Annotated in this window: 42 protein-coding genes and 3 pseudogenes (2 of these 45 running past the window's edge); 30 read left to right on the top strand and 15 right to left on the bottom strand. The window is 68.1% G+C overall.

Annotation, left to right across the window (positions count from 1 at the left end):
- The 5 genes from AU197_RS20205 to AU197_RS20185 all read left to right on the top strand — a co-directional run.
- Window positions 1-429, top strand: the end of a protein-coding gene (locus AU197_RS20205; protein WP_064404793.1) for an NDMA-dependent alcohol dehydrogenase. Its footprint begins 732 nt before the window's first position; only the last 429 of its 1,161 coding nucleotides appear in the window; the start codon falls outside the window, past its left edge; the stop codon is at window positions 427-429.
- 328 nt (window positions 430-757) lie between these two features.
- Complete coding sequence (locus AU197_RS20200) at window positions 758-2,305, top strand: PP2C family protein-serine/threonine phosphatase (RefSeq protein WP_082696763.1); 1,548 nt, start codon at window positions 758-760, stop codon at window positions 2,303-2,305.
- Window positions 2,302-3,387: a cobalamin B12-binding domain-containing protein gene (locus AU197_RS20195; RefSeq protein ID WP_064404792.1), complete on the top strand. Its 1,086-nt coding sequence runs from the start codon at window positions 2,302-2,304 to the stop codon at window positions 3,385-3,387. Before AU197_RS20200 ends, AU197_RS20195 begins: the two co-directional genes overlap by 4 nt.
- The gene (locus tag AU197_RS20190; RefSeq protein WP_064404790.1) at window positions 3,384-3,740 is read left to right on the top strand and encodes an STAS domain-containing protein; all 357 of its coding nucleotides are present in this window, start codon (window positions 3,384-3,386) and stop codon (window positions 3,738-3,740) included. Before AU197_RS20195 ends, AU197_RS20190 begins: the two co-directional genes overlap by 4 nt.
- A 5-nt stretch (window positions 3,741-3,745) precedes the next feature.
- Entirely contained in the window at window positions 3,746-4,564 is an 819-nt protein-coding gene (locus AU197_RS20185) for an MOSC domain-containing protein (RefSeq protein ID WP_064404788.1), read from the top strand.
- Here the strand turns inward: AU197_RS20185 and AU197_RS20180 are convergent.
- Window positions 4,521-5,405 (bottom strand): LysR family transcriptional regulator ArgP, encoded by an 885-nt coding sequence (locus AU197_RS20180; RefSeq protein WP_064404786.1) that lies wholly within the window; start codon window positions 5,403-5,405, stop codon window positions 4,521-4,523. The two genes, AU197_RS20185 and AU197_RS20180, sit on opposite strands and share 44 nt — an antisense overlap.
- A 71-nt stretch (window positions 5,406-5,476) precedes the next feature.
- Between AU197_RS20180 and lysE the strand changes: the two genes are divergently transcribed.
- The 11 genes and pseudogenes from lysE (at window position 5,477) to AU197_RS20125 (ending at window position 14,388) form a co-directional block, all read left to right on the top strand.
- Window positions 5,477-6,076: an L-lysine exporter gene (gene lysE, locus AU197_RS20175; RefSeq protein WP_064404783.1), complete on the top strand. Its 600-nt coding sequence runs from the start codon at window positions 5,477-5,479 to the stop codon at window positions 6,074-6,076.
- Window positions 6,077-6,123: 47 nt separating this feature from the next.
- Window positions 6,124-6,933 carry an SDR family oxidoreductase gene (locus tag AU197_RS20170; protein WP_064404781.1) on the top strand — a complete coding sequence of 270 codons (810 nt, stop codon included), beginning with the start codon at window positions 6,124-6,126 and terminating at the stop codon, window positions 6,931-6,933.
- On the top strand, window positions 6,933-7,226 hold the full coding sequence (locus tag AU197_RS20165) for an EF-Tu/IF-2/RF-3 family GTPase (RefSeq protein WP_064404780.1): 294 nt from the start codon (window positions 6,933-6,935) through the stop codon (window positions 7,224-7,226). Before AU197_RS20170 ends, AU197_RS20165 begins: the two co-directional genes overlap by 1 nt.
- 148 nt (window positions 7,227-7,374) lie before the next feature.
- Window positions 7,375-8,487 carry a YeiH family protein gene (locus AU197_RS20160; protein ID WP_064404778.1) on the top strand — a complete coding sequence of 371 codons (1,113 nt, stop codon included), beginning with the start codon at window positions 7,375-7,377 and terminating at the stop codon, window positions 8,485-8,487.
- 13 nt (window positions 8,488-8,500) lie between these two features.
- Window positions 8,501-9,418 (top strand): ABC transporter substrate-binding protein, encoded by a 918-nt coding sequence (locus AU197_RS20155; RefSeq protein ID WP_064404776.1) that lies wholly within the window; start codon window positions 8,501-8,503, stop codon window positions 9,416-9,418.
- Between the two features lie 12 nt (window positions 9,419-9,430).
- Window positions 9,431-10,132, top strand: a complete 702-nt coding sequence (locus AU197_RS20150; RefSeq protein WP_064404774.1) for a queuosine precursor transporter — start codon at window positions 9,431-9,433, stop codon at window positions 10,130-10,132.
- Between the two features lie 74 nt (window positions 10,133-10,206).
- Window positions 10,207-10,896: a 5-oxoprolinase subunit B family protein gene (locus AU197_RS20145; RefSeq protein WP_064404773.1), complete on the top strand. Its 690-nt coding sequence runs from the start codon at window positions 10,207-10,209 to the stop codon at window positions 10,894-10,896.
- A pseudogene (locus AU197_RS20140) lies at window positions 10,893-11,797 on the top strand (5-oxoprolinase/urea amidolyase family protein). Before AU197_RS20145 ends, AU197_RS20140 begins: the two are co-directional and overlap by 4 nt.
- Window positions 11,798-11,806: 9 nt before the next feature.
- On the top strand, window positions 11,807-12,376 hold the full coding sequence (locus AU197_RS20135; RefSeq protein WP_082696762.1) for a GNAT family N-acetyltransferase: 570 nt from the start codon (window positions 11,807-11,809) through the stop codon (window positions 12,374-12,376).
- 186 nt (window positions 12,377-12,562) lie between these two features.
- A complete protein-coding gene (locus AU197_RS20130; protein WP_064404769.1) occupies window positions 12,563-13,711 on the top strand; it encodes a uroporphyrinogen-III synthase in 1,149 nt (382 codons plus the stop codon).
- Window positions 13,708-14,388 carry a sirohydrochlorin chelatase gene (locus AU197_RS20125; protein WP_064404767.1) on the top strand — a complete coding sequence of 227 codons (681 nt, stop codon included), beginning with the start codon at window positions 13,708-13,710 and terminating at the stop codon, window positions 14,386-14,388. Before AU197_RS20130 ends, AU197_RS20125 begins: the two co-directional genes overlap by 4 nt.
- A 16-nt stretch (window positions 14,389-14,404) precedes the next feature.
- Here AU197_RS20125 and nirD read toward each other — a convergent pair whose 3' ends face one another.
- The gene (nirD, locus tag AU197_RS20120) at window positions 14,405-14,752 is read right to left on the bottom strand and encodes a nitrite reductase small subunit NirD (RefSeq protein ID WP_064404765.1); all 348 of its coding nucleotides are present in this window, start codon (window positions 14,750-14,752) and stop codon (window positions 14,405-14,407) included.
- Window positions 14,749-17,304 (bottom strand): nitrite reductase large subunit NirB, encoded by a 2,556-nt coding sequence (nirB, locus tag AU197_RS20115; RefSeq protein ID WP_064404764.1) that lies wholly within the window; start codon window positions 17,302-17,304, stop codon window positions 14,749-14,751. Before nirB ends, nirD begins: the two co-directional genes overlap by 4 nt.
- A gap of 209 nt (window positions 17,305-17,513) precedes the next feature.
- Between nirB and AU197_RS20110 the strand changes: the two genes are divergently transcribed.
- Window positions 17,514-17,948 carry an Hsp20/alpha crystallin family protein gene (locus tag AU197_RS20110; RefSeq protein ID WP_064404762.1) on the top strand — a complete coding sequence of 145 codons (435 nt, stop codon included), beginning with the start codon at window positions 17,514-17,516 and terminating at the stop codon, window positions 17,946-17,948.
- A gap of 51 nt (window positions 17,949-17,999) precedes the next feature.
- Here AU197_RS20110 and AU197_RS20105 read toward each other — a convergent pair whose 3' ends face one another.
- On the bottom strand, window positions 18,000-18,293 hold the full coding sequence (locus AU197_RS20105) for a hypothetical protein (RefSeq protein WP_064404761.1): 294 nt from the start codon (window positions 18,291-18,293) through the stop codon (window positions 18,000-18,002).
- Window positions 18,294-18,303: 10 nt separating this feature from the next.
- Window positions 18,304-19,062, bottom strand: a complete 759-nt coding sequence (locus tag AU197_RS20100; protein ID WP_064404759.1) for an isocitrate lyase/PEP mutase family protein — start codon at window positions 19,060-19,062, stop codon at window positions 18,304-18,306.
- A 111-nt stretch (window positions 19,063-19,173) separates the two neighbouring features.
- Here AU197_RS20100 and AU197_RS20095 point away from each other — a divergent pair, with 111 nt between their 5' ends.
- The 5 genes from AU197_RS20095 (at window position 19,174) to AU197_RS26520 (ending at window position 23,493) form a co-directional block, all read left to right on the top strand.
- Window positions 19,174-19,467 (top strand): Rv0250c family protein, encoded by a 294-nt coding sequence (locus tag AU197_RS20095; protein ID WP_064349304.1) that lies wholly within the window; start codon window positions 19,174-19,176, stop codon window positions 19,465-19,467.
- Window positions 19,468-19,512: 45 nt separating this feature from the next.
- Window positions 19,513-20,352 (top strand): succinate dehydrogenase subunit SdhC, encoded by an 840-nt coding sequence (gene sdhC / locus AU197_RS20090; RefSeq protein WP_064404758.1) that lies wholly within the window; start codon window positions 19,513-19,515, stop codon window positions 20,350-20,352.
- Window positions 20,353-20,385: 33 nt separating this feature from the next.
- A complete protein-coding gene (locus AU197_RS20085) occupies window positions 20,386-22,335 on the top strand; it encodes a fumarate reductase/succinate dehydrogenase flavoprotein subunit (RefSeq protein WP_064404756.1) in 1,950 nt (649 codons plus the stop codon).
- Window positions 22,332-23,084: a succinate dehydrogenase/fumarate reductase iron-sulfur subunit gene (locus tag AU197_RS20080; protein WP_064404754.1), complete on the top strand. Its 753-nt coding sequence runs from the start codon at window positions 22,332-22,334 to the stop codon at window positions 23,082-23,084. Before AU197_RS20085 ends, AU197_RS20080 begins: the two co-directional genes overlap by 4 nt.
- Before the next feature lie 247 nt (window positions 23,085-23,331).
- Window positions 23,332-23,493 carry a hypothetical protein gene (locus AU197_RS26520; protein WP_094292676.1) on the top strand — a complete coding sequence of 54 codons (162 nt, stop codon included), beginning with the start codon at window positions 23,332-23,334 and terminating at the stop codon, window positions 23,491-23,493.
- A 54-nt stretch (window positions 23,494-23,547) separates the two neighbouring features.
- Here the strand turns inward: AU197_RS26520 and AU197_RS20075 are convergent, their stop codons facing one another.
- On the bottom strand, window positions 23,548-24,036 hold the full coding sequence (locus tag AU197_RS20075) for a flavin reductase family protein (protein ID WP_064404753.1): 489 nt from the start codon (window positions 24,034-24,036) through the stop codon (window positions 23,548-23,550).
- Window positions 24,037-24,217: 181 nt separating this feature from the next.
- Here AU197_RS20075 and AU197_RS20070 point away from each other — a divergent pair, with 181 nt between their 5' ends.
- Window positions 24,218-24,886, top strand: coding sequence for a GAP family protein (locus tag AU197_RS20070; RefSeq protein ID WP_064404752.1), 669 nt, complete (start codon window positions 24,218-24,220; stop codon window positions 24,884-24,886).
- Between the two features lie 12 nt (window positions 24,887-24,898).
- Here the strand turns inward: AU197_RS20070 and pe are convergent, their stop codons facing one another.
- The 4 genes from pe to AU197_RS20050 are packed head-to-tail and all read right to left on the bottom strand — an operon-like array spanning window position 24,899 to window position 32,234.
- Window positions 24,899-26,035: an acyltransferase PE gene (gene pe / locus AU197_RS20065; protein WP_064404750.1), complete on the bottom strand. Its 1,137-nt coding sequence runs from the start codon at window positions 26,033-26,035 to the stop codon at window positions 24,899-24,901.
- Window positions 26,032-27,744 (bottom strand): AMP-binding protein, encoded by a 1,713-nt coding sequence (locus AU197_RS20060; RefSeq protein ID WP_064405068.1) that lies wholly within the window; start codon window positions 27,742-27,744, stop codon window positions 26,032-26,034. The genes pe and AU197_RS20060 overlap by 4 nt, the downstream gene beginning before the upstream one ends.
- Before the next feature lie 26 nt (window positions 27,745-27,770).
- Entirely contained in the window at window positions 27,771-30,785 is a 3,015-nt protein-coding gene (locus AU197_RS20055; RefSeq protein ID WP_064404748.1) for an MMPL/RND family transporter, read from the bottom strand.
- Window positions 30,786-30,812: 27 nt separating this feature from the next.
- Window positions 30,813-32,234 (bottom strand): condensation domain-containing protein, encoded by a 1,422-nt coding sequence (locus tag AU197_RS20050; protein ID WP_064404746.1) that lies wholly within the window; start codon window positions 32,232-32,234, stop codon window positions 30,813-30,815.
- A gap of 246 nt (window positions 32,235-32,480) precedes the next feature.
- Between AU197_RS20050 and AU197_RS26905 the strand changes: the two are divergent.
- Window positions 32,481-34,988: pseudogene (locus AU197_RS26905) on the top strand (type I polyketide synthase); the annotation flags it as partial.
- A 381-nt stretch (window positions 34,989-35,369) separates the two neighbouring features.
- Window positions 35,370-43,319: pseudogene (locus AU197_RS20045) on the top strand (SDR family NAD(P)-dependent oxidoreductase); the annotation flags it as partial.
- A gap of 5 nt (window positions 43,320-43,324) precedes the next feature.
- Here AU197_RS20045 and AU197_RS20040 read toward each other — a convergent pair.
- Window positions 43,325-44,404 carry an NAD(P)H-dependent amine dehydrogenase family protein gene (locus AU197_RS20040; RefSeq protein ID WP_064404742.1) on the bottom strand — a complete coding sequence of 360 codons (1,080 nt, stop codon included), beginning with the start codon at window positions 44,402-44,404 and terminating at the stop codon, window positions 43,325-43,327.
- Between the two features lie 238 nt (window positions 44,405-44,642).
- On the opposite strand from AU197_RS20040, the gene AU197_RS20035 reads away from it, so the two are divergent.
- Window positions 44,643-46,478: an acyl-CoA dehydrogenase gene (locus AU197_RS20035; protein WP_064404740.1), complete on the top strand. Its 1,836-nt coding sequence runs from the start codon at window positions 44,643-44,645 to the stop codon at window positions 46,476-46,478.
- A gap of 229 nt (window positions 46,479-46,707) precedes the next feature.
- Here the strand turns inward: AU197_RS20035 and AU197_RS20030 are convergent, their stop codons facing one another.
- Together AU197_RS20030 and AU197_RS20025 are read right to left on the bottom strand one after the other, a co-directional pair.
- Complete coding sequence (locus tag AU197_RS20030; protein ID WP_064404738.1) at window positions 46,708-47,640, bottom strand: TIGR03564 family F420-dependent LLM class oxidoreductase; 933 nt, start codon at window positions 47,638-47,640, stop codon at window positions 46,708-46,710.
- A 157-nt stretch (window positions 47,641-47,797) separates the two neighbouring features.
- On the bottom strand, window positions 47,798-49,096 hold the full coding sequence (locus AU197_RS20025) for an acetyl-CoA C-acetyltransferase (protein ID WP_064404737.1): 1,299 nt from the start codon (window positions 49,094-49,096) through the stop codon (window positions 47,798-47,800).
- A 46-nt stretch (window positions 49,097-49,142) separates the two neighbouring features.
- On the opposite strand from AU197_RS20025, the gene AU197_RS20020 reads away from it, so the two are divergent.
- Together AU197_RS20020 and AU197_RS20015 are read left to right on the top strand one after the other, a co-directional pair.
- The gene (locus AU197_RS20020) at window positions 49,143-50,495 is read left to right on the top strand and encodes a 3-oxoacyl-ACP reductase (protein ID WP_064404735.1); all 1,353 of its coding nucleotides are present in this window, start codon (window positions 49,143-49,145) and stop codon (window positions 50,493-50,495) included.
- A gap of 1 nt (window position 50,496) precedes the next feature.
- On the top strand, window positions 50,497-51,339 hold the full coding sequence (locus AU197_RS20015) for a MaoC/PaaZ C-terminal domain-containing protein (RefSeq protein WP_197415610.1): 843 nt from the start codon (window positions 50,497-50,499) through the stop codon (window positions 51,337-51,339).
- A gap of 9 nt (window positions 51,340-51,348) precedes the next feature.
- Here the strand turns inward: AU197_RS20015 and AU197_RS20010 are convergent, their stop codons facing one another.
- Together AU197_RS20010 and AU197_RS20005 are read right to left on the bottom strand one after the other, a co-directional pair.
- On the bottom strand, window positions 51,349-51,978 hold the full coding sequence (locus AU197_RS20010) for a TetR/AcrR family transcriptional regulator (protein WP_064349270.1): 630 nt from the start codon (window positions 51,976-51,978) through the stop codon (window positions 51,349-51,351).
- An 82-nt stretch (window positions 51,979-52,060) separates the two neighbouring features.
- Window positions 52,061-53,233 (bottom strand): glycoside hydrolase family 3 N-terminal domain-containing protein, encoded by a 1,173-nt coding sequence (locus AU197_RS20005; RefSeq protein WP_197415609.1) that lies wholly within the window; start codon window positions 53,231-53,233, stop codon window positions 52,061-52,063.
- Between the two features lie 108 nt (window positions 53,234-53,341).
- On the opposite strand from AU197_RS20005, the gene AU197_RS26110 reads away from it, so the two are divergent.
- Both AU197_RS26110 and AU197_RS20000 read left to right on the top strand, forming a co-directional pair.
- Window positions 53,342-53,515, top strand: a complete 174-nt coding sequence (locus tag AU197_RS26110) for a DUF2613 domain-containing protein (protein ID WP_066810839.1) — start codon at window positions 53,342-53,344, stop codon at window positions 53,513-53,515.
- A gap of 49 nt (window positions 53,516-53,564) precedes the next feature.
- On the top strand, window positions 53,565-57,671 hold the 5' portion of the coding sequence (locus AU197_RS20000; protein ID WP_064404728.1) for a DUF3367 domain-containing protein. 39 nt of this gene lie beyond the right edge of the window; 4,107 of the gene's 4,146 nt are visible here — the first part of the coding sequence; it begins with the start codon at window positions 53,565-53,567; its stop codon lies beyond the right edge, outside the window.

Raw genomic sequence — 57,671 nt, 5'->3', positions numbered from 1 at the left:
ACCTTCGGCGCCACGCACACCGCCGTCGACGCCGGCGCGGCCCTGGATCTGGTCAAGGAGATCACCTGGGGTGCCATGGCCGATCGTGTCGTGTTGACGCCCGGGGTGGTACCCGCCGACCTCGTGATGGTGGCGCTGATGCTGCTGCGCAAGGGGGGCACCTGTGTGCTCACCGGCATGGCGAAGGTCAGCGACTTGGTGGTGCCGCTGAGTCTGCCTGACATGGTCAGTTCCTGTAAGACCCTCAAAGGGGTCCTCTACGGCGAGTTGAACCCTCGCGAGGCCATGCCGAGACTGTTGTCGATGTACGAGGCGGGCAACCTCAAACTCGACGAGTTGGTCACGCAGCGGTACAAGCTGGACGACATCAACGAGGCGATGAAGGATCTGCGATCCGGGAGCAACATCCGCGGGGTCATCGCTTTCTAGGTTTGCAGCGCTTTCCAGGTATGCGGCCGAGAAGGCGTTTCCGAACGACTCGTCGCGGTGCAGGGTAGAGTCGGCTTGATCAGGGGCTGAGCCCACGCCTCGCAGTGGATGTGCCTGTCTGCAGGGGTGTGATGCTTTCCAGTTCCGACGTCTCTTTTCACAGTGACGACTCGAACTCGACCGGTCGTTGCGCGTCTTCGTGCGGCAGCGGAACTGACCGGTGAACAGCGACAGGGGCGTGAGGACCGAGCCGCCGAGCGAAGCAACCGGCTGGCAGTCCGTTCCTCACCCCGTAGTTGTAATCGACCGCTCGGGTGTCATCCGCGCAATGAGTGACTCCGCTCGATCCCTGCTGGCCGACGCCGAGGTCGGCACCAGGTTCGCCGACACCGCGCCACCGTGGCTGGCGCGCGCCCACGACCGATTTCCGCTGGACCTGTCGGCCGACGCCGCGCAGTCGGCCACCGGCGTGCTCTTCGGGCGCGATTTCGAGGCGCGCCCGTCGGTGCTGCCCGGCGGGGAGATCGCATGGTGGCTGGTCGAGGACACCCACCGGCCGCTGCGGGACGCGCACGAGGAGCTGGCCAGGGAGCGCGGGCGCGCCGCGCTTCTCGACGACGTCTCGGCCGTGCTGATGGCGTCGCTGAACTTCGAACGCTGCATGGAGGCGACGGCACAGATGGCGGAGCGTCACCTGGCCGACGCCGCGGTGGTGGTCGCGCCGGTCAGTGGTGAGCGGATGCCGATCGTCTGCAGCGGACCCGATGGCGCCGCCGAACACCGCAACGTGGAAGCCGACCCGGCCGAGGTCTCGGGTCTCAGCGAGGCACTTCGCGGGTTCCCGCCGGTGCCGTCGCGCTGGATCGACCCCGCGTCGGTACCCGATTGGTTGATTCCCTCGCACTTCGTCGGGCAGGTGGGGTCGGTCCTCATCACACCGCTGCCGGGCCACGGCGTTCCGGCCGGCGCGCTCATATTGTTACGCCGCGACTCGCACACGGCGTTCAGCGAGAACGAGGAACGATTCGCTCGGCTGTTCGCGACACGAGCGGGTGCGGCTCTCTCCGCAGCACGGCTCTACGCCGAACAGTCGGCGATCACGCGCACGCTCATGCGCGAACTGCTGCCCCCTGCGCTGACGCCCAACGGCCAGTTCGAACTCGCCGGCGGCTACCGCGCCTCAGCAGACCATGAGCTGGTCGGTGGCGACTTCTACGACGTCCATCCCGCCGCGGACGCCGATGGCGAAACCCTCGTCGTCCTCGGTGACGTCTGCGGAAAGGGCCTGGAGGCCGCGGTACTCAGCGGCAAGATCCGCAATACGCTGCAAGCGCTGGCGCCGCTTGCCGACCAACACGAAGCGGTGCTCAAGCTGCTCAACAGCGCGCTGTTGACCCCCGACAACAGCCGTTTCGCCACGGTGGTGCTCGCGTCCGTCGCGCACCGCGACGGTCAGTTGCAGTTGCGGCTCACCTGCGCCGGGCACCCGCCCCCGCTCATCGTGCGTAACGACGGGACAGTGGAGCAGACCGACACCCGCGGCATGTTGGTCGGCGCTCTGCCTCAGTTCAAGGCGAGATCGACCGAGGTATCGCTCGCTCCGGGCGAGACCTGCCTGCTCTACACCGACGGCCTGTCCGAAGCCCGCGGCGGCCCACTCGGCCGGGAGGCCTTCGGCGACGAACGCCTGATCGCCGCGCTGGCACAATGCGCGGCGCTGCCCGCCGAGGCGGTCGTCGAGCGGATGATGATGCTCGCCTCACAGTGGGTAACCGGTCGGGAACACGACGACATGGCCGTCGTGGCCATCACGGCGCCGCGCCGGACACATCTCAGCGCGGTCGACGGCCACACTGCAGGCAGGTATATAGCGTGAGCAGATCCGACATCGGCGCGGGTACAGCCGCGACCGATCCCGCCGTGGTGCGCGAGCGGCTGTGGGGAGCGGCGCTCGAAGGTGACGAGCAGGCCGCGGTCGCCGCCGTCTTCGCGGCGGTGGACGCGGGCATGCCGCCCGAGGACGCGCTGCTCGAGGTGATCGCGCCCGTCCAACGCAGGGTCGGTACGGAGTGGGCGGCCAATCGGATCACGGTCGCGCAGGAGCACGCGGCCACCGCGATCAACGATCGCGTCATCGCGGCGCTGTCGCAGCACCCGGCCGGTCAATCCACCGACGAGGCTGGCCGCGTCACGGTGGCCTGCGTGGACGGCGAATGGCACGCGCTCCCCGCCCGGCTGCTCGCCGAGGTTCTCCGCCTGCGCGGCTGGCGGGTGGACTTCCTCGGCGCCCAGGTACCGACACCGCACCTGATCGCGCACCTGCATCAGCACGCACCCGACGCGGTCGCGCTGTCGTGCTCGATCCCCACCCGCCTGCCCACCGCGCACGCCGCGATCACCGCGTGCCAGGCCGCAGGCGTCTCGGTGCTCGTCGGCGGCGCGGCGTTCGGCCCCGAGGGCCAGTACGCGCGGCTCTTGGGTGCCGACGCGTGGGCACCGGATGCCCGCGCCGCCGCACAGTGCCTGCGCGCAGATATCGGTCGACTACGCCTCACCCCGAACCGGACGGCGCCGGACCAGTTGCCGCACCTGGCCGACCAGGAGTACTCGATGGTCAGCACGGCCAAACCGCAGCTGGTCAAGTCCACCGTCGCCGAGTTGGAGAACCGCTTCCCCGCGATGCGCGGCTACAGCGAGGCACAACGTGAACACACCACCGAGGACATCGCCCACATCGTCGACTTCCTCGCGACTGCCCTCTACATCGACGACCACGAATTGTTCACCGGCTTCATCGTGTGGACGGCAGAAGTGCTCAGCTCCCGTGACGTCCCGGCGGCCTCACTGATCCCCGCACTGGATGTGCTGGCCGCTCAGCTGCAAGACTTTCCACGAGCTCAGCGTCATTTGGCCGCTGCGCGCACCGCCCTGACCCCCGACACCACACCAATCGCATGAAACTCACCTTGAAGTCCGACGTCACGATTCCCTCGGCGCGCATCCACATCGCCGGCGACCTCAACTACGGACAGACCACACCCCTGGTGGATGCCGTCTCCGGGCTGTTTTCCACCGACACCCGCGTGAAAGACCTGCACCTCGACTTCGCCGAGCTGGGGTTCTTCGATTCGACTGGGCTGTCGGCGCTGCTGGTGATCCACCGGGAGGCCGCACGCTACGGCGTCGTGCTGCATCTCGACAACCGGCCGCCCCACCTCGACCGCGTCTTGGAGATCACGGGCCTGTTCGACCATTTCACCTCGGGTGAGGCCACCGCTCCCGCACGCCCCGACGAAATCGAGATCGGTTGAGCGACATGGTCGGACGGGTGGCCGCGCTGCAGCGCTATCCGGTGAAATCGATGCTCGGCGAAGTACGCGACCGGGTCCGGATCGGGCCCATGGGTGTGGACGGCGACCGCCGTTATGCCCTCATCGACGAGGAGACCGGGCGGGTCGCCACCGCAAAGCACCCGAGGCGGTGGAGCAGCCTGTTGCAGTGCGCGTCGTCGACCGGTGAGGACGGCAGCGTCACCGTCACCTTGCCCGACGGGCGCAGCGTGCCGGTCACCGAGGCGTCCGCTCCGCTGTCCGAATTGCTGGGCCGCTCAGTGCATATCGCCGACGAGCGGGCGGCCGGTGTCGTGCTCGAGCGCTCCGACCCGCTGGAGGTGCTCGAACACGGCATCGACGCCGAGTTCGATCCGGTGCTGCTCGAACTCGGACAGGGCGCACCGGGCGGCGCGTTCGTCGACCACTCCCCGGTGCATCTGATCACCACGGCCACCCTCGACGCGATCGGCGTGGGTATGGCAGAGGCGCTGCGGTACCGGCCCAACATCGTCATCGACGTCGGGGCTGAGCCCTTCGCCGAGAACGAGTGGATGGGCGCCGAAGTCGAGCTCGGCGAGGTCACGCTGCGCGTCACTCTCCCCACCCCGCGCTGTGCGGTTCCGACACTCAGACATGGTGCGACCGAGCGACTTCCGGATGCGGTGCGGTATCTGCTGGAGCACAATCGCGTCGACGTCCCCGGCGGAGGGAAGCTCCCCTGCGCGGGGGCCTACGCCGAAGTTGTCGCCGTCGGCACCGTCAGCTCCGGCGACGAGGTGCGAGTACGCCCGCCGCAGCAGTGACCGCGTCGGTGACACGGCCGACGATCGGGCTGTTCATCTTCCAGCACTGCCAGAACAGCGGGACATCGAGATGCGCAGTGGCGATCCGCACGAACGATCCGTCGTCAAGCTGCGGCCGGGCCATTACCTCGGGGAACATGCCCCACCCCAATCCGGCCTCGACCGCAGCTCCGAAGCCCTCCGCGGTCGGCACGAAATGCTGGGGCCGGGAGATGTCGCGACGGAACACCTTGCGCACCAACATGTCCTGAAGAGCGTCGTCGCGGTTCCAGGCCAGCGACGGCCCCTGCGCCGCCGCCGCGGCGGTGAACCCGTTGGGTAGATACCGGTCGCGGTAGGCCGGGCCGGCGACGGGGATGTAGCGCATGACCCCCAGTGGTTGGACCCGGCAACCCGGCACCGGCGCGCGTTCGGTCGTCACCGCGCCCATCACGACACCCTCGCGCAGCAGACGCGACGAGTGGTCCTGGTCCTCGATGCGGATGTCGAACAGCACATCGTCCAGGGCGGTGAACACCTCGGTGAACCACGTGGCCATCGAGTCCGCGTTGACCGCGACGGCGATTCGCGGTGCGGCGCCACCGCCGCCGGCCATCTCCGCGAGCGCCTCGGCCTCCAACAACGCCGTCTGCGCCGCCAGGCGTATCAGCGGGATACCAGCCGTGGTTGCGGTGCAAGGCTTTTCGCGTACGACCAGGACCTGTCCGATTCGCTGTTCGAGCGCCTTGATGCGCTGACTGACCGCCGACGGGGTGATGTGCAGCCGCGCCGCCGCCGCGTCGAACGAACCGTGCTCGATCACCGCGGCGAACGCCGCCAGCTGCGCAGGGTCGACCGTCACATTAACGATACTAATGTAGATGCAGAATCATTAGCTGTACTGATGACGACCGGCGCCCTACCGTCGACCGCATGACCTCTCCCGTGGTGGTGGGCTTCCTGGCGTCGCTCGCACTGATCGCCGCGATCGGCGCGCAGAACGCGTTCGTGCTCCGCCAGGGGATTCGCCGCGAGCACGTGCTGGCGGTCGCCGCGGTGTGCACCGTGTCCGACGTCGTGCTGATCGCCGCGGGCATCGGCGGGTTCGGGCTGGTGCTCGGCGCACACCCGGGTGTGGTCGAGGTGGCCACATATGGCGGTGCGGCCTTCCTCGTCGGCTACGGCATCCTCGCGGCGCGACGCGCCCTGCGGCCCTCGGCGCTGACCCCCTCCGAGGAAGGACCATCACGCCTGCTCGAAGTGCTCGTCACCTGCCTGGCACTGACCTGGTTGAACCCGCACGTCTACCTCGACACCGTGGTGCTCCTCGGCGCGCTGGCCAACGAGCACCGCGACGGGCGGTGGTTGTTCGGTGTCGGCGCGGTCACCGCCAGCGCGGTCTGGTTCTTCACCCTGGGGCTGGGCGCGCGCCGGCTGGCCGGGCTGTTCGCCACGCCGACAACGTGGCGCGTCCTCGACGGCGTGATCGCCACCGCGATGATCGGACTCGGCCTGTCATTGGCGTTGGCCTGACACAATCGCGGTGATGTCGCCGTCGCGGAAGCGGGTATGAAGAGCTGATGACGAAACCCTCCACCTCAGATAAGTCCGTGTTCATCACCGGGGCCGCCGCCGGTATCGGGCGCGCCACGGCGCTGACGCTCGCCCGCAACGGATTCGTTGTGGGCGGTTACGACATCGACGAGGTCGGGCTCAAGTCACTGGCCGACGACATCGAACAGCTCGGGGGTGTCGCACACACCGGCCACCTCGACGTCACCGACCCCGACGAGATGGCAACGCGGGTGCGAGAGTTCGCCGAGGCCGCCGGTGACCGGCTCGACGTGATGATCAACAACGCGGGAATCCTGCGCGCCGGGCACTTCGAGGAGATGGACATCGCCGGCCACCACAAGGAGATCGACATCAACGTCAAGGGCGTCGTCAACGGCCTCTACGCGGCGTTTCCCTACCTTCGCAGGACCCCGAACTCGGTGGTCGTGAACCTGTCCTCGGCATCCGCGATCTACGGTCAGGCCGAGCTGGCCAACTACAGCGCGACGAAGTTCTTCGTCCGCGGAATCACCGAGGCGCTCGACATCGAATGGAACCGCTACGGTATCCGCGTCATCGCGATGTGGCCGCTGTACGTGCAGACCGCGATGACCCACGACGTCAAAACCGGCACCACGGAATCCCTTGGCATCCGGCTGACCGCCCAGGACATCGCCGACGCGATCGTCGCGGCCATCGAACCGTCGAGGCTTCGGCGCACCATCCACCAGGTGCACTTCCCGGTCGGAACGCAGACCAAGGTGATGACGTTGGCCTCACGGTTCTCACCGGGCTGGCTGACCCGTTACGCCAACAAGAAGTTGTCGCGCTCCTGATGTTTCGGATGACGGTCGAGGACGTCTTCACGATCCGCAACCGCGGCGTGGTCGCGACCGGCCGGGTCGAGGCGGGCACCCTGCGTGTCGGTGACACCGTCCATATCAACGGAGGGTCCGGCATCACCGTCGCCGCCATCGAGCAGTTTCGCAAGCAGCGCGACGAGGTGAGCGCCGGCGAGAACGTCGGCGTACTGCTCAGGGACATCGAGCGGTCGCATATCGACCGCGGCGATGTCCTCACCTCGACCGGTGAGGCCTCGCCCATCGAATCGACCACCATCATCTGCTGAGATTCGATTCGCGCTGATCGCAACGGATGCCCGCGCGCAGCGCCCTGACATACGGTCCGCGCATGAACGAGGACTGGCTGGCCGTCATCGTCGGCCTTACGCTGCTCGCGCTCGTCCTGGTGGGCGCGATTCCGGGAAGCGTGATCCCGTGACCGAACAGGCGACCACGGCGAAGCCGGAGTCCACGCCTTCGGGCGTCGGTTACGCCGTCGCCGGGGTGCTCGTGGTGCTCGCGCTGGGCGCCGCCACGCGTTACCTGGAAGCGCAGGTGCCGCCGTGGGCCGACGGCACCGCGTTGGAGCGCGTCGCGAAATCCATCGAATTCCCGGTGTACGCCATCGCTTTGGGCCTACTGGGCAACTTCGTGCTGTCCCGCCTGGCCCTGCGCGACGCGCTGGCGCGCGGCTTTCGCACCGAGTTCTTCATCAAGACCGGCCTGGTGCTACTCGGCGCGTCGATCAACCTCAAGGTGCTCGTCACCGCGGCGGGCCCGGCGATCATCCAGGCGCTGCTGCTGATCTCGATCGTGTTCGGCTTCACCTGGTGGCTGGGCGGGGTGCTGCGGCTCGAGGACAAACTGCGCGCCCTGCTCGCATCGGCGGTGTCGATCTGCGGGGTGAGCGCAGCCATCGCTGCGGCCGGCGCCGTGCAGGCCAAGCGTGAGCAACTCGCCTACGCGGCATCACTGGTGATCGCGTTCGCGCTGCCGTCGATCTTCCTATTGCCCTGGCTGGCAGACGTTTTCAACCTCTCCGACGCGGTGGCCGGCGCCTGGATCGGCGGTAACATCGACACCACCGCCGCGGTCGCCGCAGCCGGCGCCATCGCCGGTGAGGACGCGCTGCAGATCGCGACGATCGTCAAGACCACGCAGAACGCGCTGATCGGGGTCGTCGCCATCGCCCTGACCGCCTACTTCGCGCTGAAGGTGGAGCGCAAATCGGGCGCCGAGGCGCGGCCGTCGCTCGGGCAGTTCTGGGAGCGCTTCCCGAAATTCGTGCTCGGCTTCATCGCCGCGTCGATCGTCGGCACCCTGTATCTGGCGTGGGGCGGGGACAAATCGGCGATCGGCACCGTCAACGATCTGCGGACGTGGTTCCTGATCTTCGCGTTCGTCGCGATCGGCCTGGAGTTCTCGCTGAAGGGACTCAGGGAGGCCGGTTGGCGCCCGATCGCGTTGTTCGCCTCGGCGACCGTGGTGAACATCGTCGTGGCACTCGGTCTGGCCGTCGTGTTGTTCGGGAACTTCCAAGTCGGTTAGCTACGCTCGCCGGGTGGCCACGGGGCTGAATCGACGAGGCTTCCTGACGGCGACCGCCGGGGCGGCGCTCGCCACCGCGGGATTCGCGGCCGGTTGCGGTTCGGACAAACCGGGCACCGTGGCCAAAGACGGCTCGGTCACCGTCAAGCACGCCTTCGGCGAGACCAAGATCCCGGCACCGCCCACGCGGGTGGTCAGCGCCGGGTTGACCGAGCAGGACGACCTGCTCGCGCTCGGCGTCGTACCGGTCGCGGTGACCGACTGGTTCGGCGGTGAACCGTTCGCGGTATGGCCCTGGGCGCGACCGAAACTCGGCTCCGCGCAACCGGTCGTGCTCAACCTCGACGAGGGCATTCAGGTCGATCGGATCGCAGCGCTGAACCCCGACCTCATCGTCGCCGCCAACGCCGGACTCGACGCGGACACCTACTCGCGGCTGTCGGAGATCGCGCCGACCGTCGCGCAGTCCGGCGCCGAACCGTTCTTCGAGCCGTGGAAACAACAGGCCACCACCATCGGGCAGGCGGTGTTCAAACACGAAGAGATGCAGGCCCTGATCGTGGCCGTCGGCGACAAGTTCATCGCGGTTGCCGAAAGCAACCCCGGTTTCGCGGGCAAGACGGCGGCGCTGTTGCACGGCCGTCTGGACAACGGGGAACCCCAAGCCCTGTCCCCCGCATGGCGCACCGAGTTCCTGACAGCCATGGGCCTGAGCGTCACCGACGGACTCGACGCCGACGTCCTGATCTGGGCCACCGAGTCCGAAGACGAACAATCCGCGCTGCTGGCCGACCCGAAGATCGCCGAGCGCGGAACGGCGAACATCTTCACAGGCAAGGAACTCGCGGGGGCGATCGCATTCGCCTCCCCGCTGTCCTACCCCCTGGTGGCCGACCAACTGCCGTCGCGCATCGCCCAAGCGCTGGCCTGAGAAGATTGCGCGGTGACCGCCGACACCGAGACCGACCACCGCGGGTTCGCGACCACGGGATCGGCCTACTATCCGACTCTGGTCGCGGTCTTCACCGGCCTGGTGCTGATCTCCAACGTGGCGGCGACCAAGGGCATCGCCTTCGGCCCGATCGTCGGGGACTGGTCGCTGATCACCGACGGCGGCTTCGTCGTCTTTCCGCTGACCTACGTCATCGGCGACGTGTTGTCGGAGGTGTACGGGTTCAGTGCCACCCGGCGCGCGATCTACATCGCGTTCGTGATGGAGGCGCTGGCGGCATTCACGTTCTGGCTCACCGCGGTGTTGCCGCCCGCCGACTTCTACACCAACCAGGCGGCGTTCGAGGCCGTGATGAAGCCGTTCACCCTGTTGGTCATCGCAGGACTGGCCGGGTTCCTGGTCGGGCAGACGCTCAACGCGTGGGTCGTGGTGAGGATCAAGGCCCGGGTCGGCGAGAAGCACCTGTGGGCCCGGTTGATCGGGTCGACGGTCGTCGGCGAGTTCGCCGACACCCTGGTGTTCTGCAGCATCGCCGCGGCCGCCATCGGCATCAACACGTGGCGCGACTTCGCCGTCTACGTGGCGCTCGGATGGGTCTACAAGACCGCGGTGGAGGTGGTCGTGCTGCCGGTGACGTACCGGGTGATCGCCTTCATCAAGCGCCGCGAGCCGACGTATCGGCCCGCCGCTTGAGGCATCGCTAAAACTCCTCTGGCAAGGCTCACAGAGCAGGAGCATTGCAAGCTACTCGCGGGTAATTTTCAGGTATGACCGTGACAGCCGAAATGGAACGTGACGTGCGGGGCGCCGGCGCCATACCGATCCGCGACTACGGGGACCGGGCGCTGTTGCTCGAATTCGACACCACCGCCGAGGTGTTGGCGTGGACCGATGCGATCCGCCAGGCCGACCTGCCCGGTGTGCTCGACATCGTGCCTGCCGCCCGCACCGTACTGGTCAAGCTCGCCGGGCCCAGGTATCAGGCGCCGACGCGGCAGCGTCTCGGCGGCTTGCGCATCGACGCCGACCCGGAAGCGGAGTTGATTCCGCCGGCCGACGGCCGCGCCGACCTCACCATCGACGTCGTCTACGACGGTCCCGATCTCGACGAGGTGGCCGGGCTGACGGGACTGAGCCGCGACGACGTCGTCGCCGCGCACACCGGCAGCCTGTGGCGGGTCGGGTTCGGCGGGTTCGCTCCCGGCTTCGCCTATCTCGTGGGCGGTGACCGCCGACTCGAGGTGCCACGGCGTTCCGAGCCCCGGACCAAGGTGCCAGCGGGCGCCGTGGGGCTGGCGGGTGAATTCAGCGGTGTCTACCCGCGCGAGTCCCCCGGCGGCTGGCAGTTGATCGGCCGCACTTCTGAAGATCAAGCGGCGCTGTGGGACATCACCCGAGACGAACCGGCGCTACTGACGTCGGGCATGTGGGTCCAGTTCCGGGCGGTCCGGTCATGACGACGACGCTGGAGATCCTGCGCTCGGGCCCGTTGGCGCTCGTCGAGGACCTGGGTCGTCCCGGGTTGGCGCACATGGGGGTGGGCCACTCCGGGGCCGCCGACCGCCGTTCGCACACACTGGCCAACCGGCTGGTGGCCAACCCCGGCGACCGGGCCACCATCGAGGTGACGTTCGGCGGGCTGGCGGCGCGGGTGCACGGTGGCGATATCGCGATCGCGGTCACCGGTGCTGACACCGATCCCTCGGTCGACGGAGTGTTGTTCGGCACCAATAGCATTCACTACGCCCGCGACGGTGAGGTGATCTCGCTGGGCGCACCGCGATCCGGGCTTCGGACATATCTGGCGGTGCGCGGCGGCATCGACGTCGAGCCGGTGCTCGGCTCGCGGTCGTATGACGTGATGTCGGCGATCGGCCCGCAGCCGCTGCGGGCTGGTGATGTGCTGCCCGTCGGTGAGCACACCGAGGACTTCCCCGAACTCGACCAGGCTCCGGTGGCGGCCATCGAGGACGACGTGGTCGAGTTGACCGTGGTGCCCGGGCCGCGCGACGACTGGTTCGTCGATCCCGATGTGTTGATCCGTACGAACTGGCAGGCCACCAATAGGAGCGACCGCGTGGGCATGCGGTTGGTCGGAAGCCCGCTCGAGTACCGCTGGCCGGACCGGCAACTGTCGAGCGAAGGTGCCTCCAGGGGTGCAATTCAGGTGCCGCCGAATGGTTTTCCCGTCATCCTCGGCCCGGATCACCCGGTCACGGGCGGGTACCCGGTGATCGGCGTGGTCGCCGACGAGGACATCGACAAGGTCGCGCAGGTACGTCCCGGGCAAACCGTGCGGATGCATTGGTCGCGGCCGCGCCGACCGTTCGGGGACCGTTAGTCACACGACGCTGGTAGAAAAGCAGTGTGCATGTTCAGGATCCACTCGCTCCCGTCGTGCGCATCCACACCGCACGGCTGATCCATACGTCCGACCTCGACCCGGAGACCCGCGCGGACGCCAAGCGCATGGTCATCGACGCGTTCGAAGGCGAGTTCACCGACGTCGACTGGGAGCACTCGCTGGGCGGCATGCACGCGATGATCTTCGACCACGGCGCGTTGATCGCGCATGCGGCGGTCGTGCAGAGGCGGCTGCTGTACCGCAACACCGCGCTGCGGTGTGGTTACGTCGAGGCGGTCGCGGTGCGTGAGGACTGGCGCGGGCAGGGCCTGGCCCGCGCGGTGATGGACGCCGCCGAGCAGGTGATCCGCGGGGCGTATCAGCTCGGTGCCCTCAGCGCGACCGAGGCCGGCAGGCCGATCTACACGGCCCGCGGTTGGCTGCCGTGGCAGGGACCCACGTCGGTGTTGGCGCCGGCCGGGTTGACCCGCACTCCCGACGACGACAACGCGCTGTTCGTGCTGCCGGTCAGCGTCACGCTCGACACCAGCGCCGAGATCACCTGCGACTGGCGCGACGGCGACGTCTGGTGAGACTCACACCCGCGCCGGGTGTGAGGTGAGGTGAAGTTCACGGTGGGGTCACCGTGCGGCACGTTGACGCAATAACGCCTCGTTAACGTGCGATTTCATGACGGGCTGGAGGCTGGGGGCGGTGCCGACACGCCTCGGAAATGACCAAGTAATCGCTTGGAAACATGCGCTGCCTACACAGGTTCCATGACTGAGCCGGACTGGGCGCCGCTGACCGGCTTCCGGGTGGCCGTGACGTCGGCTCGGCGCGCCGACGAGCTGAGCGCGCTGCTGCGTCGCCGCGGGGCGACGGTGACCAGCGCGGCGGCGATCCAGATGGTGCCGTTGCCCGACGACGACGAACTGCGCGCCAACACCGAAAGCCTGATCGACGTTCCGCCCGACATCGTGATCGCGACCACCGGCATCGGGTTCCGCGGCTGGGTCGCCGCGGCCGACGGCTGGGGTCTGGCCAACGACCTGACCGCCGCGCTCGCCAAGGCGCGCGTCGTGTCGCGCGGGCCCAAGGCGACAGGTGCGCTGCGCGCCGCGGGGCTGCCCGAAGAGTGGTCCCCGGACTCGGAGTCGTCACGCGAACTGCTGCACTACCTCGTCGAGGGCGGAATCGCCGGGCAGCGGATCGCGGTGCAGTTGCACGGAGCCACCGAGGATTGGGACCCGTTTCCCGAGTTCCTCGATGAGCTGCGCGCTGCGGGTGCCGAGGTCGTCCCGATCCGCGTGTACCGGTGGCACCCCGCACCGCACAACGGCGACTTCGACCAGCTGGTGGCCGGCATCGCCGACGAGAAGTTCGATGCGGTCAGCTTCACCTCGGCGCCCGCTGTCGCGTCGGTCCTGCTGCGGGCCAAACAGATGGGCCTGGAGAACCAGGTGATCGCCGCCTTCCGCGGGGACGTGCACGCCATGTGCGTCGGCCCGGTGACCGCCCGGCCCCTGGCTCGGCTGGGGGTGCCGACATCGGCGCCGGAGCGAATGCGGTTGGGCGCCTTGGCCCGTCACATCACCGATGAACTTCCGCTGTTGTGCTCGCGCACCATTCGGGTGGCCGGACACCTGCTTGAGATCCGCGGCACGTGTGTGCTGGTCGACGGCGCCGTCAAGCCGGTGTCGCCGGCGGGCATGGCCACGATTCGCGCGCTGGCCCACCGCCCCGGTGCGGTGGTCTCGCGCGCCGACCTGCTGCGCGCCCTCCCCGGCAGCGGCACCGATACGCACGCTGTCGAGACGGCAGTGCTGCGGCTCCGAACTGCACTGGGCGACAAGAACATCGTGTCGACGGTCGTCAAGCGGGGCTACCGATTGGCCGTCGAGGACAGTCTGGCGGCTGCCCCATGAGCTATCTGCTGGTGGCGCACGGAACCCGCAAGCAGAGCGGCGTCGCGCTGATCGGAAACCTCGCCGACCGGGTGTCCACCGCGCTCGGCGGCCGGGTGCACGTCGCGTTCGTCGACGTTCTCGGCCCCACGCCCAGCGAGGTGCTGCAGACACTGCCCGACCGGACGATCCTCGTACCGGCCTTCCTGGCGCGCGGGTATCACGTCAACGTCGACATCCCCGCACACGTCGCAGCCAGTGGGCATCCCGGCGTGACCGTGGCCGATGCGTTGGGTCCAAGCCCGCAGCTGACGCGTGTGCTGATGGATCGGCTGATCGAGTGTGGTTGGCGGCCCGGCGATTCGGTGGTGTTGGCGGCCGCAGGCACCTCGGATGTGGGCGCATTGTCGGATCTGCGGCAGATGTCGGCGCTGCTCTCGGCGGTGATCGGTGATCGCGTCGAGCTCGCGTACGCCGCCACCGGCGAGCCGCGCGTCGCCGATGCGGTGACGCGTCTGCGTCGTGACGGGGCCCGCCGGGTGGTGGTGGCCTCGTACCTGTTGGCCGAGGGGCTGTTTCAGGACCGGCTACGCGACAGCGGGGCGGACGCGGTCGCCGATCCGCTCGGCACGCATCCGGCGATGGTGCGGTTGATCGCCAACCGGTTCCGCCGGGCCCGCGTTCCGCTGGCGGCCTGAGCCACCCCGCGAAGGCTTACCCGCGGACTTCGACGTGGCCGTCGGCGGTGAGGCGCGTCGGGTAGACCGGCAGCGAGAACTCCGGATCGTCGAGGCACACCCCGTCGTCGAGCGCGAAGGCCTGCTTCTTGATCGGCGACTGCACGGTCGGGCGGCCGCCGCGATCGCCGACTATTCCGCGCGACATCACCGCCGCCCCCGAGAACGGGTCGATGTTGCCGACGGCATGCAGCGAACCGTCGTCCAGACGGAACAGTGCCGCCTGGTTGCCGTCGGCGAGCAACACGCCCACGCCGCGGTTGGGGGTCAGAAAGTCGTAGCGGCAGGCCGTGGTCCATACCTGGATCTCGTTGAGCAATGTCATTTCTGGGGCACCTTCGGCATTCCGATGGGAACGGGCACCTTGCGGCCGGACCGCTCGGTGAACTCGACTGTGGGGTCGACGACGTCGGGGGCGTTGACGAACGACACGAAGCGCGACAGCTTCTCCGGATCCTCGAGCACGCCCTTCCATTCGCAGGCGTAACCCTCGACGTGACGGGCCATCGCGGCCTCGAATTCGGCTGCCAGGCCCAAAGAGTCGTTGCACACGACGTCGCGCAGATGGTCCAGGCCGCCGTCCATGGCCTCCAGCCACGGCGCCGTGCGCTGCAGCCGGTCGGCGGTGCGGATGTAGAACATCAGGAACCGGTCGATGTAGCGGATCAGCGTCTCGTCGTCGAGATCGCCTGCCAGCAACTGCGCGTGCCGGGGCGACATGCCGCCGTTACCGCACACGTAGAGATTCCAGCCCTGTTCGGTGGCGATGACGCCGACGTCCTTGCTCTGCGCCTCCGCGCATTCGCGCGCACATCCCGACACCGCCATCTTGATCTTGTGGGGTGCGCGCAGCCCGCGGTAGCGCTTCTCGATTTCGACGGCCATGTCGACGGAGTCCTGCTGGCCGTAGCGGCACCATGTGCTGCCGACACAGCTCTTGACGGTGCGCAGTGACTTTCCGTAGGCGTGCCCGGACTCCATTCCGCCGTCGACGAGGCGGCGCCAGATCTCGGGGAGCTGATCGACGCGGGCTCCGAACATGTCGATGCGCTGACCACCGGTGATCTTGGTGTACAGGCCGAATTCCCTGGCGATCTCGCCGATCAGGATCAGCTGCTCCGGCGTGATCTCACCGCCCGGGGACCGTGGGACGACCGAGTAGCTGCCGTTCTTCTGAATATTGGCCAGGAAGTGGTCGTTCGAGTCCTGCAGCGAGGCCTGCTCCCCGTCGAGGATGTGGTCGCTACTGGTCGACGCGAGGATGGAGGCCACCACAGGTTTGCAGATGTCGCAACCCTTTCCGGTGCCGAAGCGTTCGATCAACCCGGAGAAGGTGCGAATCTCGGTGGCGCCGACGATCTCGAACAACTCGGCGCGCGACTGGGAGAAATGCTCGCACAGCGCCTTGGACTGTTCGACGCCCTCGGCCTCCAGCAGCTGCTTGAGCAGCGGCACACACGAACCGCACGAGGTGCCCGCCAGCGTGCACTTCTTCAGGCCGGGCACATCGGCGCAGCCACCTCCGATGGCCTCTTTCAGGTCGCCCTTGGTGACGTTGTTGCAGGAGCAGATCTGAGCGATGTCGGGGAGCGCGCCGACGCCCAACCCCGGTGTGTCGCCCTCGGAGGCAGGCGCGATCAGCGACAGTGGGTCACCGGGCAGCTCGCTGGCGACCATCGGACGCAGCACGCCGTAGGCCGACGCGTCACCGACCAGGATTCCGCCCAACAGGGTCTTGGCGTCATCGGAGAGCACCAGCTTGGCGTAGGTCTGCTTGACCGGGTCGTTGACCACGACGTTCAGGCAGTTGGGCGTGCGGCCCTGGGCATCGCCGAAGCTGGCGACATCGACGCCGAGCAGCTTGAGCTTGGTCGACATATCGGCTTCCGGGAACTCGGCGGCGCCACCCAGCAGGCGATCGGCCACCACCTCCGCGCTGGTGTAGCCGGGGCCGACCAGCCCGTAGCAGCGACCCTCGATCGCGGCCACCTCGCCGATGGCATAGATGTCGGGATCGCTTGTGACGCAGGACAGGTCGGTCAGCACACCCCCGCGCTGCGCGATGTCGAGGCCGGCTTCGCGGGCGAGTTCGTCGCGCGGGCGGACACCGGCGGCGAACACGATCAGGCTGGTGTCGATGTGGCTTCCGTCGTTGAGGGACAGCCGCACTGAATCGTCCTGGTCGGATTTGCGTAGCGGCCGGTTGCGCTGTGCCGGCGCGATACTCTCGGTGCCCACACCGGTGTGCACCTCGATGCCCAGGCCCTTGACCATCCTGCTCAGCAGCGCGCCGCCCGCTTCGTCGAGCTGCGCGGCCATCAGGTGCGGAGCCATTTCGACGACGTGGGTCTTCAACCCGAACGCGCGCAGCGCATTCGCGGCCTCCAGCCCGAGCAGACCGCCGCCGATCACGACGCCGATCGGCGTCTTGGATCCGAGCGCAGCGTCGGCGCCGGCCCGGATCGCGTCGAGGTCGTCGAGGGTGCGGTAGACGTGGCACGCCGGTAGGTCGCGGCCCGGAACCGGCGGCACGAAGGCATAGGAGCCGGTCGCCAACACCAGGGCGTCGTACGGAATGCGGGTCCCGTCGGCGGTCAGCACCGCCTTTCCGGTCCGGTCGATACCGGTGACCCGTGTGCCCAGCCGGAGCTCAACCTGGTCGTCCTCCGGGTAGTCGTTGCCGGCGAGCGCCAGCCGACTGCGGTCCCAGTGCTCGGTGTATCCGGTGAGCCCGACCCGGTCGTAGGCCGCGTCGGCCTCCTCGGCGAGGATCGTCACCCGCCATTGACCGTCGCCGTCACGGGACCGCAACGCCTCGACGAACCGGTGACCGACCATGCCGTGGCCGACCACGACCACGCTTTTCGTTGACCGCATGATGCCGACGCTAAGCAGCCGATATTGCCGCAATGTCGCCTCGTGTGAAGCAGCGATCACGGTGTGCTCACATCGGCCCGCGCCCGTTGTGAGACAGCTGCAGCGGCTTCGCTCACAGCGAACCGACCGCGGGAACATGAGCGTGGGTAACTCAAGTTTTACCGGATGAGTGACCGGCAGGGTGCCGGTCCGACAGCGAGGAGGGCAGCATGAGCACTTTGGCATTACGGACTCGTCCCACCTGGGATCTGGACCGTTGGGTACGCGACTTCTTCGGCCCCGCGACCGCCGACGGCTGGGCGACGGGAGCGTTCACCCCCGCCGCGGAAATCGTCAGGGAGGGCGACGACGCGCTCGTCCGCGTCGAGCTGCCCGGGCTTGACGTCGAGAAGGACGTCAATGTCGAGGTCGACCGCGGCTACCTCGTCATCCACGGCGAGCGTCGCGACGAGCGGTCTGAGGACAAGGACGGGCGCACGCTGCGCGAAGTGCGTTACGGGTCGTTCCGCCGATCGTTCAAGCTCCCCGGGCACGTCACCGGCGAGGACATCACGGCCGGGTACGACGCCGGTGTGCTGACGGTGCGGATCACCGGCGCCCACAAGGGCCGCGAGGCGCAGCGCATCGCGATCGAGAACAAGTAAGCACGTCGATACGGCAGCCGGTGGAACCTCGGTTCCACCGGCTTCGTCGTCTCAGCCCTCGGTGGTCACGGGGGCCGGGCCGCTGGGGGTCGGCGGGGGCTCGGGTGCCCGGACCTCCGTCGTCTCCACGCTCGGCATCGTGTAGCTCGGGGTCGTCGTCGTTGTGGTGGTGTACGTCAACGGAATCGACGTCGCCGCCGGTGGCGGTACGGTCGCGGGAACCTTCGCGGCGTCGGACGTGCGCAGCACCGCGTAGATCAGGATCGCGATCAGCACGGCCGCGACCACGCCGGCGGCCATGACCAGCGACTGGTCGTCCTGCCAGCTCAGATCGTCGTCGGACACGTCGTCCCCTCTAGACCCAGCGCTGCAGCATCTCTTTGGCCTGTGCCGACAGCGCGCGTTGCAGGAACGGCCCGAAGCTGACCCGCGCCACGCCGAGCGGTCCGAACGAAGCGGGGTCGTCCTGATCGGGCAGCCCGATCGCATTCACCGGAAGAGGTAGCTCGGATGTCAAGCGCCGCAACGTATCCGGATCGTGGCGGCCGACGGGGTACAGCACGTCGGCTCCCGCCTCGGCAGCCTCGGTCAGCCGGGCGATCGCCCGATCGACACGGTCGGACTCGTCGCCGTCCTGGCGCAGGAACAGATCCGTGCGCGCGTTGATCACCACGTGCACGCCGGTCGCGTCCGCCGCCTCACGCAGCGCGCCGACGAGTTCGGCGTGCTCGGTCGCCGAGCGCAACCGGCCGTCCTCGCTGTGGACGGTGTCTTCGATGTTGAACCCGACGCCGCCCGCCTCCAGCAGGCCGTCGATGAGCCGCGCGGGGGGCTGGGCGTAGCCGGATTCGAGGTCGACAGAGACCGGGACGTCGACCGCCCCGGTGATCTGCTTGACCCGGGCGACCACGTCGTCGAACGACATCCCCTCACCGTCGGGCTTGCCGACTGAATCGGCCATCGGGTGGCTGCCGACGGTGAGCGCAGCAAATCCTTCATCGACCGCGAGCCGGGCCGACCAGGCGTCCCAGACCGTCGGCAGGATCACCGGGTTGCCCGGCTGGTGCAAGGCCAACAGGGCGTCGGCCCGCTCTTTGAGGACCTGGTCGGGCATCGGGTCGTCTCCTTCGGTTTGACGTGATCTGTCTCACGGTGCACTGCATGATGTAGCTAGCATCGGGTGTCGTACTGTGATGCCTGACACCCTTCAGCCCAAGGAGGTCAATTGTCCAGCACTACCGAACTTGCCGAGCTGCACGAGCTAATCGGAAGCCTGCGGCGGTGCGTGACATCGTTGGCGTCGAGATACGGGGACACCCCCGCGACGCGTCGGATCGTCAACGACGCCGAACGCATCCTCAACGACATCGATCGTCTCGATATTGACGCCGAAGAGCTGGAGCTGGCCCGAGGCGTGGTGCACCACCATGCCGGAGACCGCATCCCGATCCCGGACACTCAGTACGACACCGATTTCTGGCGCGGCGTCGACGACGAAGGGCTCGGCGGCGTCCGCTGACGTGGACCCCCGAGCACCGGGACAACTCAACACCGAAAGGCAACAGTGAGCGCACCCACCGCCGACCGCAAGGCGACCGGCGTCTTTTCGCCGAGCCGTGCCGAGATCCCGCAGCGCACCCTGCGCACCGACCGGTGGTGGCAGTCACCGCTGATCGTGAACCTGGGCTTCGCGGCCTTCCTGATCTACGCCACGGTGCGGGCGTTCATGCAGAAGTGGTACTACGTCGCCGACTACCACTACCTGACGCCGTTCTACTCACCGTGCCTCGCGAAGTGGAACGCCGCCGAGCAATCCGGTTGCATCCCCGAGGCCAGCCACTTCGGCCAGTTCCTTCCCGATGTGTGGTGGCTGCCGTATGCGGCGGTGTCGCTGCCGTTCCTGCTGCTGTTCCGGTTGACCTGCTACTACTACCGCGGCGCCTACTACCGGTCGGTGTGGCAGTCGCCGACGGCGTGTGCGGTGCCGGAACCTCGGGCGCACTACACGGGCGAGACGCGCCTGCCGCTGGTCATCCAGAACACGCACCGCTACTTCTTCTACATCGCCGTGGTCATCTCGCTCATCAACACCTACGATGCGATCGCGGCGTTCCGCTCGCCCGACGGCTTCGGACTCGGGTTGGGCAATGTCATCCTCGTCACCAACGTGGTGCTGCTGTGGACCTACACGCTGTCGTGCCACTCCTGCCGTCACGTCGTCGGTGGCCGCCTCAAGCACTTCTCCAAACACCCTGTCCGGTACTGGATGTGGAGCCAGATCAGCAGGATGAACACCAGGCACAAGACCTACGCCTGGATCACGCTCGGCACACTGATGCTGACCGACTTCTACATCATGCTGGTGGCCAGCGGGGCCATCTCTGACCTGAGATTCATTGGCTGACAGCCTTTTCCAAACGGTAGTGAGGTTTACTTAATGGCGGGATCTGATGCTCTTCGCGCAAGCGGCTCATCGGAAATAGAGCGACATTCCTACGACGTCGTGGTCATCGGCGCCGGCGGCGCGGGTTTGCGCGCGGTCATCGAGGCACGCGAACGCGGCCTGAAGGTCGCGGTGATCACGAAGTCGTTGTTCGGCAAGGCCCATACGGTGATGGCCGAGGGCGGCTGCGCGGCGGCGATGGGCAACGCGAACCCCAAGGACAACTGGCAGGTCCACTTCAAGGACACCATGCGCGGCGGGAAGTTCCTCAACAACTGGCGCATGGCCGAGTTGCACGCCAAGGAAGCCCCGGACCGGGTGTGGGAGCTGGAGACCTACGGCGCGCTGTTCGACCGCACCAAAGACGGACGGATCAGCCAGCGCAACTTCGGCGGGCACACCTATCCGCGGCTGGCGCATGTCGGTGACCGCACCGGCCTGGAGATCATCCGGACCCTGCAGCAGAAGATCGTCTCCCTGCAGCAGGAGGACAAGGAGGAGTTCGGCGACTACGAGGCCCGCATCCGGGTCTTCCACGAGACGACGATCACCGACCTGATCAAGGACGGGGATCGGATTGCCGGGGCGTTCGGCTACTACCGCGAGGGCGGCAACTTCGTCCTGTTCGAGGCACCGGCGGTGGTCTTGGCGACCGGCGGCATCGGCAAGTCCTACAAGGTGACGTCGAACTCCTGGGAGTACACCGGCGACGGACACGCGCTGGCCCTGCGCGCGGGCGCGACGCTGATCAACATGGAGTTCGTCCAGTTCCACCCGACCGGCATGGTGTGGCCGCCCAGTGTCAAGGGCATCCTGGTCACCGAGGGTGTGCGCGGTGACGGCGGAGTGCTGAAGAACTCCGAGGGCAAGCGCTTCATGTTCGACTACATCCCCGCGGTGTTCAAAGGCCAGTACGCCGAGAGCATCGAGGAGGCCGACCAGTGGCTCAAGGACAACGACTCCGCGCGCCGCACCCCTGACCTGCTGCCCCGCGACGAGGTGGCCCGCGCCATCAACTCCGAGGTGAAGGCCGAGCGCGGCACGCCGCACGGCGGCGTCTACCTCGACATCGCGTCGCGCCTGCCGGCCGAGGAGATCAAGCGGCGGCTGCCGTCGATGTACCACCAATTCATGGAGCTCGCCGAGGTCGACATCACCAAGGAGCCCATGGAGGTCGGCCCGACGTGCCACTACGTGATGGGCGGCATCGAGGTCGACCCCGACACCGGTGCGGCCAAGACGCCGGGGTTGTTCGCCGCGGGTGAGTGCTCCGGCGGTATGCACGGCAGCAACCGGCTGGGTGGCAACTCGCTGTCGGACCTGCTGGTGTTCGGCAGGCGCGCCGGGATGGGCGCGGCCGACTACGTGCGCGCACTCGGTGAGCGCCCGAAGGTGTCCGACGCGGCGGTCGAGGCATCGACCACGTTGGCGCTGCACCCGTTCGAAGGCCCGTCCAATGGGGATGCCGCCGAGAACCCGTACACCCTGCAGCTGGATCTGCAGGACACGATGAACAGCCTGGTCGGCATCATCCGTAAATCGGACGAGGTCACCGAGGCCATCGACAAGCTCAAGGAACTGCGCGAGCGGTACAAGCGGGTCCGGGTGGACGGCGGTCGGCATTTCAACCCGGGCTGGCACCTGGCCATCGACCTGCGCAACATGATCCTGGTCAGCGAGTGCATCGCCAAGGCGGCGCTGGAGCGCACCGAAAGCCGCGGCGGGCACACCCGCGACGACTACCCGTCGATGGAATCGGAGTGGCGCAAGACGCTGCTGGTGTGCCGTGCCGAAGGTGAGACCACGGTGCCCGACATCAGCATCACCCGCCAGGACCAGGTGCCGATGCGCGACGATCTGCTGGAGCTGATCGACATCGAAGAGTTGGAGAAGTACTTCACCCCCGAAGAACTCGCCAACCACTCGTCTAGGAGAGACGCATGAGCTACCAGGCAAAGATGCGAGTGTGGCGTGGCGACGACAACGACGGCGCGCTGCAGGACTACGAGGTCGAGGTCAACGAGGGTGAGGTGGTGCTCGACATCATCCACCGGCTGCAGCAGACCCAGACCGGCGATCTGGCCGTGCGCTGGAACTGCAAAGCGGGCAAGTGCGGTTCCTGCTCGGCGGAAATCAACGGCAGGCCCCGTCTGCTGTGCATGACGCGGATGTCGACCTTCGCCGAGAACGAGGTCATCACCGTGACTCCGCTCAGGACCTTCCCGGTGATCCGCGATCTGGTCACCGACGTGTCGTTCAACTATCAGAAGGCAAGGGAGATCCCGGCGTTCACGCCGCCGAAGGACCTGCAGCCCGGCGAGTACCGAATGGCGCAGGAGGACGTCAACCGGTCGCAGGAGTTCCGCAAGTGCATCGAGTGCTTCCTGTGTCAGAACGTCTGCCACGTGATCCGCGATCACGAGGAGAACAAAGAGGCCTTCGCCGGTCCGCGGTTCCTGATGCGCCAGGCCGAGCTGGACATGCATCCCCTCGACGTGCACTCCCGGCGTGCCGAAGACGCGCAGGAAGTGCACGGTCTCGGCTACTGCAACATCACCAAGTGCTGCACCGAGGTCTGCCCCGAACACATCAAGATCACCGACAATGCGTTGATCCCGATGAAGGAGCGGGCGGCCGACCGCAAGTACGACCCGGTGGTGTGGCTCGGCGACAAGCTCTTCCGGCGACGGTAGGAGCCGGATAAGACAGCTTGTGCCGGCGACGGTAGGAGCCGGATAAGACAGCTTGTGCCGGCGACGCTAGGAGCCGGAAAAGACAGCTTGTGCCGGCGACGGTAGGAGCCGGAACCTCACTAGCGGGTTGATCGCATGCACCAGGTGCGTGCGATCAACCCGTTAAGGCTTTCCGCCGAGGCATACACATCCACGGATACGTAGGTACCCTGCGGGTAGCGGCCAATCAACGACGAAAGGTTGCATCGTGGCACTTCGACACCCGCATAGCATCAACGACATTCGCACCGCGATCCGCGAGCTCAGTACCCGCGCGGTCCTCGCCCGCAAAGAAGGCCGAGCCGCCGACGCCGACGAGCTGGAGCGGCGGGTTGCCGGGTATCGCGAGGAGCTCAGCGCGCGGCCCTGACCTCGGCCAGTCCGGTGTGCTTCCGCTCGCTGGATGACCGGTTGCGCACCGGGATCACCCGCTGTTGAGGCGGCGGAACGTGCTGCGGTGAAACACGATCGGTGCGACGTTGTCGTGCACCGTAATATCGCAGACCCGCAGGATCACGATCGTGTGATCGCCCGCGGGGACCAGTTGCTCGATCGCGCTCTCCAGCCAAACCGCGGTGCCGTCGATGAAGACCGCGCCCGACTGACGCGACACGGTGTGCAGACCGGCGAACCGATCACCGGTCTTGGCGGCCAGCGTTCGCGCGGCTTCATCGTGGGCCTCGCCGAGCACGCTGATCCCCAGTGACGGGAGATTCTCGAGCCTGGGCCAGGTCTCCGAGGTGTTTTGGACGCAGAACGACACCAGCGGCGGGTCGAGCGAGACCGGGACGAAGGTGCTGGCCGCCAGCCCGATACGGGTGCCGTCCACCTCCGCGGCGATCGCGATGACACCGGACGGGAAGTGCCCGAACGCTTCGCGCAGTGTCGCCGGGCTGAGATCAGTTGCGCTCATATCTGGTCCATTTTCGCACGCGCACACAATCGGTAACCACGTCCGGACCACCCAGCGGGCCGCCATCGACCGTGGCTGCGGCTCCGGTGGAGGTCGGGATCGTGGTGAGCACAACCGGTAACCTGACGCCCATGCTCGAGCCACCCGCGGTTGACCGGTAGGCCGAGGACCGACGAGATCCATGTGGATGCCGCTCCTGGTGATGGCCGTTGCCGTCAGCCTGGAGCCGTTTCGCGTCGGGATGACGGTCCTGATGCTCAACCGCCCGCAACCGACCCGTCAGTTGACGGCCTTTCTCGCCGGTGGCTTCGTGATGGGAACCCTCGTCGGCATCGTCGTGCTGTTCCTGCTGCGTCCCGCGCTGGGATCGGCCCGATTCACCTTGCCGATGGTGCAGATCGTGGTCGGCGCCGTTCTGCTGCTCAACGCGGTGCTGGTCGTCACGGGCGTGTGGGCACGCGGCCGGGAAGCGGCGAGCGTGGCCGAAGCCCGGGTCGGACCACTCGCCGGTCGCGCTCGGCGGGTGCTCGAAGGCCGGTCGTTGTGGACGGCGGGCGTCGCGGGCCTGGGCATCGCGCTGCCGTCCGTCGACTACCTCGCCGCGCTCGCGCTGATCGTCGCCTCCGGCGCCGCGACCGCCACCCAGCTGAGCGCGCTGGTGCTGTTCAACGTGGTGGCTTTCGCGCTCGTCGAGATTCCGCTGCTGTGTTACCTGGTGGCCCCCGACCGCACCCGCGCAGCGATGTCGACGCTCTACGACTGGCTGCGCGCGCAAGGCCGCCGCGGCATCGGCGCCCTGCTCGCCCTCATCGGCTGCGCGCTCCTCGCGGTCGGGTTCGCCGGGCTCTGAGGAGCGCCCGACTCACGGCTCGGGCTGGTTGTTCAGCACGTACTGCAGCCCGGAGAGCAGCTGCGAGATCGGGTCTGCGCCACCGCCGAAGGCGGCCTGGGTGGCGGGCGCGGTGACCTCCGCGGGGTCGTAGCCGTTGACCGGATCCACCGTGATGGGCGCGGTCAGCGGATTGTCGTGACGCGAATAGCCGGCGTCGACGTAGGGCTTGAGCACTGCGTCGAGCTTGTTCAGCGTCTCCTTTTCCACGCCGAGGTACTTGAACGGCAACACCAGCGGCAGATGTTCTTCGGGGATCATGAACGTCGTGGTCTTCGCCCCGCGCGAGTTCACGGTCGTGCGGATGTTCTGCGGTGGCACCATGCTGGGCTCGGTGAACGCTACCGCGGTGTGACCGGTGGCCAACCCGACGATCGCGTTGGCCACCGAGATCCAGTTGTCCGGACGGTCCGGCCAGTCGGCGATGCTGTCGTAGGCCGACACGAACTGGTACGTGTCGTACTGGCTTTCGACCGGCGGCGGGATCCGGTAATCCAGCGACGGCACCACGGCGCCCACCGGGAACATCTGGGTCAGGAAGCTCTCGCCGAACGCATGCCGCGCCACCGGGTCGCCGTACATCGCGAAACTCAGCTGGTCCGGCGGCGGTGCGGCGGGATCGTAGGCCAGTTTGGCCTGCACGTCGTTGAGCACCATCGCGCCCTCGGACAGACCGATCACGGTGCCCTGGCCGCCCTCCCGGATCGCGTTGATGACGTTGGGAGTGCCGACGTCGACGGACTCGCCGACGCTGGGGCCGTCGAGACCGAGACCCGGCACATAGCGGTCCCCGAACCCGCCGATGCCCGGGAACAACCGCTCCAGGGTGTGGCCCTGCACCTGCCCGGCGGGGTAGTCGACGATCTGCCGGTCCAGTCCGGGGAACCAGTCCGCGCCGGTGCGCATGATGTATTCGTCGTAGGGGATGCCCAGCACGTGGGCGCCGCCCAGCGCATACGCTCGGCCGGGTGTCCCCAGCCGCGGGCCGTCGGCCGGCGGGGCGGGTTTCGGCGGCGGTGGCGGCTCGTCGGCCACCGCGATCCCGAGCCCGAGACAACCCGTGGCGCCGAAGGCGCTCAACGCAGCGCCGAGAGCGAGAAGCCTCTTCATTTGGAGTCCAATCGCGCGAATTGATTCTGTCGATAAAGCTCGACGCAGGCGGCCCGCCGGATCTTGCCGCTGGTGGTCGTGGGGATCGCACCGGCAGCCACCAGCACGATGTCCTCGACGCTCAGGCCGTGCGCGTTCGAAATCGCCGCCTTCACTTCGCTTTTGAGCGCGGCCAGTCGACGGATCGCCTCGTCGTCGAGGTCGTCGGGCTTCTTGAGCTCGAGGATCGTGACCAGACGTTCGGTGCCGGCGCCCCCGACCCCGATCGCCGCGACCCGCCCGCCGGTGAGGTCCTGCACCGTCGCCTCGATGTCCTCCGGGTAATGGTTGCGACCCCGGATGATCAGCAGGTCCTTGATGCGGCCGACGACGAAAAGCTCACCGCCGTGGATGAATCCGAGGTCACCGGTCCGCAACCACGGCCCCTCCGGCGTGCCCGGTGACGGGTCGACGAGTGCTGCCCCGAAACCACTCTGCCCGTCGAGTCGCCCACCCCAATACCCGTCGGAGACGTTCTCGCCGTGCACCCAGATCTCCCCGACCGCGTCCTGCGGGCACTCGCGGCAGGTCTCGCTGTCGACGATTCGCAGCGACGGCGACTGCGGCACGCGGTATCTGACCAGAGCCGTGCCGCTGCCCGGCGCACAGGGCAGGACCCGGCCGACACCGAGTTCCTCGGCGTCGAAATGGCCCGCGGGCGAGCCTTCGTCCCACGTTCCCGTCGCGACGAAGACCGTCGCCTCGGCCAGCCCGTAGGCGGGGCGCATCATGTGATCACGAAAGTCGAAGTGCGCGAAGCGATCGACGAATCGGTGCAATGTCGCCGGCTCCACCCGTTCAGCACCGCTGATGATGCCGACCACGCCGCCGAGGTCGAGCCCGGCCAGGTCGTCGTCGGTTGTCCTGCGGGCGGCCAGATCGAACGCGAAGTTCGGCGCCGACGACCACGCGTGTGGGTTCTCGGCCAGCGCTCGCACCCAGCGGGCCGGCTGCTCCAGGAACGCGAGGGGACTCATCAACTCGGCGCGTCGCCCGCACAGGATGGGTGCGCAGACCCCCAGCACCAGCCCCATGTCGTGGTAGAAGGGCAGCCACGAAACCAGCGTGGCGTCGGGCGGCAGCGGTGAGTAAGCGAAGAACTCCCGCATCAACTGCTCGAAGTTCAACGTGAGGTTGCGGTGGGAGATCTTGACTCCCGTCGGCGATCTCGTTGAGCCCGAACTGTATTGCAAGTATGCGATATCGGGAAGCTCGAGCGGACCGGCGGCGGTGTCGGGCTCGGCGTCCAGCTCGAGTGTGTCGATCTCGACGAGCTTGGGCACCACGTCCAGACGTGACCGATCGATGAAGTCGCCGACGTCGCCGGCGGCGGCCGACGTCGTGAGCACGACGGTGGGCTGGGTGTCGGCGAGCACCGAACTCACCCGGTCATGCCCCGAACCGGGGTGTGGCAACGGCAGCGGCACCGCGATGAGCGCCGCCTGCATCGACCCCAGGAACGCCAGGATGTACTCCAACCCCTGCGGGGCGAGGATCACAGCCCTGTCGCCGGTCGAGCCGTACCGCCGAAGCTCACGGGCGACGTTGACGGTGCGCCGCGCCAGTCGCGACCAGGTGAGTGTTTCGCGAACACCTGCCGGGTCGCGCGTGTAGTCGGTGAAGCCGAAGGCGACGTCGTCGGGGCGCATGCCTGCGCGACCGTGCAGCATCGACAGGACCGAGGAATTCGACGCGGTCACAAGGTATCCGCCCCCGCTCGACTGGACGACACTGCCGGGGTGCGCCATCGCGCGCCCGCGGCTCGCGACGGCCACCAGTTCGCGCGCCCGACCAGCGCGGCGACCGCGGGCACGGTGATGGTGCGAACCACGAACGTGTCCAACAGGATTCCGATCCCGATCACGAAGCCGCCCTGAACGACGATACCGATGCTGGAGAACAGCAGGCCGGCCATCGACGCCGCGAAGATCAGCCCTGCGGCCGTGATGACACCGCCCGTCGACCCCAATGTCCGGATCACCCCGTAGCGGACGCTGTGCGGCGACTCGTCGCGCAATCGGGACACGAACAGCATGTTGTAGTCGGCGCCCACCGCGATCAGTACCACGAACGCCAAAGGTGGCACGCTCCAATGCAATTCCTGCCCGAGAAGCAGCTGGAACGTGAGCACCCCGATACCGAGCGCCGCGAAGTAGGACACCACCACGGACCCCACCAGGTACAGCGGCGCGATGATCGCGCGCAGCAGCACCATCAACGTCAGCAGCACGACGATCAGGGTCGCGACGATGATGAACCGGATGTCCTGCTGGTAGTAGTCGCGGGTGTCGCGCAGCGCTGCCGGGAAGCCGCCCATGGAGATCGTCGCGTCGGCCAGCGCGGTGTTCGGTTGCGCGCCGCGAGCGATGTCCTGTATCTCGTCCACCTGGTCCATCGCCTCGGCGCTGAACGGGTTGAGCTTGGTCTGGACCAGGTACCGCACCGACCGGCCGTCAGGCGAAATGTAGGCCGCGGCAGCCTTTTTGAAGTCGGGCAGGTTCAGCACTTCGGGCGGGATGTTGAAACCGGCCTGCGAGGGATCCGAGGCGTTGCTGCGCATCGTCAGCAGGAAGGTCGAGGCCTCGTTCAGCCCGGCGGCGATCACCTTGACCTGTTTGACGAGTTCGTCCACCCCACCCGCCACTTCCCGGCTTCCCGTGGCGAGGCGATTCGCGCCGCGCTGCAGGTCGGTCAGGCCGCGCTGCGGACCGCCCGGCTGATCCAGCCCCATCGTGTTGACCGCCCTGGCTACGCTCGCCATCGCGGCGTTGAGTTTGGTCACCGCTTCGTTGAGGGTCTGGCGGTCCTCGACGCCCTGGAGTTCCTGCGCCAGACCGTTCATCTCGTCGAGGGTCCCGTCCTCGCGCGCGGCGGTCAACCGCTGAAATTGATTGCGGGTGTCGACGCAGGACGGGTTGGCGTCGCACACCGCGTTGCCCTGCAGCGCGGTCAGCACCGGGCCGATCCATGCGAACAGGTCCCGGACCGCGCGGAAGTTCACGCCCATCGAGTTGCCGAGCGCGTTGATGCTCGCGACGAGTTTGGCCGCGGTCTCGACGTCACGCACCAACTTGTCACCGCCGTACTCGGTGCGCACCGAGGAGAACGTGTCGACGAGATCCTGGATGCTGGGCGCGATCGCGTTGATCTGCCCGCGCACGTCGGCCAGGCTGTCGGCCAGCGTGTCGGCCCCGTCCCTGAGTTCGTTCAGCTCCCCGCTGCGTTGGCCGATCTGCGCGGATCCATCCGCCAGCCGGTCCCCGACGATGCCCGCCTGGAAGGTCGCGCGGAACTCCATCGGCACCTCGCCGACCGGGCGGGTGATACCGCTGACCATGCCGACATCCTCCAGCTGCGCGACGCGCGACGCCATCTGTTCGAGGTCGGCGAGCGCCCGCGGCGTCCGCAGGTCGTGCGGCGACTGGATCAAGATGTACTCGGGGATGGACTGGTTGATCGGGAAGTGGCTTTCCAGTGCCGCGTACCCGACCGAACTCGGCGCCGATGCCGGCAGCACCTTGCGGTCGTCGTAGTTGTAGTCGGCGAACACGGCGATGCCGGCCAGCAGGGCCAGCACGAGCAGGCTGGCGACCAGATGCGGCACGGGCCGGCGCACTATGCGGGCACCGGAGCGTCGCCAGAAGCGCGCGGTCAGCTCACGCCGCGGCTTCACCCATCCGCGCGGTCCGGCCAGCACCAGGATCGCCGGAAGCAGGGTCACCCCCGCCAGATAGGCGATGCCGATCCCGATCGCCGACGACACCCCGACGGTCCGGAAAACCCCCATCTGCGCGAAGCTCAACAGCAGGAACGTCACGCCGACCGTGGCCGCGGACGCGGTGATGACCTTGCCGATCGAGATCATCGCCGCCTTGACCGCATGGTCGAAGCCCTCGCCGGACCGCACGTAGTCGTGGTACCGGCTGATCAGGAACACCGCGTAGTCCGTTCCGGCGCCGGCCATGATCGCGCTCAGGAACACGATGGACTGGTTGGAGACGCCCGCGCCCGTCAGTTCGGAGAACCCGGCGACGACGGCCTGCGCGATCAACAGCGACGATCCGATGGTCGCCAGCGGCAGCAACATCGTGACGACGTTTCGGTAGACCAGCAGCAGGACGCCCAGAACCATGACCGCGATCGCGATCTCGATGGGCAGGCGGTCGTTCTCGCCGGCGACGGTGAGATCGGCGACGGTGGCCGCCGGCCCGGTCAGATACGCCGCGACGGAACCGCCCGCGACGTTCTGTTCGATCAGGTCCGATACGCGATTGAAGGAGTCGAACGCCCGCGGTGTGCCCAGCTCCCCCTTTAGGCTGACCGGCAACACCCAGGTCGTCTTGTCTTGACTGGTCAGGAACGGTCGCAGCTGGGGTGTGGCTATGAAATCCTGCACCGACTCGACGTCGGTGACGTTGTCGCGCAACGCGTCGACGAGCTTGCGATAGGTGGCCTCGTCGGCGGGCGTCAGGCCGCTCTCGTTGACCAGCGCCACCAGCAGCAGGTCGTCGCTGCCGGACTCACCGAACGCCTCGGCCATCCTGGCGGCGGTGACGCTCGACGGTGCGTCGGCGGGCAGTATCGACAGCGGGTGCTTCTGGGCCATCTCACCCAGGGAGGGCACCGTCAGCGGCAGCGCGACGACCATCGCGAGCCACACGCCGATGACCACCCACGGCCACCGCACCACGAGATCGGCTAGCCGACGCATATCGTCCTCAATTCGACCGGGCCCACCCTATGCGACGCGCCCCCACTGCCCCGTGTCGGCGACGCGTCCGCACACCGACCTCATCGTATTCATGTAGCGCGCAACGGATTTGCTGGCGACCGCATTGTCGGGATGCATGATCGCCATGGCGGTGCCTTCGCCGTAGCGGAATATGTAGACGGTCAGCTGATAGGAGAATCGGCCGTCGGGGTAGATCCCGATATTGTCTGCGAGCCCCATATCGGCGGCCGCCAGGACCGCATTCAACGGTGCGGCGCCCGCATGGAAGAAATTGGACACGGGGAAATTCGGCTGCGGCCAATTTAACGACGGCGCTAATTCCAGGACGCGGTAATACGGCACCTTGGCCATGTTCAAATTCGAGTCGAACGAGGCCTGTGCCGACCACGCGGCTTCGCCGAATGAGGCCGCGCCGATCGGCACGGTGATCGGAATGAGCCCGGTGAACCAGCCCTGGGTCATGAAATTGTCGGTGGCCGCACGGGAATCGCGCGGGGTGAGGCCGTAATAGGTGAGTGCACCGGTCAGTTCGTGCTCGACCTGGGCAAGGCAGGCGAACAGTCCGCCGACGAAACGCGCCCCGGCCGCCGCGCACGCGGCCTCGAAGCGCTCGGTCTGCGCGGGGTTCATCAGCAGTTCCGATGTCATGTCGCTGCTGGTCGCCTCGCGCGGGTTACCCAGGGGCAGAGGAAATTCGGGAAAGCCGTCGTCGTTGTTCTCGGCGAATTCAACCCACGCCGCGACTTCGGGCGAATCCAGGGTCAATCCCGACGTGCGCTCTCGCTCGCGGATACAGAATTCGTCGAAGCTGCCCGGCTCGGGCAGTGCGAGAGGCTGACCGCCCCCGCTCAACGCCGAATACATTCCGTTGGCTTCCAACATCGTCGTGCCGATCAGCGTTGCGTCACCGTGAATGTGGTCCATCGCTGCGAAGAACGTGAAATGGCCATCGTGCTGGATGATTCCGAAAGTGAAGCAACCCCATTCCAACGGGCTTGGTATGCCGACGACGTGAGCGTGGATTTCGTCGGCCGACATCGTGCCGTGGTCGATCGGCACGAATTCGATGACGGACGGATCTTCGAGCGCATGGCGGATGAATTCGCCATCGTCGGTGTATTCGAACCAGCTGCGAAATGTGTCATGCCGACGCAGGTAGGAATTGACGGCCTGATCCATCGCGGCGATATCGCATTCGCCGGAGACCTCGCAGCTCGCGATGATCTGCCGCGAGAAGTTGAGTCCCGCCGCGGTTCGCTCGCAGTAGTTCCGGAGGTGCTGTCGTTGCATGTAGCTGACCGGAACCGAACTGACCGGGGCCAGTCGCGCCGAATCGGCGGCCGCGGCCGTCGGATGCCAGGATGTGACGGAGCCCGGCTCGAGGGACCATTCATCAAGCGCCCCAACCGTAATCTTGCCGATGCGCAAAATCCTCAGTCCTCTACCGGTTCGCCTACTTTGCGTAGCTCCTGCCCCGCCAGGAACCGCTGCCGGATCAACATACTCTCGCCTCGCGATCGGCCGTGGCGCGACTGAGAAACGGGCGGGGGAGCCATCGCATCCCAACCGGAGTAGTGGAATAGTGGGGGCCGAGGGAGTTTATTTACGGGAGCGTCACTGCGCGTCGGGACGCCCAGCCACCGATCAGCCACCGATGCAGAAGGGGGCAACGGCATGGCACTAGTCGCGGATCACGACCCGACCACCCGCTTCGCCATCGTCGGATACGCGGCGCGATTCCCCGGCGCGCGCGACGCCGACGAGTTCTGGGACCTGCTGCGCGAAGGCCGCGACGCGATCTCCGAGGTGCCGGCCGAGCGCTGGGACGCCGAGGACTTCTTCGACCCCGAACCCGGGGCGCCGGGCAAGGTGGTGACCCGCCGAGCAGGCTTCATCGACGATGCGACCGGCTTTGACGCCCCGTTCTTCGGGATGTCGACGCGCGAGGCCAGGATGATGGACCCGCAGCATCGGCTCCTGCTCGAGACGGCGTGGCGGGCGGTCGAGCACTCGGGTATCGCGCCGACGGCACTGGCCGAAACCAACTCCGGTGTGTTCATGGGGTTGTCGACCCACGACTACCTCGGCATGGCCTCCGACGAGCTGACGTACTCCGAGATCGAGGCCTACATGGCGATCGGGACGTCCAACGCCGCAGCGGCGGGCCGTATCAGCTACCGGTTGGGCCTGCAGGGGCCGGCGGTCGCCGTGGACACCGCGTGCAGCTCGTCGCTCGTGGCCATCCATCAGGCGTGCCAGGCGCTGCGCCTGGGCGAATGCGACCTCGCGCTGGCGGGCGGGGTGAACGTGCTGTTGACGCCCGCGACGATGATCACGTTCTCCAACGCCCGCATGCTCGCCCCCGACGGCCGGTGCAAGACCTTCGACGCGGCAGCCGACGGCTATGTGCGGGGTGAGGGTTGCGGCGTCATCGTCATCAAACGCCTCGAGGACGCAATCCGCGACGGCGACCGGATCCGGGCCGTGATCCGCGGCAGCGCGGTCAATCAGGACGGCGCATCGGGCGGGCTGACGGTGCCCAACGGCGTTGCGCAGCAACGGGTCATCAACGACGCACTTGCCCGCGCAGGCGTGCGACCCGGCGATGTCGGATACCTGGAGGCGCACGGCACGGGCACCTCGCTCGGCGACCCGATCGAGGCACAGGCGGCTGGTGCGGCGTTCGGTGCCGGACGTGAGCCCGGCCGCCCCCTGCTGATCGGCTCGGCGAAGACCAACATCGGCCATTTGGAGGCAGCCGCGGGAATCGCGGGCGTCCTCAAGGTCGTGCTGGCGCTCGAAAACGAATCGCTGCCCAAGCACCTCAACTTCGAAAACCCCTCGCCGCACATTCCCTGGGACCGGCTACCGGTCGAGGTCGTCACCGAGACCGTCCCGTGGAAGCGTGGCGACCGGCCGCGGATCGCCGGCGTGAGCTCGTTCGGATTCGCGGGCACCAACGCTCACGTCATCCTCGAAGAGGCGCCCGGGTTGGCCGCTGTTTCGCCGGAGCCGGAGGACGCGGCGCCGCGGTTCAGCGTCCTGCCGCTGTCAGCGCGCACACCCGCCGCGCTGCGCAAGACCGCCGAGCGCTACCGCGCGTGGATGACCGAACACCCCGATGCTGCGCTGAGCGACGTGTGCTTCTCGGCGGGGGTCGGCCGTGCCCACCTGGAACACCGCGCCGCGCTGGTGGTGGGCTCGGCCCACTCGGCCACCGAACTTCTCGGTGCGCTCGCCGAGGACCGCCCGGCCCCGGGTCTGGTTCGCGGAGAGTGCTACGAACCGCCGAAGACGGCGTGGCTGTTCACCGGCCAGGGCAGCCAGTACCCCGGCATGGCGCGCGAATTGTTCGACACCGAACCGGTGTTCGCCGACACGATGCGACGGTGCGCCGCCGCGGTGGCCGATGTCCTCGAAAAACCTTTGCTCGACGTTGTTTTCGATGTTGACAGCCCGCAGGCCGGGGAGACGCTGCGGCAGACGTCGTACGCACAGCCCGCCTTGTTCGCGGTGGAGATGGGCCTCGCCCGGCTCTGGCAGTCGTGGGGTTTCGAGCCCGACGTCGTGTTGGGCCACAGCGTCGGCCAGTACGCGGCGGTCTGCGTCGCGGGTGTGTTCGGCCTCGAGGATGGCGCACGCCTGATCGCCGAACGGGGACGGCTGTTCGGCAGCCTGCCCGCGGGCGGGCGGATGGCCGCGGTGTTCGCCGCGGCCGAGCGGGTCGAGCTCCTGATCGACGACTTCCCGAGCCTGTCGGTCGCGGCCTACAACGGCGCCAACACCGTCCTGTCGGGGCCCGGAGCCGATCTGGAAGCGGCCGTCGCGCGGTTGTCGGCCGACAATGTCCGGTGTGAGTGGCTTGAAACCAGCCACGCATTTCACTCGTCGCTGCTCGATCCGATCCTCGATGAGTTCGAGTCCTACGCTCAGCAGTTCACTTTCGCTGCGCCACAACGGATCCTGATCGACAACCGCACGGGGGTTGCGCTCGGTAGGAGTGTCAAGCTCGATGGCGCCTACTGGCGCCGGCACGCGCGTCAACCGGTGGAGTTCGCCAAGAGCGTGCGCACGCTCGCCGAGATCAACTGCAAGGTACTGCTGGAGATCGGGCCGCGACCGGTGCTCACCGCCGCCGCCCTGGCGGCATGGCCCGACGCGGCCACCACGCCGAAGGTGATCGCGTCGCTGCGGCCCAACCTCGCCGACCACCGGCAGATCTCCGAGGCACTCGCCGACGCCTACGTGCTGGGTCATGTACCCGCGTTCGACGCCCTGCACCGACCGGGTGCGCGGAAGGTCGATCTGCCCACCTACCCGTTCGAACACCGCGAGTACTGGTTCCGCGACGATCGGCGTCCCGCCGGGCAGCGCCCCCGCAGCGACAGCCCGGTACCGGAACGGACCGCCGGGCCCGTGGCCGATCGCTACGAGATCCGTTGGAAGCGGGCCGCTTCAGAGCCTGCCACGGCTGACCAGAAGTGCGAGTGGATCGTCGTCGCCGATGACGCCGACACCGCCCGGCCGCTGACCGACGTGCTGGCCACCCGGGGCGACGAGTTCCGGGTCGTCGGGCTCCCGGCCACCGATGCCGACGAGGCCGCGCTGACGGAAGCGTTTCGCGCTGCGGGTGCCGACGCCCCCACGCTTCGGATACTGCACGCCGCGGCGCTGGACTCCCCGACGGTGACGTCCATGCGGTCGTTGTTGCGCATGCAGCACCGGGTGCTCGGCGGAACCAGGCGGGTTCTTCGCGCCGCGGCGGCCGCCGAACGGCGGGTGCCGGTCTGGATCGCCACCCGCGGCGCACAGCGGGTCACCGAGACCGACAGCGTGGCCCCCGACCAGACCTGCCTGTGGGGTTTCGGACGAGCCGCGTCACTGGAGCTGCCGCAGGTGTGGGGTGGCCTGGCGGACCTGGCGGAGTGCTCCGCCGAGGAATGGTCTGGCCTGCTCGCCCGGATCACCGCGTCCGACGGTTCCGAGGTCAGGGACGATCAGCTCGCGTTGCGCGGTACCGACGTCCACCTACCTCGACTGACTCGACGGACGGAACAGCCCGCATCACTGCATGTGCGCTCTGACGGCACCTATCTGGTGACTGGCGGCCTCGGGGCGATCGGGCTGGAGATCGCCGCTCATCTTGCCGCGCACGGCGCCAAGCACCTGGTGCTGACCAGCCGCCGCGCACCCAGCGAGGCGATCGCACACCGCATCGACACGCTGGCCGCACACCACGACGCCGATGTGCGCGTCATCGCCGCCGACGTCGCCGACGCGCACGATGTGGCCCGCCTGTTGGCCACCGTGGACTCCGAGTTGCCTCCGCTGGTGGGGATCGTCCACGCCGCCGGTGAGGTCGGCACCACGCCGCTCGGCAGCCTCGACGAGGCCGAGGTGGACCGTGTCTTCGCCGGGAAGGTGTGGGGCGCATGGCATCTCAGTGAGGCTGCGGCCGACCTGAACCTCGACTTCTTTGTCGCCACCTCTTCGATCGCTTCGGTGTGGGGTGGATTCGGACAGACCGCCTACGGCGCGGCCAACGCGTTCCTCGACGGGCTGGCCTGGCGGCTGCGCGAGCAGGGCGTCCCGGGTGTCGCCGTCAACTTCGGGCCGTGGTCGGCGGGTATGGCCGACGCGGAATCGCGTGCGCGTCTGGAACAGCGTGGGGTGCTGACGCTTTCACCGGCCGAAGCGCTCACCGGTCTGGCCGACGTCGTGTCGGCGTCGTCGGGACAGGGTGTCGTGGCCACGATCGACTGGGCCCGGTTCCTGCCGCTCTATCAACAGGCGGGCCGCCGCGGGTTCCTCGCCGATGTGGAGCGCGAGGTGCCCACCGCGTCGGCCGCTGCCGCACCGTCGAGGCCGTCGGGTCCGACCGAGCTCGTCCAGCGCCTCACCAAAGCTCCTGTGCAACAACGTAAACGTCTGCTGGTCAACTATCTGCGCGACTCGGTCGCGGAGGTGACCCGCGTCGACGCCGCCGAGATCCGCGAGGACGCGGGGTTCTTCGACCTGGGCATGGACTCGCTGATGGCCGTCGAACTCCGCCGACGCCTGGAGCAGGGCACCGGGCGGGAGATTCCTGTGACGCTGGTGATGGACCATCCCCGGCTGTCCGACGCCGCCGACTACCTGCTCGGCGAGGTACTCGAGTTGAGCAACCAGGCCGGTCCGGAGTCTCGGCCGGCGGAAACCGCCGCGCCGCCGCGCACCGATGAGCCGATCGCGATCATCGCGGTCTCCTGCCGCTTCCCCGGCGCGCCGAACCCGGAGGCGTTCTGGGAACTGCTCTCCGGCGGTGTCGACGCGATCCGCGAGATTCCCGACGACCGGTTCGACATCGACGAGTTCTACGATCCCGACCCCGAGGCCGCGGGCAAGACATACACCCGTTTCGGCGGATTCCTCGAGGGCATCGACGAATTCGATCCCGAGTTCTTCGGCATCTCACCGCGTGAGGCCGTGTGGATCGAGCCGCAGCAGCGGCTGATGCTCGAAACCGTGTGGGAGGGCCTGGAGAGGGCGGGTTACGCGCCCGCGAACCTCCGGGGCAGCCGAACCGGCATCTTCGCCGGGGTGGCCGCGAACGAGTACGCGCACCTGCTGTCCTCGGAATCGGTCGACAAGATCGAGCCCTACTTCATCACCGGCAATGCGCTGAACGCGATCGCAGGTCGGGTTGCCTTCGCCCTCGGCCTGGAGGGGCCGGCCATGGCGGTCGACACCGCGTGCAGTTCGGCGTTGGTGGCCGTCCATCAGGCCGTCCAGGCGCTGCGGTCGAGCGACTGCGATATGGCGCTGGCCGGTGGAGTGAACGTCCTGTTGAGTCCGGTCACCGTGATCGCCGCCTCCCGCGCGCGCATGCTGTCCCCGGTCGGCCGGTGCAAGACGTTCGACGCCTCCGCCGACGGTTACGTGCGCAGCGAGGGCTGCGGCATCCTGGTGCTCAAGAGACTCAGTGACGCCGAACGCGACGGTGACCGGATATGCGCCGTCATCCCGAGCAGCGCGGTCAACCAGGACGGCGCATCAAGCGGCCTGACCGTGCCCAATGGCGGTGCTCAGCAACGGCTTATCCGCACTGCGCTGTCACGCGCAGGCCTGACAGGCACCGACATCGACTACCTCGAGGCGCACGGAACCGGCACGCCGCTCGGAGATCCGATCGAGGTGCAGGCGGCCGCGGCCGTCTACGGCGCCTCGCGCGATCCCGACCACCCACTCCTGATGGGCTCGGTGAAGACGAACATCGGGCACACCGAGTCGGCATCGGGCGCCGCAGGTCTGATCAAGGTCGTGCTGTCCCTGCAGAACGAGGCGATTCCCCGGAGTCTGCACTTCCAGGACCCCTCCCCACACATTCCGTGGGACACCCTGCCGGTGCGTGTCGTCGACGAGACCAGGCCGTGGCAGACCAACGGCAGGCCGCGCCGGGCGGGCGTGAGCTCCTTCGGCTTCACCGGGACGAACGCGCACGTGATCGTCGAAGAACCGCCGCAGTCGGCCACCGCGGACGAATACTCGTCCGACGGCGACACCACCGAACCGGCCGAACTCCGCGCCCCGCTTCACGTGTTGCCATTGTCGGCGCGATCGCCCGAGGCCCTGATGGCGTCGGCGCAGCGATACGGCGACTGGCTGAGCGCGAACCCCAAGGTCGACATAGCCGACGTGTGCTTCACGGCCGGTGCCGGCCGGTCGCATTTCGAGTATCGGGGCGCGCTGGTGATCGACTCGGTGCAGGGCGCCGGTGAACTGCTGACCGACCTGGCCGAGAACCGCATCCGCCCCGGTGTGGTCCGCGGTGAGTGCGCCGATGTGCCGACCACCGCGTGGCTGTTCACCGGGCAGGGCAGCCAGTACCCCGGGATGGCGCGCGAATTGTTCGACAGCGAGCCGGTTTTCGCCGATACCGTCAAACGCTGCGCGGAGGCGGTCGACGGGATGTTGCCAAAGCCGCTGCTCGAGGTGCTGTTCGCCACCGACAAGGAGACCGGATCCGCGCTACGGCACACGTCGTACGCGCAGCCGGCGCTCTTCGCCGTCGAAATGGGTCTGGCGCGCCTCTGGCAGTCGTGGGGCATCGAGCCCGACGTCGTACTGGGGCACAGCGTCGGCCAGTACGCGGCCGCGTGTGTGGCGGGGGTGTTCGGCATCGAGGACGGCGCCCGGCTCATCGCCGAGCGCGGGAGGTTGTTCGGCAGCCTGCCCGAGGGCGGGCGGATGGCGGCTGTGTTCGCCGATGCCAAACAGGTGGAGGACGTCGTCGGCGAGTTTCCGCGGGTGTCGGTCGCCGCGTACAACGGCCCCAACACGGTGGTGTCAGGCCCCGGCGAAGACGTCGAACGCATCGTCGATCGATTCACCGGCGAAGGTATCCGCTGCACCGCCCTGGAAACGAGCCATGCCTTCCACTCCGAACTCTTGGACCCCATACTCGACGAGTTCGAGTCGTACGCAGCGCAATTCGATTTCGCCGCGCCGGCGGTTCCCCTGGTGTGCAACCGCACCGGTACCGTGCTGACCGGCCACGCCGATTTGAACGCACAGTACTGGCGGCGCCACTCACGCCAACCGGTGCAGTTCGCCGAGAGCGTGCGCACGGTAGCGGCGCTGGGATGCTCGGTGCTGATCGAGATCGGTCCGCAGCCGGTACTCACCGGCGCCGCGGTGCAGGTGTGGCCGGAGCACGTCGCTGCGCCGCGCCCGATCGTCTCGCTTCGCAAGGGCGTCGCCGATCGGCGTCAGATCGCCGACGCACTGGCCGCAGCGTATGTCGGTGGTCTACGACCGGACTTCGCGGCGTTGCACCCCAAGCCGCGTCGCCGGCTGGAACTGCCGACCTATCCATTCCAGCGGCGTCGGTTTTGGCCAAGGACCTCCGGCATCCCTGCCGAAGGGGCGGGCAGCGCCGCTGCGTCCGGGCTTCTCGGCAGCGCGAAGGAACTCGCCTCGGGCGACACCGTCTTCACCAGCAGGCTGTCAGTGAGGTCACAGCCGTGGTTGGCCGACCATGTCATCTACGGGACCGTCGTCGTCCCCGGGGCGACGTATGCGGCGATGGCGCTCGCGGCGGTCGGCGCACCGGCGCAGGTGCGCGACGTCATCTTTTACGAACCGATCATCCTGCCCGAGAAGGCTTCTCGCGAGGTCCAGCTGACCTTGCGGCCGGAGGGCGATGGTGACGAATGGCGCTTCCAGGTGCACAGCCGCCCGTTCGGGGAACGCGGCGGCGAATGGTCGTTGAACGCCGACGGCACGGTCGTGAGCGGTGTCGGTGACCATCCGGCGTCGGAGGATCCGATCGACGAGGCGATCGAGCGGTGCAACCGCATGCGCCCGCAGGATCTGTTCGAGACCTTCGCCGACATGGAGCTGGCGTGGGGACCGACGTGGTCCGGTTCCCTGAAATCGCTGTGGTTCACCGAGGGTGAGGCCATCGGCGACCTGTTCGTCGGCGAAGAGTTGACCGATCAACTCGGCGACGAGCCGATGCATCCGGTGCTGATGGATCTGTGCACCGGCGTCACCTTCCCCGCGTTCCCATCGGAGCTGGCGATCGAACAGGGCGTCAACGACCTGTTCCTGCCGCTGCGGTACGGGCAGGTGACTCTTCGTGAGAAGATGCCGCGCCGGTTCTACTGCCGCGCTCGGTGGCGCACAGGTGAAATCACCAGCGAAACATATGTTTTCGACCTCGACTTCGTCAGCCGGGACGGGCGTCCGCTCGGCGGCATCAGGGAGTTCACCGTCAAACGCGCACCTCGTGAGGCGCTGCTGCGGGGCCTCGGCGGCGATGCCACCCGGCTGCTGTACACCCTGGGCTGGCACGAGGTACCGCTGCCCGACACCGACGCGGCCGGACCCGAAGGCACCTGGCTGGTCGCGGGATTCGACGAGCTGGCCGCTGCGCTGCCCGGCTGCATCGCCTACGACCGGCGGACCGACGCGCAACCGCTGGGCCGACAGTTGGCCGACGCGCACGGACGCGGAATTCCCTTCTCCGGTGCGGTATGGCGGGCAACCCCGCCGCGGCCGGGAGAGTCGAACACCGAAGCGGCAGCCCGGATCGAAGCCGACATCGCCGACCTCCTCGATGCGGTGCACACCGTTGCACGCGGTGAGGCGAAATTGCCGAACGGTCTGTGGATCGTCACCGAACGAGCGGTGGCCACTGAATCCGGTGAGCCCGTCGACCCGGCGCAGGCGGCACTGTGGGGGCTCGGGCGCACCACGATCAACGAGGAGCCGGCGCTACGTTGCACGCTCGTCGACTGTGACGGCACGCCGGAAGCGGTGCGCGCGGTAACCGGTCTGTTGGCGGCACCGGTAGGCGAACCGGAACTCGCTCTGCGTCAAGGGAAGTTACTGGCGTCCCGGCTGGTGCCCTGGGCGCGAAGCGGCCACCTCACGGTGCCGCGGTCCTCGGAGTACGTCCTCGCGCCCACCGAACGCGGTGCGATCGACAATCTGCGGCTATCCGAAACCGAGCTGTCCCCACCGGCGGAGGGCTACGTGCAGGTCCGTGTGCAGGCCGCTGGGCTGAATTTCCGCGACGTGCTCAACGTTCTCGGCCTGTACCCCGGCGACCCGGGGCCGATCGGTGGCGACTTCGCCGGCGTGGTCACACACGTGGGCGACGGTGTGACCGGTCTCGAGGTGGGCCAACACGTCTACGGCTTCATGCAAGGCGCGTTCGCGAGCCGCTTCAACGTGCCCGCGCAGCTGGTCGCGCCGGTGCCGGACGGACTGGGCGCCGTTGCGGCGGCGACGATTCCCGCCGCGGCGCTGACGGTTCGGCTCGCGTTCGACTGGGCGCAGTTGAAGGCCGGCGAGCGCGTGCTCATCCACGCCGCCAGCGGCGGCGTCGGACTCTACGCGGTCCAGATGGCGCAGCAGCACGGCGCGATCGTGTTCGCAACCGCCAGCAAGTACAAGCGCGAGACGCTGCGCAAGATGGGCGTGAAGTACGTCTACGATTCGCGTACAACGGATTTCGCTGATCAGATCCTGGCCGACACCGATGGTGCGGGCGTTGACGTCGTACTCAACAGCCTGACCAATGAGGGCTTCGTGGAAGCCACCGTACGGGCCACCGCCCAGAACGGTCGCTTCGCCGAGATCGCCAAGCGCGACATCTGGACACCCGAGCAGATGGCGGCCGCCCGACCCGATATCGCCTACGAGATCATCGCATTGGATCTCACCGCCTTGCAGAATCCTGACCACGTCAAGCGATTGTTGATCGAAGTCTCGGACGGGATGGCCACCCGCGAGTGGACACCGCTTCCGGCCGAGATCTACCCGATCACCGAGGCGAGGGCAGCGTTCCGGCGCATGCAGCAGGCCCGCCACATCGGCAAGATCGTGCTGCAGATCCCGAACCCGTTGCAGCCCAGGCCCGATCGGAGCTACCTGATCACCGGCGGCCTCGGGGCGATCGGTCTGCACACCGCGGCGTACCTGGCGCAGCTCGGGGCCGGCGACATCGTGCTGACCAGCCGTCGCGAACCCGGCGCGGACGCGCAGCGCGCCATCGACGAGATCACCGAACGCTACAAATGCCGCATCCACGTCTTCGCCGCCGACGTCGGCGACGAGGCCGAGGTGGCACGGTTACTCAACCGAATCCGCGCGGAGTTGCCCCCGCTGGCCGGCGTCGCGCACCTGGCGGGGGTCCTCGACGATGCCCTGCTCAACGAGCAGAACGTCGACCGTTTCCGGACAACGCTGCAGCCCAAGGCTTTCGGCGCCTACCACTTGGATCGGTGGACGCGAGGCGACGAACTGGACTTCTTCATCGTCTCCTCGTCGGTGTCCAGCGTGTTCGGATCGCCCGGGCAGGCCAACTACGCGACGGCCAACGCGCTCCTGGACGGCCTGGTCGCGCGGCGCCGCGCCGAGGGCTTGCCCGCCACCGCCGTCAACTTCGGGCCGTGGGCCGAGGGCGGCATGGCGTCATCGGAAGCCGCGCGGGCCAACCTCAACGCGCAAGGCCTTGTGCCGCTGCCACCGTCGGCCGCGCTCAACGCGCTCAGCGAGGTGGTGGCGAACGGCACCGGCCAGGCGACCGTCGTCAAGGCGAACTGGCAGCGGGCCGCGAAGCTGCTGGGTGCAACGCGGCCACCGATCCTGGACCTCGTGCTGCCCCGTCCCGAAGGCGAGACCACCGGCGACAGCGAGTTACTGCGCCAGTTGCAGGACATTCCGGTGCCGCAACGCGCGGCATTCGTCACCGAGTTCCTGCAACGCGAGGTGCAGAACTTCCTGCGGTTGGCGCAGCCGCCCGCGGCGACCAGCCGCTTCCTGGATCTCGGGACGGACTCGCTGATGGCGATCGAGCTGCGCAACCGGTTGCACAGTCAGTTCGGTGGCGCGTTCACCATCAACGCGACCGCGGTGTTCGACTATCCGACGATCGGCGGTCTGGCCGAATACCTCGTCGGCCAGCTGCCCGACGCCGACCGCGCGGAAAGCGCCGACGCCCAACCGGTTTCGCCGGCTGACTGACCGGGCTAGGCCCAGCGCTGGGCCTGGACCTCGGGCGGCAGCGTCGTCTGCAGCGGTGCGTCGAGCCCGTCGTAGATGCCGGGTTTCTGCTCGACCAGCCAGGCAAGGGCGCCGAGCAACCGATTGGCGGCGGTGGTGTTGCCGCCGTCGGCACGGGTGCCGCCGGGCACGTCGGCGCGCGTGGTGATGGTCAGTCGCGGATCGCCGTCGATGATCACCCGGTGGTCGCCGACGCCCTCATCGGGATACGGCCAGTCCGGCGCACACGACGAGTGAATGCGGGTGATGTGATCGATGACGATGCGTTCGCGTCCACCCGACTTTCCGATCACCTTCAACCAGAACGCGCCCTGGGTGCCCTTCTCGAACCGGCCCATCACCGTATCGACGGGCTCCTCCAGAGGACGTCGTTCGACGTCCTCGGCGATCTCGTCGATCTCCATTCCGAGGGCGCGGCCGACCAAGCGGATGTTGCCGCCCCACACCATGGTCGGAATCGAGGGGAGCAACATCATCGGCGTCTCGTCCATGGATCCGCCAAACCCGCACGAAACCTTGACCGCGAACGGCTGGTTGTAAGTGGAGTAGTCGAAGATCTCCTGGCAGTGGATGCTGTTGATCCGGGTGCACAGACCGGCCGCGATCACCGCGAGCGCGTCGTTTCCCCAGCCCGGGTCGACGCCGCTGACGAGCAGGGTGCAGTTGCCTTCTTCGGCGGCGCGGGTGAGCCGGTCGACCCATTCGGGTGGCGCCGAGCGCGGGTCGTAGAGCGAGTACAGCGACGGCGTCACCACGTGCCTGCCCGCGCGCAGGCAGCGTTCGATGTCGGTGACGGCGTCGTCGGGTCGGATGTCACCGGAAGCCATATAAGCGACGGCATCGCAGTCGGCGAGCGCCGCGTCGACGTCGGTGGTGGCACTCACGCCGGTCGACCCGTCGAGGGCGGCAAACACAGCGGCGTCCCTACCCGCTTTGTCCGGCGATGACGTGATGACGCCGGCCAGTGTCAACCCCGGAAAGGCCACCGCCGAACGGATGGCCGCCGACCCCATGTTGCCGGTCCCCCAGACCGCGATACGAAGCATCGCAACACCCTATCCGGGCTGGCGTGACGATTCTCACAATGGGCCTCAGCGCCTGGCCAGACACCTGTCAACTGCGGATTTCGGTTCCCCGACCAACCGGGCGGTTAGTTAGGCCCGGGAAATTGTTTCGAGGTGGTTTGAGTTGAAGTTACTGATGGGTATAGTTCAGCCAGTTACTGGTGGGTAACTTAAGCAACAAGTACCCAACCAACAGTGGCCGTCTCACCGAGGAGGAACAGTGAGCCACTATAAGAGCAACGTTCGTGACCAGGTATTCAACCTCTTCGAGGTCTTCGGCGTTGACAAGGCGCTCGGCGAGGGTGACTACGCCGAACTGGACGTGGACACCGCCCGCGAGATGCTCGGCGAGATCGCCCGGTTGGCTGAGGGCCCGATCGCCGAGTCGTTCGCCGACGCGGACCGCAACCCGCCGACGTTCGACCCCAACACCCACTCGGTGACGCTGCCCGACTCGTTCAAGAAGTCGATGCGCGCGCTGCTCGAGGGCGGCTGGGACAAGGTCGGCCTTTCCGAGGAGCTCGGCGGCATGCCGATGCCCCGCGCGCTGCAGTGGGCGCTGATCGAGCACATTCTCGGCGCCAACCCCGCGGCCTACATGTACGCGATGGGCGCGGGCATGTGCGAGATCTTCTACAACAACGGCACCGACGAGCAGAAAAAGTGGGCCGTGCTGGCCGCCGAGCGCGGTTGGGGCGCAACCATGGTGCTGACCGAGCCCGATGCGGGCTCCGACGTCGGCGCCGGCCGCACCAAGGCCGTGCAGCAGCCCGACGGCACCTGGCACATCGACGGCGTCAAGCGCTTCATCACCTCGGGCGACTCCGACGACCTGTTCGAGAACATCATGCACCTGGTGCTGGCCCGCCCCGAGGGCGCAGGCCCGGGCACCAAGGGCCTGTCGCTGTTCTTCGTGCCGAAGTACCACTTCGACCCGGAGACCGGCGAGCCCGGCGAGCGCAACGGTGTCTTCGTCACCAACGTCGAGCACAAGATGGGCCTGAAGGTCTCGGCCACCTGTGAGCTGTCCCTGGGGCAGCACGGCACGCCGGCCGTGGGTTGGCTTGTCGGTGAGGTGCACGACGGCATCGCGCAAATGTTCGACGTCATCGAGCAGGCCCGAATGATGGTGGGCACCAAGGCGATCGCCACCCTGTCGACGGGCTACCTCAACGCGCTCGAGTACGCCAAGGAGCGTGTGCAGGGCGCCGACATGACCCAGATGACCGACAAGACGGCTCCGCGCGTGACCATCACGCACCACCCGGACGTGCGTCGTTCGCTGATGACCCAGAAGGCCTACGCCGAGGGTCTGCGCGCGCTGTACCTCTACACGGCGACCTACCAGGACGCCGCGGTGGCCAAGGCCGTGCACGAGGTGGACGCCGAGCTCGCGGCCCGCGTGAACGACCTGCTGCTGCCGATCGTCAAGGGTGTCGGCTCCGAGCAGGCCTACGCCAAGCTGACCGAGAGCCTGCAGACCCTCGGTGGCTCGGGCTTCCTGCAGGACTACCCGATCGAGCAGTACATCCGTGACGCCAAGATCGACTCGCTGTATGAGGGCACCACGGCCATCCAGGCGCAGGACTTCTTCTTCCGCAAGATCGTCCGCGACAAGGGTGTGGCGCTGGCGCACGTGGCCGGCCAGATCGAACAGTTCGTCAAGAACGAGTCGGGCAACGGGCGGCTCAAGGCCGAGCGTGCGCTGCTGGCCACCGCGCTGGAGGACGTCCAGGCGATGGCCGCCTCGCTCACCGGCTACCTGATGGCGGCGCAGGAGAACTCGACCGAGCTGTACAAGGTCGGCCTGGGCTCGGTGCGCTTCCTGATGAGCGTCGGCGACCTGGTCATCGGCTGGCTGCTGCAGCAGCACGCCGCGGTGGCCGTCGACAAGCTCGATGCGGGTGTCACCGGCGACGACCGCGCCTTCTACGAGGGCAAGGTCGCGGTGGCGTCGTTCTTCGCGAAGAACTTCCTGCCGATGCTCACCAGCACGCGTCAGATCATCGAGAACCTCGACAACGAGGTGATGGAACTCGACGAGGCGGCCTTCTAAGCCTTCTGCCGCCCTGTTCGACAAAACGCCCCCGGACTCTTCCCGGGGGCGTTTTGTATGGGTTGCAAGACATAAAAGGCGGGCTCGGGAGGGCAAACTAGGTGCGTCACATCAGTCTCGCGCGGTCGGCTTTCAACCCTTGCCGACTCTTCGGAATAGCCACTCCCGAACCCGTCGTGCGACCGATCGTACGCCTGTGTTCTCGATCACACCAGGGGTGAATTTCTGCTCAGTCGCCCTTGGCTCGCAGCAGCGCCCGGGTGCGCGCACGCGCCTCGGGATCGGCGTCGAAGACGCTGGCGACGAACTCGTCGACGCCCGCGGCGCTCAGTTCGTCGAGCCGCTGCGCCACCGTCTCCTCGTCGCCGATGATCGCGGCGTCCGCAGGCTCGGCGAAGCCCTCGCGGTCGAGCATCGCTCGGTACGACGGCAGCTGCCCGTAGATCGCGAACTCGTCGGCGGCTCTGGCCCGGGCGGCGTCGACGTCGTCGGTGACGCTGATCGGCAACGACGCCACCACACGAACCGAGCCCTCGTCGCGGCCTGCCTCCACCGCGGCCCCGCGCAGGGTCGGGACCACGTGGTCGGCCAGAGTCTTGGGGCCGGTCATCCACGTCATCGTCCCGGCGCTGCGCCGACCGGCAAGCCGCAGCATCTGCGGGCCCAGCGCCGCGAGGTAAACGTCTGGCCGCGGGGCGCCGGGCACCTTCAGCGAGCCTCGGGTGGTCCAGAAGTCCCCGGAGGCGTCCGCGGGCTCACCTGCCAGCAGGGGCAGCAGCGCGTCGAGGTATTCGCGCATCTGCCGCACCGGCTTGTCGTAGGAGACGCCCCATACCCCTTCGGTCACCATGCGATGGCTCAGCCCGATGCCGAGGGTGAAGCGGCCGCCGGCGATGGCGTTCAGTGTCAACGCGCGCTGCGCCAGCTGGGTGGGGTGCTGGACCTGGATGGGGATGACGCCCGACGCGACCTCGATGGTGTCGATCTCGCGGAACGCAACGGCCAGGATCGTCAACAGGTCGGGGTCGTAGGGCAGCTGCGCCATCCACACCCTGCGAAACCCCTCGTCGCGTAACGACGTCAGTTTCGCCAGGACGCCGTCGAGCGGTGAGCGGCCGTCGGCGTCGGTGATGAGTCCGGTGAGGGCGACGCTGATCTGCACCCCACCATCGAAGCATGGGCGCCAGAACGTCAAGAGCCCCGTACTGCCGTCGGGTCGGGGGGTCAGACGGCAGCACGGAGCTATCCGGTGTATCGGTGCGGTTCCGGGGGGTGTTACACGCTGCCGTCAGTATTTTCTTTCAGGCCTGCCGGGCTGGTCAGGCCTCCAGAATGGCCGCGACACCCTGCCCGCCGGCCGCGCAGATCGAGATCAGCCCACGCACCGGTTGACCGGTCTCTTTCTTCTTCTCGGCTAGCTGCTTGGCTAACTGCGACACGATCCGCCCGCCGGTCGCGGCGAACGGATGGCCCGCGGCCAACGACGACCCGTTGACGTTGAGCTTCGACCGGTCGACCGACCCCAGCGCGGCATCCAAACCGAGGCGTTCCTTGCAGTACTCCTCGGACTCCCACGCCTGCAGGTGCGCGAGGACCACCGATGCGAACGCCTCGTGGATTTCGTAGAAGTCGAAGTCCTGCAGGCTCAGCCCGTTGCGGGCCAGCAGCCGCGGCACCGCGTACGTCGGCGCCATCAGCAACCCGTCCTTGCCGTTGACGTAGTCCACTGCGGCGGTCTCCGCGTCGACGAAGTAGGCAAGCGGCTCGATGCCATGCGCCGAGGCCCACTCGTCGGTCGCCAGCAGGGACACCGAAGCGCCGTCGGTCAGCGGCGTGGAGTTACCCGCCGTCATCGTCGCGTCGCCGTTACGCACCCCGAACACCGGCTTGAGCTTGGCGAGTTTCTCTGCCGAGGAGTCGGCGCGCAGATTGTTGTCGCGGTACACGCCCAGGAACGGCGTGACGAGATCGTCGAAGAAGCCGCGGTCGTAGGCGGCGCTCATGTTGCGGTGACTCGCGGCGGCCAACTCGTCCTGGTCGACGCGCTTGATGCCCATCTCCTTGGCGGTGACGGCGGCGTGCTCACCCATCGACATACCGGTGCGAGGCTCGCTGTTGACCGGGATCTGGATGCCCAACGAGGCGGGCAGTTTGCCCACGAGCTTGAGCCGGTCGACGTTCGACTTCGCGCGGCGCAGTCCCAGCAGCGTGCGGCGAAGGTCGTCGCTGAGCGCGATCGGCGCGTCCGACGCGGTGTCGACACCGCCGGCCGCGGCTACCTCGTAGCGTCCCGCGGCGATGCCGTCGGCCGCGGAGATGGTCGCCTGCAGGCCGGTGCCGCACGCCTGCTGGATGTCGAACGCCGGCGTGTACGACGACAGCGCGCTGCCGAGCACGCACTCGCGGATCAGGTTGAAGTCGCGGCTGTGCTTGAGCACGGCCCCACCGATCACCGCGCCGAGCGTCTCCCCCTCGAGGCTGAAGCGTTCGATCAGGCCGCCCAGCGCGGCGGTGAACATGTCCTGGTTCGACGCGCTGGCGTAGGCGCCATCGGAGCGGGCGAAAGGAATTCGGTTGCCACCGAGGATGGCGACGCGTCGGCGGGTATCACTAGGCATGCACCCATAGTACCCACCCTTCTTACTCTGGAGTAAGTTCGTCCTCATGGCATCCGATCTGTACTCGCAAATCGTCCACTCGACGCCCGGATCGTTCCTCGCCAAGCAACTCGGCATCCCTCAGCCCGAGACGCTGCGCCGGTACAAGCCGGGTGATCCGCCGCTGGCCGGCACGCTGCTGATCGGCGGGGAGGGCCGACTCGTGGAACCGCTGCGCACCGCGCTGGCCGAGGACTACGACGTCGTCTCCGACAACCTCGGGGGGCGCTGGGCCGACTCCTTCGGCGGGCTGGTGTACGACGCCACCGGTATCACCGAACCGACCGGCCTCAAGGGGCTGTACGAGTTCTTCACCCCGCTGCTGCGCAACCTCGGGCCCTCGGGCCGCGTCGTCGTCATCGGCACCACACCCGAGCAGGCCGGCAACGAACACGAGCGCATCGCCCAGCGTGCGCTCGAGGGCTTCACCCGCTCGCTGGGCAAGGAGATGCGCCGCGGCGCGACGGTGAACCTGGTCTACCTGTCCCCCGACGCCAAGCCCGCCGCGACGGGTCTGGAGTCGACGATGCGGTTCCTGCTCTCGGGCAAGTCCGCCTACGTCGACGGGCAGGTGTTCCGGGTCGGCCCCGACGACGCGGCGCCACCCGCCGACTGGGACCGGCCGCTGGACGGCAAGGTCGCGATCGTGACCGGCGCCGCCCGCGGTATCGGCGCGACGATCGCCGAGGTGTTCTCCCGCGACGGGGCGAAGGTGATCTGCATCGACGTCGAGGGGGCGCAGGAAGCGCTCGGCGTGACCGCCACGAAGGTCGGCGGGACCGCGCTGGCCCTCGACGTGACCGCCGCCGACGCCGTCGACCGCATCACCGAGCACGTGCGGGACCACTATGACGGTCGCGTCGACATCCTCGTCAACAACGCGGGCATCACCCGCGACAAGCTGCTCGCCAACATGGACGAGGGCCGCTGGGATTCGGTCGTCGCCGTGAATCTCGTTGCGCCGCTTGCCCTCGCCGAAGGTCTGGTGGACAACGGAGTACTGGGCGAGGGCGGCCGGATCGTCGGCCTGTCGTCGATGGCCGGCATCGCGGGCAACCGCGGGCAGACCAACTACGCGGCCACCAAGGCGGGCATGATCGGCCTGACCGACACCCTGTCGGAGGCCTATGCCGACAAGGGCGTCACCGTCAACGCGGTGGCCCCGGGCTTCATCGAGACCAAGATGACCGAGGCGATTCCGCTGGCCACCCGCGAGGTGGGGCGCCGGCTCAATTCCCTCTACCAGGGCGGCCAGCCGGTCGATGTCGCCGAGACCATCGCTTACTTCGCCAGCCCCGCGTCCAACGCCGTCACGGGTAACACGGTGCGGGTGTGCGGCCAGGCGTGGTTGGGGGCGTGACGTGAGCCAACCGTCCGGGCTGATGAACCTGGCGCGCGCGGCGGCGGGCGCCCTGCCGTTCGTGCCGCGCGGCGAGACGCTGCCCGACCGCACGCTGACCGTCGAGGATCTGAAGATCGATCCCGAAAACGTGGCGGCCTACGCGGCTGTGACCGGGCTGCAGTTCGGGGACACCGTGCCGCTGACGTATCCGTTCGCGCTGACGTTCCCGACGTTGATGTCGTTGGTCACCGGATTCGACTTCCCTTTTGCAGCAATGGGTTCGGTGCACATCGAAAACCACATCACGCAGTACCGCCCGATCGCCGTGACCGACTCCGTCTCGGTGAAGGTGCACGCGGAAAATCTGCGTGAGCATCGGCGCGGCCTGCTGGTCGACATCGTGACCGACGTCAACGTCGGCAACGAGCAGGCGTGGCACCAGATCACGACGTTCCTGCACCAGCAGCGCACGAGCCTGTCCGACGAGCCCAAGCCGCCGCCGCAGAAGCCGCCGAAACTCGGTCCGCCGAACGCGATGCTGCGCATCACCCCGGGGCAGATCCGCCATTACGCTTCGGTGGGCGGCGACCACAACCCGATCCACACCAATGCGATCGCGGCCAAGCTGTTCGGTTTCCCGACCGTCATCGCGCACGGAATGTTCAGCGCGGCAGCGGTTCTGGCCAACATCGAGGGCCAGCTGCCGGATGCGGTGAAGTATTCGGTCAAGTTCGCCAAGCCCGTGGTGCTGCCCGCGAGCGCGGGCCTGTACGTCGACCGGGTGTCCGACGGCTGGGATCTGACGTTGCGCGACATGAAGAAGCGCGAGCCGCATCTGTTCGGGACGGTGCGCTCGCTGTAAGCGCTGGGGCTAGTTGGGCGATCTGACCGCAGTCTCGATGGGATGGTCTGAGGGGGTGCCCTTCAGGCCGCGCCAGAACAGGTTGATCATCAGCTCGGCGGCCTCGTCGACGCCGGCGTCACCGGTGCTGACCCGCGACGCCACCGCCTCACCGGCGCCCACGAGCGCGACGGCCATCATGTCGAAGTCGGTGTCGGGCTCGGGGTTTCGGGTACCCGAGCGCAGCAGCCTGCCCACCAGGTCGATGATGCGCTCGCGGCCTTCGCGCACGGTGTGGGCGAACGCCTGCGAGCTGGTGGCCTGGCTGTAGAGCACCATCCACGACGCGCGGTTGGCGTCGATGTAGTTCAGGAAGGCCAGGACCGCGGTGCGCAACAGGTCTTTCGGGCTCTGCTTGAAGTCGATCTGACTGCGGACCTCGTCGACGAACCGCGCCAGCTCCCGATCCAGGCACGCCGCGAACAACTCTTCCTTGGAGCCGTAGTACAGGTACAGCATCGGCTTGGAGATCTGCGCCTCGGCGGCGATCGCGTCCATCGACGTCTCGTGGTAGCCGTTGACCGAGAAGATCTGCACGGCGGCGTCCAGCATCTGCTGCTCGCGCACCGCGCGCGGCAACCGCTTGGTACCTCCGGCCATTCCACCAGGGTAAGCAATCGCCTGCCCGGCAGGCGTCAGCGACGGGCGTGGGTGGGAACTAGCAGGGGTGGCGGGTGGGGAATTAGCACCGCGGGTTGGGGCCCTTCATCCCAGCGATCCGCAGCACCGAGGCGTCGACGCTGGACATCGACAGCTCACCGGCATCCAACGCCTTCTCCAGCCGGTCGAGCACGGCGGGCACCTCACCGGTACTCAGCCACAGCGCGACGTCGGCGCCCGCTTGCAGGCTCCGCAGCGCCGCCTCGGCGACCCCGAACCGGTCGGTGATGGCCCGCATACCGGACAGATCATCGGTGAACACCGGGCCGTTGAACGGCTGGCCGCCGTAGTTGCCCGACCGCAGCAGCGCGTAGGCCGCCGGGCTCAGGCTGGCTGGATCGCTGCCGGTCAGCCCGGGCACCTGGAGGTGACCGACCATCACTCCGACCGGCGCCTGGCTGGTCAGCGTCCGGTACGGCACCAGATCGGTGGTCTGCAGGTCACCGATCGGCGGCGTCGTGACACCGCCGGTATGCGAGTCGCCCGAGGCGCGCCCGTGGCCGGGGAAGTGCTTGAGCACCGGCATCACGCCGCCGTCACGCAGGCCACGGGCATACGCGCCGGCGAAATCGGTGACGACGGCCGGATCGGAGCCGAACGACCGGTCACCGATCGCACCGCCCCCCTCGACGTCGACGACCGGCGCGAAGTCGATCGTGATGCCGAGCCCGCGCATGGCCTGACCCCGCTTCAGCGCGATGTTGTACACCTCGTCTGGCGTGCTGCTGGCCGCCAGCGAGGCGGGCGACGGTTGGCTGCCGATCAACCCGGCCAACCGCGACACCTGGCCGCCCTCCTCGTCGACGCTGACCGCGAGCGGTAGCGGGGTCGCCGATGCAGCGATGCCCGCCAGTGAGCCGTCGGACAGCATCGACAGGTCGGTCCAGCTGCCGACGAAGATGCCGCCGACGTGGTGATTGTCGACGACCGCGCGCGCGTCACCCGCGTTCGAGACCCCGACCATCAACAGCTGGGCGAGCTTGTCGCGGGTCGACATCGCCGCCAGCAGCGACTCGCCGGCTCCACACGCCGGAGCGGCGGGAGCACCCGGCGCGGGAGCCGCGGGCACGGCGGTCGCCGCCTTGGTGATGGGTGCGGACGTCGGGGACGGCGCGGCTTCCTGCGCGGCAGGCGAGCACGCCATCAGCAATACGGGAGCGGCGGCGAGGGCACACAATGCGCGGGGCAAGGCCATGGGCCTCGACACTAACTGCTGTAGGGGCTCAGTTCTATCTCGTGGTCGGCGTGTGCGGTGAGAACATGCCTTCAGCTGCGCACATGGGCCGCATGCTACTTTTGCCGCATGGATCGGTTCCTCGTGCCCGCCGCCGCCAGCATCGTGGTCGGTCTGCTGTTGGGCGCGGCAGCCGTCTTCGGTGTGACGCTGATGGTGCAGCAGGACAACAAGCCTCCTCTGCAAGCGGGCGATCCGGCGTCTTCGGTGCTCAACAGGGTCGAGTACGGCGACCGCAGCTGATTCCCGGGCCGCCGAGCAAACGGCCCCGCTCTCCCGGCGCTGGTTGTGGGTGGCCGCTGCGGCGGCGCTGGTCCTGACGTTCGCCCAGTCACCAGGACAGATCTCACCCGACACCAAGCTCGACCTGACCGCCAATCCGCTGCGGTTCCTCGCGCGCGCGTTCAACTTGTGGAACAGCGAGCTGCCCTTCGGCCAGGCCCAGAACCAGGCCTACGGGTATCTGTTCCCGCACGGCACCTTCTTCCTGATCGGCGACATCGTCGGGTTGCCCGGCTGGGTCACCCAGCGGCTGTGGTGGGCGCTGCTGCTGGTGGTCGGGTTCTGGGGTGTGCTGCGGGTGGCCGAGGCGCTCGGCATCGGCAGCCCCACGTCGCGGGTGATCGCCGCGGTGGCCTACGCGCTGTCGCCGCGGGCGCTGACCACACTGGGCGCGATCTCGTCGGAGACCCTTCCGATGATGCTGGCGCCGTGGGTGCTGCTGCCGGTGATACTCGTGTTGAAGGGGGATCCCCGCGTCCGGGTGTTGGCGATGCGCTCCGCGGTGGCGATCGCACTGATGGGTGCGGTCAACGCGGTGGCCACCCTCACCGGCTGCCTGTGCGCGGCCATCTGGCTGGCGTGCCATCGGCCCACCAAGCTGTGGTGGCGGTTCACGGCGTGGTGGGCGCTCGGCATCGCGCTGGCGGTGCTGTGGTGGGCGGTCGCGCTGGTGATGCTGGGCCGGGTCAGCCCACCGTTTCTCGACTTCATCGAATCCTCCGGCGTGACGACGCGGTGGATGTCGCTGACCGAGATGCTGCGCGGCACCGACGCGTGGACCCCGTTCGTCGCGCCCAACGCGACGGCGGGCGCGTCGCTGGTGACCGGTTCGGTCGCCGTGCTGGCCACCACGCTGGTTGCCGCCGCGGGCCTGGCGGGGCTGGCGTCGAGGACGATGCCCGCCCGCGGCCGTCTGATCGTCATCCTGCTGACCGGTGTCACGCTGCTCGCCGTCGGCTACTCCGGCGGGCTGGGCTCGCCGATCGCGCTGCAGGTTCAGGCGTTCCTCGACGCCTCGGGGACGCCGCTGCGCAACCTGCACAAGCTCGAACCCCTGTTGCGGCTGCCGCTGGCGTTGGGGTTGGCGCATCTGCTCGGCCGCATTCCGCTGCCGGGTAGCGCGCCGCGGGCGCAGTGGACGAGCGCGTTGGCGCATCCCGAACGGGACAAACGCGTCGCGGTGGGGATGGTGGTTCTGGTCGCACTGGCCGCGGGCACGTCGCTGGCTTGGACCGGACGACTCACTCCGCCAGGCGCTTTCGATGCGATCCCGCAGTACTGGCACGACACCGCCGATTGGCTCGATGAACACAACACCGGCGGCCGCGTCCTGGTGGCGCCTGGCGCTCCCTTCGCCACCCAGGTGTGGGGCAACAGCCACGACGAGCCGCTGCAGGTGCTCGGTGACAGCGCATGGGGTGTGCGCGATTCGATTCCGCTGACCCCGCCGCAGACCATCCGCGCGCTGGACTCCGTGCAGCGGTTGTTCGCCGCGGGCCGCCCATCCGCGGGCCTCGCGGATACCCTTGCCCGCCAGGGGATCTCGTACGTCGTGGTGCGCAATGACCTGGATCCAGAGTCATCACGGTCGGCCCGGCCGCTGCTCGTGCACCGCGCGGTCGACGGCTCACCGGGGCTGGAGAAGGTCGCCGAGTTCGGCGATCCGGTCGGCGCGGGCACTCTGACCGGGTTCGTCTCCGACAGCGGTCTGCGGCCGCGCTACCCCGCTGTCGAGATCTACCGGGTGGACGCCGAAATCCCGGTGACGCCTTACCTCGTCGACACCGACCGCATGGCGCGCGTCGACGGCGCACCCGAGGCGTTGTTGCGGCTCGACGAGCGCCGCCGACTGCTCGACCGTCCCCCGTTGGGGCCCATGCTGTTGACCGCCGACGCCGAACGCGCGGGCGTGCCGGCACCGTTGGTCACCGTCACTGACACCCCACTGGCACGAGAAACCGACTACGGCCGGGTCGACGATCACTCCTCGGCCATCCGCACTCCCGACGAGCCGCGGCACACCCACAACCGGGTCATCGATTATCCTTCTCCCGGAACCGATGTCGTTTACGGACAGTGGAACGGCGGCCGGGTGTCGGTGTCGAGTTCGGCGGCCGATTCCACGGCGCTTCCCAATGTCGCACCGGCGGCAGGTCCGGCCGCTGCGGTCGACGCCGACCCGTCGACAAGTTGGGTCTCCAACTCGCTGCAGTCGGCGATCGGCCAGTGGATGCAGGTGGACTTCGACCACCCCGTGACCAACGCGACCATCACGGTCACGCCCAGCGCGACCGCGGTCGGCGCGCAGATCCGCCGGATCGAGATCTCGACGGTGAACGGCACCAGCACCCTTCGTTTCGACGAGGCGGGCAAGCCGCTCACCGCGGCACTGCCCTACGGCGAGTCACCGTGGGTGCGCCTCACCGCGGTGGCCACCGACGACGGGTCACCAGGCGTGCAGTTCGGGATCACCGACCTCGCGGTCACCCAGTACGACGCGAACGGCTTCGCCCACCCCGTCAGCCTGCGCCACACCGTGGCCGTGCCCGGTCCGCCTCCGGATTCGACTGTCGCGCAATGGGACCTGGGTTCGGAGCTGCTGGGACGGTCGGGCTGCGCGCAGAGCCCGACCGGATACCGGTGTGCGGCGTTGATGGCGCTGTCGGCCGAGGAGCCCGTGAACCTGAGCCGGACACTGACGGTTCCGGAGCCGATCGCGGTGACACCGACCGTGTGGGTGCGTGCCCGTCAGGGGCCCCAACTCGCCGACCTCATCAGCGCGCCCGGTGCCGCCCGGGCACTGGGCGAAGCCGATCCGATCGACGTGCTCGGCTCGGCCTACGCCGCGGCGGACGGTGACCCGGGCACGGCGTGGACCGCCCCGCAGCGGGTCGTGCAGCAGGGGACGCGGCCGACGGTGACGCTGAAACTCCCGAGGCGGAGCGAGGTCGCCGGGCTGCAGGTGTCGCCGGGTTCGTCGGAGCTGCCCGCACGCCCGACGCTGCTGGCCGTCGACCTCGGCGACGGTCCGCAGATCCGCCCGGTGGCCGGCGATGCGGGGGCACAGAGGATGGACCTCAAGCCGAGGGTCACCGACACGGTGACGATCTCCATTCTCGACTGGGACGACGTCATCGACCGGACGGCGCTCGGCTTCGACCAACTCAAACCTCCCGGCCTGGCCGAGGTGACCGCGCTCGACACCCGCGGCGAACCGATCGCGGCCGCCGACGCCGCCGCCAACCGGAACCGCACCATCGAAATGCCCTGCGGGAGGGGCCCGGTCATCGGCGTCGCAGGTGAGTTCGTGCAGACCTCGCTCACCACTACCGTCGGCGCCCTGCTCGACGGTGAGCCCGTCGCCGCGCGCGCGTGCCGTGCCGAGCCGATCCTGCTACCCGAGGGTCAGCAGGAGTTGGTGATCAGCCCCCGCGCGGCGTTCATCGTCGACGGGGCTCAGCTCGCCGGGCCCCAGGCCGACGAAATACGCCCGGCGTCAACCATTCCCGCGGAGACCGGGCAGTGGAGCGCAGACCGTCGCGAGGTGACCGTCGCGCCGTCATCGGCGTCCCGGGTGCTCGTCGTACCCGAAAGCATCAACCCCGGCTGGGTAGCCCACGACAGCGCCGGGTCCCGGCTCACGCCGATCACGGTGAACGGCTGGCAGCAGGGCTGGGTGCTGCCGCCGGGTACGGCGGGCCCGGTCACGCTGAGCTTCCCGACGAACGTGCCCTACCGTGCCGGCCTCATCGGCGGATTGGCGCTGCTGCCGGTGCTCGCGCTGCTCGCTTTCGTGCCGACGCGCAGGCGCCTGTCGGCCGTCGATCCGGTGCCGGTGTGGCGGCCGCGTCCCGTCGCGGTCGGGGCCGCGGCGCTGGCCGTCGGCGCGGCGATCTCGGGAATGGTGGGTGTCGCGGTGGTCGGCCTGGCGATCGGTGCACGCTGGCTGCTGCGCAATCGCGAAAAGCTCTGCGAGGCAGTCACGGTCGGTACCGCCGCCGGCGGGTTGATCCTGGCCGGTGCGGTGCTGAGCCAGAACCCGTGGCGTTCGGTCGACGGCTACATCGGGCATTCGTGGGGCGTGCAGCTGCTGGCGTTGATCTCGGTGGCCGCGGTC

It is taken from the genome of Mycobacterium sp. IS-1590, from assembly GCF_001500025.1.
Lineage (GTDB): Bacteria > Actinomycetota > Actinomycetes > Mycobacteriales > Mycobacteriaceae > Mycobacterium.
Note: the sequence above shows the minus strand (reverse complement) of the source record. Positions and strands in the feature narration are given on the sequence as shown.

Coding starts and splice junctions, on each gene's coding strand:
- lysE (WP_064404783.1), top strand. CDS start 5,477: ATGACCTCTCCCGTGGTGGTGGGCTTCCTGGCGTCGCTCGCACTGATC.
- AU197_RS20025 (WP_064404737.1), bottom strand. CDS start 49,096: ATGCCTAGTGATACCCGCCGACGCGTCGCCATCCTCGGTGGCAACCGA.
- AU197_RS20125 (WP_064404767.1), top strand. CDS start 13,708: ATGAGCTATCTGCTGGTGGCGCACGGAACCCGCAAGCAGAGCGGCGTC.
- AU197_RS20075 (WP_064404753.1), bottom strand. CDS start 24,036: ATGAGCGCAACTGATCTCAGCCCGGCGACACTGCGCGAAGCGTTCGGG.
- nirB (WP_064404764.1), bottom strand. CDS start 17,304: ATGCGGTCAACGAAAAGCGTGGTCGTGGTCGGCCACGGCATGGTCGGT.
- pe (WP_064404750.1), bottom strand. CDS start 26,035: ATGAAGAGGCTTCTCGCTCTCGGCGCTGCGTTGAGCGCCTTCGGCGCC.
- AU197_RS20040 (WP_064404742.1), bottom strand. CDS start 44,404: ATGCTTCGTATCGCGGTCTGGGGGACCGGCAACATGGGGTCGGCGGCC.
- AU197_RS20080 (WP_064404754.1), top strand. CDS start 22,332: ATGAGCTACCAGGCAAAGATGCGAGTGTGGCGTGGCGACGACAACGAC.
- AU197_RS20005 (WP_197415609.1), bottom strand. CDS start 53,233: ATGGCCTTGCCCCGCGCATTGTGTGCCCTCGCCGCCGCTCCCGTATTG.
- AU197_RS20200 (WP_082696763.1), top strand. CDS start 758: ATGAGTGACTCCGCTCGATCCCTGCTGGCCGACGCCGAGGTCGGCACC.
- AU197_RS20020 (WP_064404735.1), top strand. CDS start 49,143: ATGGCATCCGATCTGTACTCGCAAATCGTCCACTCGACGCCCGGATCG.
- AU197_RS20010 (WP_064349270.1), bottom strand. CDS start 51,978: ATGGCCGGAGGTACCAAGCGGTTGCCGCGCGCGGTGCGCGAGCAGCAG.
- AU197_RS26110 (WP_066810839.1), top strand. CDS start 53,342: ATGGATCGGTTCCTCGTGCCCGCCGCCGCCAGCATCGTGGTCGGTCTG.
- AU197_RS20165 (WP_064404780.1), top strand. CDS start 6,933: ATGTTTCGGATGACGGTCGAGGACGTCTTCACGATCCGCAACCGCGGC.
- AU197_RS20055 (WP_064404748.1), bottom strand. CDS start 30,785: ATGCGTCGGCTAGCCGATCTCGTGGTGCGGTGGCCGTGGGTGGTCATC.
- AU197_RS20185 (WP_064404788.1), top strand. CDS start 3,746: ATGGTCGGACGGGTGGCCGCGCTGCAGCGCTATCCGGTGAAATCGATG.
- AU197_RS20130 (WP_064404769.1), top strand. CDS start 12,563: ATGACTGAGCCGGACTGGGCGCCGCTGACCGGCTTCCGGGTGGCCGTG.
- AU197_RS20085 (WP_064404756.1), top strand. CDS start 20,386: ATGGCGGGATCTGATGCTCTTCGCGCAAGCGGCTCATCGGAAATAGAG.
- AU197_RS20190 (WP_064404790.1), top strand. CDS start 3,384: ATGAAACTCACCTTGAAGTCCGACGTCACGATTCCCTCGGCGCGCATC.
- AU197_RS20100 (WP_064404759.1), bottom strand. CDS start 19,062: ATGCCCGACCAGGTCCTCAAAGAGCGGGCCGACGCCCTGTTGGCCTTG.
- AU197_RS20145 (WP_064404773.1), top strand. CDS start 10,207: ATGACCGTGACAGCCGAAATGGAACGTGACGTGCGGGGCGCCGGCGCC.
- AU197_RS20060 (WP_064405068.1), bottom strand. CDS start 27,744: ATGCTGCACGGTCGCGCAGGCATGCGCCCCGACGACGTCGCCTTCGGC.
- AU197_RS20070 (WP_064404752.1), top strand. CDS start 24,218: ATGTGGATGCCGCTCCTGGTGATGGCCGTTGCCGTCAGCCTGGAGCCG.
- AU197_RS20170 (WP_064404781.1), top strand. CDS start 6,124: ATGACGAAACCCTCCACCTCAGATAAGTCCGTGTTCATCACCGGGGCC.
- AU197_RS20110 (WP_064404762.1), top strand. CDS start 17,514: ATGAGCACTTTGGCATTACGGACTCGTCCCACCTGGGATCTGGACCGT.
- nirD (WP_064404765.1), bottom strand. CDS start 14,752: ATGACATTGCTCAACGAGATCCAGGTATGGACCACGGCCTGCCGCTAC.